The following is a 55,694-nucleotide window of genomic DNA, read 5'->3' as shown; positions in this document are numbered from 1 at the left end:
GGGCCGCGGTGGCGGCGGTGGCGGCGGCTCGCGTCAGGCGCCCGCGCCCGCGAACAGCGCGATGGCCGACGCGCTGCGCCGCGCGGGCCTGCTCGACCCGAAGAACGGCCGTCGCTGACACGTACGGGCACATGTACGGGCCCGGACCCGCCGCGCTGTCGCCGGCGGGTCCGGGCTCGTCAGGTGTACGGCCGGTTCCGCGGCCGGCCTGTACCGGCGGGCCGTCAGCGCGGTGGGTACTGGCCGGGTGGCAGCGCCGAGTGGGGCCGTGGGGCCGCTCCCGGGGGTGGCGGGCCGGGTTCGAAGGCGGCCGACGGCAGCCCCGTGCTCATCACGTCCTGGAGTCTCCTGTGTATGTCCGTGGCCGCGTCGCGGACGCTTGCGGGTACGTCACCGCGCTCGGCTATGAGTTGGTGATAGATGGGGGCGTCTTGGAACATGGGTGACCATGCCTTCCGGTCTGCGGTTTCGCTCCGCTGGGCAACGGTGACCGAGTGTAGGCCCCACGCCGGTGACCCTCGCGGGCGGTATGCCCGGGGCCTGTCCGCCGGACGGGGCCTAGCGTTCCGTCACCTTGCCGGCCGCGACCTCCAGGCGGCGGGTCACGTGCACCGCGTCCAGCATGCGGCGGTCATGGGTGACCAGGAGCAGAGTGCCCTGGTAGGAGTCCAGCGCCGACTCCAGCTGCTCGATGGCCGGCAGGTCGAGGTGGTTGGTGGGCTCGTCCAGGACCAGGAGGTTGACGCCCCTGCCCTGGAGGAGGGCGAGGGCGGCCCTGGTGCGCTCGCCCGGGGAGAGCGTCGCGGCGGGGCGCAGGACGTGATCCGCCTTCAGGCCGAACTTGGCGAGCAGCGTGCGGACTTCGACGGGTTCGGTGTCCGGGACCGCCGTACGGAAGGCGTCCATCAGGGTTTCGGGGCCGTGGAACAGGCGGCGGGCCTGGTCGACCTCGCCGACCAGGACGCCCGAGCCCAGGGACGCGTGACCGGCGTCCAGGCCCACCCGGCCCAGCAGGGCGGCCAGCAGCGTCGACTTGCCGGCGCCGTTCGCGCCGGTGACGGCCACCCGGTCCGCCCAGTCGATCTGCAGGGACACCGGGCCGAGCACGAAGTCCCCGCGCCGTACCTCCGCGTCCCGCAGCGTGGCGACGACCGCGCCCGAGCGCGGGGCCGCCGCGATCTCCATGCGCAGCTCCCACTCCTTGCGGGGCTCCTCGACGACCTCCAGCCGCTCGATCATGCGCTGGGTCTGGCGGGCCTTCGCCGCCTGTTTCTCACTGGCCTCGCTGCGGAACTTGCGGCCGATCTTGTCGTTGTCGCTGCCCGCCTTGCGCCGGGCGTTCTTCACTCCCTTGTCCATCCAGGCCTGCTGCATCTGCGCGCGCTCCTGGAGGGCGGTCCGCTTGTCGGCGTACTCCTCGTAGTCCTCGCGGGCGTGCCGGCGGGCCACCTCACGCTCCTCCAGGTAGGCCGCGTACCCGCCGCCGTAGAGGTTGATCTGCCGCTGGGCGAGGTCGAGTTCGAGGACCTTGGTGACGGTGCGGGTGAGGAACTCGCGGTCGTGGCTGACGACGACCGTCCCGGCGCGCAGCCCGGTCACGAACCGTTCCAGTCGCTCCAGGCCGTCCAGGTCCAGGTCGTTGGTCGGCTCGTCGAGCAGGAAGACGTCGTAGCGGGACAGCAGCAGCGAGGCGAGGCCGGCGCGGGCCGCCTGGCCGCCGGAGAGGGAGGTCATGGGCTGGTCGAGGCCGACGGCGAGCCCCAGGGAGTCGGCGACTTCCTCGGCGCGTTCGTCGAGGTCGGCGCCGCCGAGGCCGAGCCACCGCTCCAGGCTCGTCGCGTACGCGTCGTCCGCGCCCGGTGCGCCCTCGACCAGCGCCTGGGTGGCCTCGTCCATCGTCCGCTGGGCCGCCGCCACCCCGGTGCGGCGGGCCAGGAACTCCCGTACGGTCTCGCCCGGCCTCCGTTCCGGCTCCTGGGGCAGGTGTCCGACGGCCGCCGTCGGCGGGGAGAGGGCGAGTTCGCCCTGCTCGGGCGCGTCCAGCCCGGCGAGCATCCTGAGCAGCGTGGACTTACCCGCGCCGTTGGCACCGACCAGCCCGATCACGTCCCCGGGGGCGACGACGAGGTCGAGTCCGTCGAACAGGGCGCGGTCGCCGTGCCCGGCGGCGAGATTCTTGGCAACGAGGGTGGCAGTCATCAGACGGCCGATCCTAACGGCCGGGCCGGGCCGTGCTCAGTGCGCCCTGGCCGCGACCAGCACGTTCCCGGACGCGCGTGCCACCACGAAGGGCTTCCCCCCGTTACCTTCTTCGTGGCACCGAGCTCGGGGCTCCCGGCCTTCTGGCCCGGCATGACTTTTGCCCCCTGTCGACCATGACCCGGGGGGTGGTGTCACCGGGCCGGGAGGCACCGGTCGACCGCTCATAGGGGCACGAGCGCCCGAGACTCCGGCAGGGCTCTGCGTAACGTGGTTGCCGGCAGCTGGTGCCGCGTCGGGGCCGGGGCGGTCTGACCTTGCAAGGAGCGATGTGATCGACACCAGCGACATCGGAGTCTTCCTCGGGCTGGACGTCGGCAAGGGCGAACACCACGCCTGTGGCCTGCGGCCCGACGGAAAGAGTGTGGTCGACAAGCCGCTACCCAACAGCGAGCCCAAGCTCCGCGCGATGCTTCAGAAGCTGACCGCGAAGTACGGCCGGGTCCTGGTCGTGGTGGACCAGCCCGCCTCGATCGGCGCCCTGCCGCTGGCAGTGGCCCGGGATACGGGCTGCCAGGTCGCCTATCTGCCGGGACTCACGATGCGGCGGATCGCCGACCTCTACCCCGGCGAGGGCAAGACCGACGCCCGCGACGCGGCGGTCATCGCGGATGCCGCCCGGACCATGCCCCACACCCTGCGCAGCCTCGAACTCGCCGACGAGACGGTCGCCGAGCTGCACATGAGCGTGGGCTTTGACGACGACCTCGCGGGCGAGGTCACCCGGGTCGTCAACCGGCTGCGGGGCCTGCTCACGCAGGTCCATCCCTCGTTGGAACGCGCCCTGGGCCCGCGCATCCAGCACCCGGCCGTGCTCGGGCTGCTGGAACGCTTCGGCTCCCCGGCCCAGATCCGCAAGGCCGGCCGCCGCCGGCTGGTCACCGTGCTCCGCCCGAAGGCCCTGCGCATGGCCGAGCGCCTGGTCGCGGACATCTTCACCGCCCTGGACGAACAGACCGTAGTGGTGCCCGGCACCGACGCCGCCGCCGTGATCGTGCCCAAACTCGCCGCGAACCTGTCCTCGCTGCTGGACCAGCGCAAACAACTCGCCTCCAGCATCGAGGAACTGCTGGAGGCCCACCCTCTTTCCAAGCTCCTGACGTCGATGCCGGGGATCGGCGTCAGGACCGGAGCCAGGATCCTCATCGACGTCGGCGACGGATCCGCCTTCCCCACCGCCGGACACCTCGCCGCCTACGCCGGGCTCGCCCCCGTGACCCGCAGATCCGGGTCCTCAATCCGCGGCGAGAGCCCGTCCCGCAGAGGCAACAAGCACCTCAAACGTGCCTTCTTCCTGTCCGCGTTCGCCGCCCTGGCCGACCCCGCCTCCCGGGCCTACTACGAACGGAAGAAGGCCGAGGGCAAACGCCACAAGCAGGCCCTGATGTGTCTGGCCCGCCGTCGGGTGGACGTGCTGTTCGCCATGCTCCGCGACGGCACCTTCTTCGCACCCCAACCCGTCCCCCAAACCGCCTGAACTCCAGCGAATCAACCATTCCACCCCTTGAGGAGAGAAGGCAGGGGCCCACAACTCGCTCAACTCGCACGACCGGCGGCTGAAGCGCCGCAACGCTGCCGGAACCGAGTAGTGATCGCACGAGACTGCTCCCGTAGTCTCATTGACGTCACAGGTTTTCCTGCATGCGCAGCGGAGAGACGGACCGCCGGCGGAACCACATGGAACGTCCAGCAGTGCAAACCGAAAGCCAGGGTTGCCGGAATCCAGGGCGGACCGTCAGATTCCGGCAACGCGCACGTTCGATATCCGGGGGGAAGGCGCATTGACCGACACGGACGGGCAGGAAAGGGTACGCACGCTGGTCTTCTGGGCAATCGGTGCACTGCTCACGGTCGTAGGGCTGGGGCTCTTCTTCGTCATCCGCGACAACAGCGCTCGCCTCGGAGCGCTGGAGGACGCAGGCAAGGCATTCCTCAAGGCCCTCGCCTCGGGCGAAGGAAACGATGCTTGCTCCCGTATGACCCGGATCGCGCAGTCCGAACTCGCCGCGGGCCAGGGCGAGGACAGTTGCCCGCAGGCCGTTGAGGCTCTCATCGCCCCCCTGAGCGACGCCGAGCGCAACCGGCTGGCGGTCTCCTACAGGTCCAGATTCTGGGGGAGAGGGGACAGTTTCGGGCACGTCGGTGTCCGCGACAACCCTCTCGACATCACCGAGCTGCTTCTCTCCGAGATCGACGGAAAGTGGCGGGTGGCCGAGATGAAGTAGCCGTTCTCCCACCGACGTCGAACCGCCCGCAAAGGGACCGTCGGCTTGCTGACGACCCCTTTGCCGTACGTGCCACGAAACCCGAGCTCACCAGCCCCGACCGGTTGACGAAACAGATAGGGCCCCCGCACCGCCCTTGCCGTCCAGCGGAATGCGGTGCCGGTCCGGCGGCGCGGGCAGTGTCCCTGGCGAAGACGTCAGCGGCTCCCGCACAGCCGAGGTCGTGGAAGAAGATTCAGGCCACGAACGACGTGCACAGCAGGCGAGCGGCGGCCGGGGCAGCCCCCTGCCCTTGGGCCGCCCGGCTTCACCCGCCGTGGTCGTAAACGGTCACCGCGATGCCCCGTCCCACCAGCCGCTGTTCTATCAGCGGCTCGATCCGGCCCCAGCTGCCTCCGGCCAGGCCGCAGCCTATGCGGGGCATGTGCACGGACGCGCCGAGCTCGACCACCCGGCCGGCGAGCCGGTCCAGGGCCGTGTCGATCGCCTCGTACCGCACGGGGACAGCCCTACTGGTGACCCGCCTTATCCCGTGCTGACCGATCATGTTGGCCACCCACAGGGACGGTTCGACCTGGACGAGTTGGACGGCGCCCAGGCCGAAGTCGTTCTCCGCGCGGTCGCGGTACCAGGCGCGGTAGGCGGCCTCCGGCTCGGGCCAGCGCCGGGAAAGGGCCACGACAAAACCCCTCCCCCAGCCGCCCGCGTCGTTGCAGACGTGGGCGATCACCTTGGCGCCCTCAGCCGACGGCGCAGTGGCGTCGCCCCGGATGTACGTGATCTCCGACATGGCGCCACCGTACGGGCTGCCACTGACAAGGGCCCCGGGCTGCTGCTTCGTGAGTTCGGAGGCGCACCGCAGGTCGGGGCTTTCACAGCGTTGGTGGGACAGTGATACTGCTGCACTTGACTTCCTCCCCCGCCCAAAGGTGGGGGATTCCAGCGGTCGCCCGCTGGGCTTCCTGCTTCACCGACGACCGCCCCGTCCGGGAGGACTCCCGTTGAGGTCTTACACCGTCTCCACAGGCAGACACGGCCAGCCCGGCCGCCAGGATGTTGCGTGCCGCGTTCCCGTCGCGGTCATGCACGGCGCCGCACTCGCACGTCCACCGGCGGACGTTCAGCGGCAGCTTCTCGCGGACCGTGCCGCACGCCCCGCACAGCTTCGAACTGGGGAACCAGCGGTCGATCACGACGAGTTCGCGCCCGTACCAGGCGCACTTGTACTCCAGCATGGACCGGAGTTCCGTCCACGCGGCGTCGGAGATGGCGCGCGCGAGCCTGCCGTTCTTCAGCAGGTTGCGGACGGTGAGGTCCTCGATCACGACCGTTTGGTTCTCACGGACGAGGCGAGTGGTCAGTTTGTGCAGGAAGTCCCGGCGCCGGTCGGCGATCCGCGCGTGGATACGGGCCACGCGGCGACGGGCCTTCTCCCGGTTCGCGGAGCCCTTCGCCTTCCGCGACAGCTCCCGCTGCGCCCTGGCCAGCCGGGCCCGGTCGCGCCGCTCGTGCTTCGGGTTGGCGATCTTCTCCCCGGTGGACAGGGTCACCAGGGACGTGATCCCCGCGTCCAGGCCGACCGCCCCGTCCGTGGCGGGGGCCGGGGTGATGGTGTCCTCGCACAGCAGGGACACGAACCAGCGGCCCGCACTGTCGCGGGAGACGGTCACCGTGGTCGGCTCCGTCCCTTCGGGAAGGGGACGCGACCAGCGGATGTCCAGCGGCTCGGCCATCTTCGCCAGCGTCAGCCCGCCATCACGCCACGTGAAGCCGGAGCGGGTGTACTCAGCCGACTGCCGGGACTTCTTCCGGGACTTGAAGCGGGGGTACTTGGCGCGTTTGGCGAAGAAGTTCGTGAACGCTGTCTGCAGATGCCGAAGCGCCTGCTGGAGCGGGACGGAGGACACCTCGGTCAGGAAGGCCAATTCCTCGGCCTTCTTCCACCGCGTCAGGGCGGCGGACGACTGGACGTAGGAAATGCGGCGCTGCTCGCCGTACCAGGCTGCGGTGCGTTCCTGAAGCGCCTTGTTGTAGACGAGGCGGACGCAGCCGAACGTGCGGGACAGCTCTGCTGCCTGCTCGTCCGTGGGGTAGAAGCGGTACTTGAACGCCCGCTTCACCTGTTGCGCCATACCTCACATTCTATCAGCTCCCGTGTTAGCAGGACGGATTGGGCTGGCGGAGCGCACTCCGCCGCTACGCGGCTCCGCTCCGGGGGTGCGTTTCTCCCCCGCAAGCGGGCGGTACCCCCGCCCCGTCCTGAAGGACGGGGTTTCCACGCAAGGAGTTTCCGATGACGACCGACGCCGACGAGCCGACTCTCACGATCGACGAACTGGCCGCGCGGGCCGGGGTCACGGTGCGCACGGTCCGTTTCTACAGCGGCCGGGGCCTGTTGCCGCCTCCGGTGATCGGTCCGCGCCGGGTGGGGCACTACGGCCCGGAGCACCTGGCGCGCCTGGCGCTGATCGAGGAGATGCAGCTGCAGGGCATGACGCTGGCCGCGATCGAGCGCCATCTGCGACAGCTGCCGCCGGACCTCAGCCCGCACGACCTGGCCGTCCACCGGGCGGTGGTCGCCTCCTGGGCCCCCGAGACGGTGGAGACGCTCACCCGGCCCGAGCTGGAGCGCCGGGCCGGGCGGGCACTGAGCGACGAGGACGTGGAGCGGCTGGCGGCGATGAACGTGGTCGCGGCCGACGGGGACTCCTTCCGTGTCGACTCCGGGCTGCTGCGGCTCGGCGTGCGGCTGCTCGACGTGCCGCTGTCCCAGGAGACGATCCTCGCGGCCCGTACGGCGCTGATCGAGCACGCGCGGGCGGCCGCCCGCGAGCTGTCGGGACTGCTGCGCGAGGCCGTGGCCGAACGTGACACGCGGGACGTGAAGTCGCTGTCCGCGCACATGCACCCCCTGGTGGTGCAGGCCCTGCTCACGACCTTCCAGCGGTCGTTGAGGGAGGAGCTGCGGGAGTGGGTCGACGGGGGCGGGGCGGAGGCGGCCCCGGGGGGCACGACCTCCGCCTGAGCGCCCGGGCCGCACCTCAGCGCGCGTCGGTGAACGTCTCCCCCTTCTCCGCCTTCTCCACCAGCAGGACCGGCGGGGTGAACCGCTCCCCGTAGCGTTCGGCGAGTTCACGCGCGCGGGCCACGAAGCCGGGCAGCCCGCCGTCGTAGCCGTTGACGTACTGCAGCACGCCGCCGGTCCAGCCCGGGAAGCCGATGCCGAGGATGGAGCCGATGTTGGCGTCGGCGACGGAGGTCAGCACGCCCTCCTCCAGGAGCCTGACCGTGTCCAGCGCCTCGGAGAAGAGCATGCGCTCCTGCATGTCCCGGAACGGGATCTCGTACCCGGGTTTGGCGAAGTGCTCGCGCAGCCCCGGCCACAGCCCGGTCCGCTTGCCGTCCTCGCCGTAGTCGTAGAAGCCGGCGCCGCCGCTGCGGCCCGTACGGCCGAACTCGTCGACCATGCGGTCGACGACCGCCTCGGCGGGGTGCGCGGACCAGGTTCCGCCCGCCTCCTCGACGGCCCGCTTGGACTCGTTGCGGATCCTGCGGGGCAGGGTGAGCGTCAGTTCGTCCATCAGGGACAGCACCTTGGCCGGGTAGCCGGCCTGGGCCGCCGCCTGCTCGACGGAGGCCGGCTCGATGCCCTCGCCGACCATCGCCACGCCCTCGTTGATGAAGTGGCCGATCACCCGGGAGGTGAAGAACCCGCGCGAGTCGTTGACGACGATCGGGGTCTTGTTGATCTGCCGGACCAGGTCGAAGGCGCGGGCCAGCGCCTCGTCGCCGGTGCGCTCGCCCTTGATGATCTCGACCAGGGGCATCTTGTCGACGGGCGAGAAGAAGTGCAGCCCGATGAAGTCGGCCTGGCGCTGGACGCCCTCGGCGAGCGCGGTGATGGGCAGGGTGGAGGTGTTGGAGCACAGCAGCGCGTCCGGGGCGACGACCTGCTCGACCTCCTGGAACACCTTGTGCTTGAGGGCCGGGTCCTCGAAGACGGCCTCGATCACCGCGTCGCAGCCGGCTAGGTCGGCGGCCTCGGCGGTGGGCGTGATCCGGGCGAGCAGCTCGTCCGCCTTCTCCTGGCTGGTACGGCCCCTGGCGACGGCCTTGGCGCACAGCTTCTCGGAGTAGCCCTTGCCCTTGACGGCGGCCTCCAGGGACACGTCCTTCAGGACGACCTCCAGCCCCGCGCGGGCGCACGAGTAGGCGATGCCCGCGCCCATCATGCCGGCGCCGAGGACGGCGACCCTGCGGACCTGGCGGGGCTCGATGCCCTTGGGGCGGTTGGCGCCGGAGTTGACGGCCTGGAGGTCGAAGAAGAACGCCTGGATCATGTTCTTCGACGTCTGGCCCGCGGCCAGTTCCACGAAGTAGCGGGCCTCGATGACCTGGGCGGTCTCGAAGTCGACCTGGGCTCCCTCGACGGCGGCGGCCATGATGTTGCGCGGTGCCGGGTAGGGGGCGCCGTTCGTCTGCTTGCGCAGATTGGCGGGGAAGGCGGGCAGGTTGGCGGCGAACTTGGGGTTGGCCGGGGTGCCGCCCGGGATGCGGTAACCGGGCCTGTCCCAGGGCTGCTGGGACTCGGGGTGGGCGTCGATGAAGGCGCGGGCCCTGGCCAGCAGTTCGTCCTGGCCGGCGGCCACCTCGTGGACGAGGCCGTTCTCCTGGGCGCGGCGCGCGTTGTACTGCCGGCCCTGGAGCAGCACCTTCAGCAGGGCGTCGGTGATGCCCAGCAGCCGTACGGTACGGACGACCCCGCCGCCTCCGGGGAGCAGGCCGAGGGTCACCTCGGGGCAGCCGATCTTCGTGCCGGGGGTGTCGAGGGCGATGCGGTGGTGGCAGGCCAGGGCGAGTTCGTAACCGCCGCCCAGGGCCGCGCCGTTGATCGCGGCGACGACCGGCTTGCCCAGGGTCTCCATGCGGCGCATGTTCCGCTTGAGGGCGAGGCCGGCGTCGAAGAGGTCCTGGGCGGTCTCGGGGGTGACCCGGATCAGGTCGCGCAGGTCGCCGCCGGCGAAGAAGGTCTTCTTGGCGGAGGTGAGGATGACGCCGCGGATGGTGTCCTTCTCGGCCTCCAGCCGGTCGACGACGGCGGCGAAGGAGTCGCGGAACGCCTGGTTCATGGTGTTCGCGGACTGGTCGGGGTCGTCGAGGACGAGGGTGACGACGCCGGTGTCGTCCTGTTCCCAGCGGATGGTGGTGCTCTCGGTCATGTCGGGTGTCTCCGTTGAGGTCTGGGGTCCGAAGGTGCCGCTGGGATGGGTCAGACGCGCTCGACGATCGTGGCGATGCCCATGCCGCCGCCCACGCACAGCGTGGCGAGGCCGTAGCGCTTGTCCTGGCGCTCCAGTTCGTCGACGAGGGTGCCGAGGATCATCGCGCCGGTGGCGCCGAGCGGGTGGCCCAGCGCGATGGCGCCGCCGTTGACGTTGACCTTGTCCAGGGACAGGCCCATGTCCTTCACGAAGCGCAGTACGACCGCGGCGAAGGCCTCGTTGATCTCGACGAGGTCGATGTCGTCGATGGTCAGGCCGGCCCTGGCGAGCGCCTTGCGGGTGGCGGGCGCGGGGCCGGTGAGCATGATGGTGGGCTCGGAGCCGGAGACGGCGGCGGAGACGATCCGCGCGCGGGGGGTGAGGCCGTGGCGCTCGCCGACCTCCTGGGAGCCGATGGCGACGAGCGAGGCGCCGTCCACGATGCCGGAGGAGTTGCCCGCGTGGTGGACGTGGTCGATCTTCTCCACCCAGTGGTACTTCTGCAGGGCCACGGCGTCGAAGCCGCCGAGTTCGCCGATGTCCGCGAAGGACGGCTTGAGCTTGGCGAGGGAGTCGGCGGTGGTGCCGGGGCGCAGGTGCTCGTCGCGGTCGAGGACGACCAGCCCGTTGCGGTCCTTCACGGGGACGACGGAGCGGTCGAAGCGGCCCTCCTTCCAGGCGGTGGTCGCGCGCTCCTGGGACAGGGCCGCGTACTCGTCGACGTCCCGGCGGGAGAAGCCCTCGATGGTGGCGATCAGGTCGGCGCCGATGCCCTGGGGCACGAAGTCGACGGCGAGGTTGGTCATCGGGTCGTTGAACCAGGCGCCGCCGTCGGAGGCCATCGGGACCCGGGACATCGACTCGACGCCGCCCGCGAGGACCAGGTCCTCCCAGCCGGAACGCACCTTGGCCGCGGCGAGGTTGACGGCCTCCAGGCCGGAGGCACAGAAGCGGTTCTCCTGCACGCCGGCCACGGTGTCGGGCAGTCCGGCGGCGATCGCGGCGATGCGGGCGATGTCGGAGCCCTGGTCGCCCACGGGTCCGACGACGCCGAGCACGATGTCGTCGACCGCGGCCGGGTCCAGGCCGGGGAAGCGGTCGCGGATCTCGTGGATGAGGCCGACGACCAGGTCGATGGGTTTCGTGCCGTGCAGGGCGCCGGTGGCCTTGCCGCGCCCGCGCGGGGTGCGGATCGCGTCGTACACGTACGCTTCGGTGCTCACTGGCAAGCCTTTCGCTGGGGGTTTTCGTCCTGGAGGAGTGCGGGCAGGGCCCAGTCGCGGGCCACGGCGGCCGTGTCGGCGCCGGGCCGGGCGGGGCCGGTGCGGACGGTGGTGGGGGTGGCGGAGAAGCGGGGTGCGGGGGCCGGCTGGGTGAGGCCGGCGTGGTCGGTGAAGGTGGAGCGGGCGGCCAGGTGCGGGTGGTGCGGGGCCTCGCGCAGCGACAGCACGGGGGCCACGCACGCGTCGGAGCCCTCGAAGACGGCCGTCCACTCGTCCCGGGTACGGGACTTGAAGCGGGCGGCGACCGCCTCGCGCAGTTCACCCCACCGGGTGACATCCGTGCGGGCGTCGGCGTGGTCCTCCAGGCCGAGCAGGGTCAGGAACTCGGCGTAGAACTGCGGTTCGAGCGCGCCGACCGCCATGTACCGGCCGTCGGCGGTCTCGTAGGTGCCGTAGTACGGGCAGCCGCCGTCCAGGAGGTTGGACCCGCGGCGGTCCTGCCAGGCGCCGGCCGCGAGCATGCCGTGGACCATCGCGGACAGGTGGGCGGCGCCGTCGACGATGGCGGCGTCGACGACCTGGCCGGTGCCGGTCGCGCGCGCGTGGTGCAGGGCGGCGAGGACGCCGACGACGAGGTAGAGGGAGCCGCCGGCGTAGTCGCCGAGGAGGTTGACGGGGACGGCCGGGGGCCCGTCCGGGTCGCCGATCATGCCGAGGGTGCCGGTGACGGCGATGTAGGCGATGTCGTGCCCCGCGCGCGGGGCGAGCGGACCGTCCTGGCCCCAGCCGGTCATCCGGCCGTAGACGAGGCGGGGGTTGCGGGCGTGGCACGCCTCGGGGCCGACGCCGAGGCGCTCGGCGACGCCGGGCCGGTAGCCCTCGACGAGGATGTCGGCGCGCTCGGCGAGGTCGAGGACGCGGGCGGGGCCGTCCGGGGACTTCAGGTCGACGACCACGGAGCGCTTGTTGCGGTTGGTGAGGTCGCGGGCGGGGTCGATGCCGAGTGCGGCGCCGCCGGGGCGGTCCACCCGGACGACGTCGGCGCCCAGGTCGGCCAGCAGCATGGCGGCGAACGGGCCGGGGCCGATGCCGGCCAGTTCGACCACGCGCACGCCGGTGAGGGGGCCGTGCCGCCCCGCCTCCTGAGCCGTTGCCATCCAGCCCCCTTGCTGTGACACAACTGATGTAACACCGATGATGTTAAGAACACGTTCCAGCGGAAACAAGCCCTGAGCGAGCAAGCGCTTAGCCATGTCCTGCCAAGTCCGTACCCGGTGGCCGCGCGCCGGTACCCCTCGTCGTCGGGCTCCGCACTCCTCACGCTAGCCTCGGCCACCGACAGCGGCGCGGGCTGCCGGGAGCGAGGGGTGTCATGAGCAGGCTGAAAAAGACGGAGCGTCCGTACGACATCGTGCTCTTCGGAGCCACCGGCTTCGTGGGGACGCTCACCGCCGAGTACCTCGCCGCGCACGCCCCCGGGGGACTGCGCTGGGCGATCGCCGGCCGCAGCGAGGAGCGGCTCCGGCGGCTGCGCGAGCGGCTGCCCGGCGGCGCGTCCGTCGGAGTGCTGCGCGCGGACGTGACCGACCCGGCCTCCCTGCGCGAACTCGCCCGGCACGCGCGCGTACTGGCCACCACCGTGGGCCCCTATGTGACGTACGGCGAGGAACTGGCCGCCGCCTGCGCGGACAACGGCACGGACTATCTGGACCTGACCGGCGAGCCCGAGTTCGTCGACCTGGTGTACGTCCGGCACGACGCACGCGCGCGTGAGACGGGCGCGCGGCTGGTACACGCCTGCGGGTTCGACTCGGTCCCGCACGACCTGGGCGTGTACTTCACCGTCCAGCAGTTGCCGGAGGGCGTGCCGTTGACCGTGGACGGGTTCGTCCGGGCGGACGGCGCCTTCTCGGGAGGGACGTTCGCGTCGGCCCTCAACCAGTTCGCACGCCCGTTGCGGATCCGGGCCGCCGCACGGGACCGGGCGCGGCACGAGCCGCGGCTGCTGGGCAGGCGGGCGTCCACGCCGACGCCCGCGCCGCGGTTCGCCGGGGAGATCGGCGCCTGGGTGCTGCCCCTGCCGACCCTCGACCCGCAGATCGTGCGGCGCTCCGCACGGGCGCTGGAACGTTACGGCCCCGACTTCCGCTACCGCCACTACGCGGCCGTCCGGCACCTGCCCGTCGCCATGGGCGGCGTCGCGGCCGTCGGTGCGGTCATGGCCGCCGCCCAACTGCCGCCCGCCCGGCGCTGGTTGTCCGGCCGGCTGCAGCCCGGTCAGGGGCCGAGCGCCGAGCGGCGGGCCAGGAGCTGGTTCTCCGTGCGGTTCGTGGGCGAGGGCGGCGGACGGCGGGTGCTGACCGAGGTCGCGGGCGGCGACCCCGGGTACGACGAGACGGCGAAGATGTTCGCCGAGTCGGCCCTGTCCCTCGCCTTCGACGACCTCCCGCCGACGGCCGGCCAGGTCACCACGGCCGTGGCCATGGGCGACGCCCTCATCACCCGCCTGCGCCGAGCGGGCCTCACCTTCCGCACGGCGGCGAACGCTTAGGACCTGTCCGAGGTTTCCCGTCGTCCGCCCGCAGGGCGGGCCCCGCGGCGTCTGCCGCGGGGGGAGGGACTTTCGCAGAACACCCTAGGTGTCCGCCGTCGCCTCGCGCAGGGCGCGGCGGCACAGGGCGTCCGCCCTGCGGGTGGTCTCCGGGAGGCGGTGGGCCGGGGTGAGCGCGAGGGTGTGGGCGCAGGCGTCGGCCAGGGTCGTCCGGTGGCCGACGGAGACGAAGACCGGCTTGACGCCGTCCCGGGTGCGCAGGGCGCGGCCGACCTCGTCCGGGCCGGCCAGGAGCGGGGAGGAGCTGCCGCGCGGGGTGTCCGGGTCGTCGTAGGTGAAGGTGAACGGGTTCTTGGCGACGCCGATCGTCGGCAGTCCGGTCAGCACGCCCAGGTGACTGGCCAGGCCGAACCGGCGCGGGTGGGCCAGGCCGTAGCCGTCGCAGACCACCGTGCCGGGCGGGCAGGGCAGGGCGCCCAGCGCGGCCAGCACGGTGGGGATCTCGCGGAAGGCCAGCAGCCCCGGCACGTACGGGAAGGAGATCCGCCCCACGGCGGTGGTCTCGGCGACGACGCGCAGGGTGGCCGCGTCCAGGACGACGGCCGCTGCCGCCACGACGTCCCGATCGTCGTCGTAGGCGACATCGACCCCCGTGACATGTCCCGTCCCGGGCGGTGGTCCCGGCTCGTCCAGCACCACCTCCCCGCGCAACTCGTCCTGAACGGCGCGGGCCTGCTCCTCGGTGGCGGGCCAGCCGGCGGGAATGTCCACGGTCGTCGTCATGATGGGGACGAGCGTACGGCCCGAGGAACCGGGGTCGGCACGGCGGGACGGACCGGCGGGCACGGAAGGACGCGGACCCGTCCCGCCCGGCGCCGGTGTCAGCCCTTGTCCAGTGCCTGCCGCAGCTGCTGCTTGTTCATGTCCGAGCGGCCGTGGATGTTGCGCCGCCTGGCCTCCTCGTAGAGCTGGTCGTAGGTGGGTCCCTCGGAGCCCCGGCCCGAGCGCTGTCCGCCCCGCCTGCCCGAGGACATGTCCTGGGTCGAGGAACGACTGGCGGTCTTCGACTCGCCGGAGCGGGCGCGCTCCTTGTTCACCGTGCGCCCGGCGATCTCCTTGGCGCGTTCGGCGCTCTCCCCCCGGTCCTGCGCGCTCTCCTTTATGTGCTCGTACTGACGCTCGCGCTTGGAACTGGAACCGCGTGGCATGCCGTTCACTTCCTCTCTGTGCAAGGAACGGATACCCGCATTCTGGATCTGTTCGCCATAACGGGCGATATTCAGTCCGCCAGTCGAGCGACCCGATCGGCCGCGTCACTTGTGCGAATGAACGCGGTGACAGAGGTCACTCGCCTCACGTGTGCACGGATTGGCTGATTCCGTCGTCTCTCTCAGTGCCCGGCCGTCCGCCCGGACGGTCCTCCGGCCGTCACGACCCAGCCGTCACAGTCCAGCCGTCACAAGGGAGCAAGGCGTTGTCCACCGTCATCGAGCAGACCGTTCAGGCGCGCCTGGTCGCCGCAGCGCCGCGGATGCCCACCATCCCCGCCACGCTGCACTACGACCGGCGCGACCCGTTCGCCGTCCGCATGACCTTCCCGGCCCCCGCCACCCTCGAAGGGGTGGAGGTCTGCTGGACCTTCGCCCGCGACCTGCTCGCGGCCGGCCTGCGGGAGCCCGAGGGCCACGGCGACGTGCGCGTACGGCCGTACGGCTACGACCGCACCGTCCTGGAGTTCCACGCCCCGGAGGGCACCGCCGTGGTGCACGTCCGCAACGGCGAGATACGGCGCTTCCTGGAGGCCACCGGCGAACTGGTACCCGTCGGTCTGGAGCACCTGCAGCTCGACCTGGACCACGGCCTGGCGGAGCTGATGCGCGACGCCCGCTGACGGACCCCGCCGCTCCCCGGGTCGACGGCCCCGGGGACGCGGTGCGGCCGGCGGGACGGCTCAGCCGCCCGCCGTCGCGGAGGCCGCCGTGGCCGCCACCACGACCGCCGTGCGCACTTCGCGCACGACCCGGCGCAGGGCGGGGGCCGCGGCGCCGCTGCGTTCGGTCAGCTCCTCGATGCGCTGCCGGTGGCGCCGGCGGTCCGTGGCGGACACCAGGGTGCGCAGTCCGGCGGCGGCAGCGAGGGCGACGACGGCCGCGTCGCGTTCGGGAACCAGCGCGGCCGGCCGCGAGCCCTCCAGCACCCGCCGCGCCTCCTCGCGCAGCGCGTCCACGACGGCGACACGCTCCAGGACGTGGTCCACCGACGGGAACACACCGAGCACGCGCCGCTTCTCCGCCCGCAGGTACCCCTCGGCGGCCAGCTGTTCGCGCACGGCCACGAGGGTGAGCCGGGCCCGCAGCGTCACCCAGCTCCTCCATCGCCGGGGCCGGGACTCGCGGACGAGGTCGAGCAGTCCGTCGAGGACGGGGTCCCCCGTGATCGCGTCCAGGTCGACGGGTGTGGCGATGCCGTCGTCGTCGACGAGCAACCCGCGCTGGGCCAGCTCGGTGAGGGCGCCGGCGCGGACCAGGTGGTGCAGCTCTCCGGCGCCGGAGAGCTGCGGCGGCGCGGTGTCCCAGGCCAGCAGGTACAGCCGGGCCGGCAGCGAGAGCGAGCCGTCGGGCACGGGGCCTCCTTCCCTCGGTGGGCCCGGGCCCACGCCAAAATCCGTTGACGGCGCGCCCCGGCCCCTCCTACGGTGTGCAGCGGTCCTGTTGCCGTCGAGAGGAGAGGGACGTTGCTCGTCTGAGGTCCTGAGGCACCGCGTCACACCGGTCGGGTGTGCGCGTCGCGTGCGACCTCGGCGTCCGAGCCGTCCCCGGGAATCCGGTCCAGGGCTTCTCTCGTGCCCGCGGACTCCTGTCTCCGACACGGCCGCCCAGCGGTGCCTCCACACCCGTCTGCCCCCTGACCGCACCCAGCATTCGCGAGGCGCCCATGTCCTCATCCATCACCTGCACCTCCCTCTCCTTCTCCTGGCCCGACGGCAGCCCCGTCCTCTCCGGCCTGGACGTCGCCTTCGGCCCCGGCCGGACCGGGCTCGTCGGGGTCAACGGCTCGGGGAAGTCCACCCTGTTGAAGCTGATCGCGGGCGAGCTCGCCCCGGCCCGGGGCGCGGTCCGCGTCGCCGGCGAGGTCGGGTATCTCCCGCAGAACGTCACGCTGGACACCGCGCTCCGGGTCGACGAGGTGCTCGGCGTCGCCGCCCGGCGGACCGCGCTGCACGCCATCGAGGCCGGCGACGTGTCGGAGGAGCACTTCGAGACCGTCGGCGACGACTGGGACGTGGAGGAGCGCGCCCTGGCCGTCCTCGGCGAACTCGGGCTCGGCCACATCGGCCTGGACCGCACCGTCGGCGAGGTGTCCGGCGGCGAGTCGGTGCTGCTGCGCCTGGCCGCGCTGCTGCTGCGCCGGCCGGACGTACTGCTGCTGGACGAGCCGACCAACAACCTCGACCTGTACGCCCGCCGCCGGCTGTACGCGGCCGTCTCCGCCTGGCCGGGCGTGCTGGTCGTGGTCAGCCACGACCGCGAACTGCTGGACCTGGTCGACCAGATCGCCGACCTGCACGCCGGAGAGGTCACCTGGTACGGCGGCAACTTCACGGCGTACGAGGAAGCCCTCGCCGTCGAGCAGGAGGCCGCCGAGCGGACGGTGCGCGTCGCCGAGGCCGACCTGCGCAAGCAGAAGCGCGAACTGGCCGACGCCCAGGTCAAGCTGGCCCGCCGCAAGCGGTACGGCCAGAAGATGTGGGACAGCAAACGCGAGCCGAAGATCGTCATGGGTGCCCGCAAGCGGGCGGCGCAGGAGTCGGCGGGCAAGCACCGCATCCTGCACGAGGAGAAGCTCGCCGAGGCCAGGGAACGGCTCGACGAGGCCGTGGAGGCGGTACGGGACGACGACGAGATCCGCGTCGACCTGCCGTCCACGGCCGTACCGCCGGGCCGGGACGTGCTCACCCTGCGGGACCTCCGACTGGCGTACGGCGCGCGTGTGGACGGCTCCTTCCAGCTGCGCGGCCCGGAGCGCGTCGCGCTGACCGGGCGCAACGGCGCCGGCAAGACGACGCTGCTGCGCACCGTCGCCGGGGAGCTGCCGCCGGTGTCGGGCGAGGCGGTGGCGCACGTCCCGCTGCGGTTCCTGCCGCAGCGCCTCGACGTCCTCGACGACGAGCTGACCGTCGCCGAGAACGCGGCCCGCCTCGCCCCGGGGGCCACGAACAACCGGATCCGGGCCGGGCTGGCCCGCTTCCTGTTCCGCGGCGCCCGTGCCGACCAGCGGGCGGCGACGCTCTCCGGCGGCGAACGTTTCCGGGCGGCACTGGCCGCGCTGCTGCTGGCCGAGCCCGCGCCGCAGCTGCTGCTGCTCGACGAGCCCACGAACAACCTGGACCTGGCGAGCGTGCGGCAGCTGACGACCGCTCTGGAGTCCTACGAGGGCGCGCTGATCGTGGCCAGTCACGACCTGCCGTTCCTTCAGTCCATCGGCATCACGCGCCGGCTGCTGCTGGAGGAGGGAGAGCTGCGGGAGACGAACGGGGGTTTTGTCGTGACCGGCGACTGACGCATCATGGCGGACCGGAGCGAGCACACCCGTGACCACCGACCACCCGCGATCCGAAAGGCCCCCCGTGCCCAGTAAGAAGGCCCTCGTCCGCCGCCCCGGTCCGCGCCTCGCCGAAGGGCTGGTGACGCACATCGAGCGGGAGAAGGTGGACGTCGGGCTCGCGGCGCGGCAGTGGGAGGCGTATGTGGAGGCGCTGCGCACCCACGGCTGGGAGACGGTCGAGGTCGAGCCGGCCGACGACTGCCCCGACGCGGTGTTCGTCGAGGACACGGTCGTGGTGTACAGGAACGTCGCTCTGATCACCCGGCCCGGCGCCGAATCCCGGCGGAACGAGACCTCCGGGGTCGAGGAGGCCGTGGCGCGCCTGGGCTGCTCGGTGAACTGGGTCTGGGAGCCGGGCACGCTGGACGGCGGGGACGTGCTGAAGGTCGGCGACACGGTCTACGTCGGTCGCGGCGGGCGTACCAACGCGGCCGGTGTGCGGCAGCTGCGGGCCGTGTTCGAGCCGCTCGGGGCGCGGGTCATGGCCGTACCGGTGAGCAGGGCGCTGCACTTGAAGTCGGCGGTGACGGCGCTGCCCGACGGCACCGTCATCGGGCACATCCCGAAGGTGGACACGCCGTCGCTGTACCCGCGTTTCCTGCCGGTGCCCGAGCAGTCCGGCGGGCATGTGGTGCTGCTCGGCGGCGAGAAGCTGCTGATGGCGGCGAGCGCGCCGAAGACGGCGGAGCTGCTGGCGGACCTCGGCTTCGAGCCGGTGGTGGTGGACATCGGCGAGTTCGAGAAGCTGGAAGGGTGCGTGACGTGCCTCTCGGTGCGGCTGCGGGAGTTGTACGTCTGAGGGCGTGATCCGGCGCCTGTCCGGCCCCGGGACCCACGGGTCCCGGGGCTGTTCCGTGCACCCGTCAGCCTTCGAGCCGTGGCGGCCTGGTCGGCGGCCTTTACCTCGAACTTAACCTACGGTTTCGTAACCTACGGCTTCGTAGCCTACGATTCCGTAGGTTACGGTTCCGGCACCGCTCACCGGACCGTTCCTTCGCTGTGCCTGTTCTCCGCTTCCCGCGTTTCTCGCACGTCCCCCCTGGAGTTCCCGTGACGCTCACCTCCCCTCACCTCGGCAGCCCGTCCGTGTGGACCGACGCGCGGCTGTTGTACGCGCTGGAGGAAGTGGTCGAGAAGGAGCTCAACCGGCATCTGCAGGTCGCCAAGGACTGGATGCCGCACGAGTACGTGCCCTGGAGCGACGGCCGCAACTTCCCGGGCCTGTTCGAGGACGGCGAGGCCTGGGACAAGGAGCAGTCCAAGGTCACGGAGATCGGCCGGATCGCCCTGGTCGTCAACCTGCTGACCGAGGACAACCTGCCCAGCTACCACCACGAGATCGCCAGCCTGTTCGGCCGCGACGGTGCCTGGGGCACCTGGGTGCACCGCTGGACGGCCGAGGAGGGCCGGCACGGCATCGTGATGCGCGACTACCTGCTCGCCTCGCGCGCGGTCGACCCGGACAAGCTGGAGCAGTTCCGGATGGCGCACATGAGCGAGGGCTTCGAGTCCGACAACCGGCACTCGATGCTGCACTCGGTCGCCTACGTCGCCTTCCAGGAGCTCGCCACCCGCATCTCGCACCGCAACACCGGCCTGCAGTCCGGCGATCCGGTCTGCGACCGCATGCTGGCGCGCATCGCGACCGACGAGAACCTGCACATGGTCTTCTACCGCAACCTGCTCAGGGCGGCCTTCGAGATCGCGCCCGACCTCACCATGCAGGCGGTGCGGGACGTGGTGGTGAACTTCCGCATGCCGGGCCACGGCATCCCGGGCTTCGAGCGGGCGGCGGCCCAGATGGCCATCGGCGAGGTCTACAACCTGCGCATCCACCACGACGACGTGCTCCAGCCGGTGCTGCGCTTCCTGAAGGTCATGCAGATCGACGGACTCGGCCCCGAGGGCCGGCAGGCGCAGGAGGAGCTGGGCCTGTTCATGAACGGCCTGGACGCGGAGGCGTCGAAGTTCGACGAGCGGCTGGCGGCGCGCAAGGCGCGGCTGGCGGCGCGCGGAGCCTGATCAGCCGCCGGCGCGCCTCAGGACCTGGCGTTCCTTCTCGGACAGGCCGCCCCAGACGCCGAAGCGTTCGTCGTTCTCCAGGGCGTACTCCAGGCAGGCCGAGCGCATCTCGCACATGCCGCAGATGCGCTTGGCCTCCCGCACCGAGCTGCCCGGCTCGGGGAAGAAGAAGTCGGCCCCGGTCTGCGCGCACAGAGCCCGGTCCCGCCAGGCGCCGCCGGCCGGGCTGATCGTTTCGAGGTGCATGCCCAGGATCGTGCCGGGCGGCGCGAAACGTTCGATCAACGCGACATATACGCGACGGCGCGCGGCGAGGGCGGCCGATGGCCTGGTGGTCGACGGGGTGCTCCCAGCCCCCGCCGCACTCCTGGAACGGCCCGGTGGTCCGCCGGCTACGGCCCGATCCGTCGGGCGAGCGCCCAGCGGATACGGCGCCGCCCGATCCCCGGCTGTGGATCGACGGCACCGAGGGCGGCCTTCGGCTGAACCCCGGTCGCCACGCTCCCGGGGCGAGCGGCGGGTGCCGGAGTGTCAGACGTCGCGGCGGTGTACTGCCCGGCCACCGGCCAGGAGCACGGCTGCCGCCCACAGCGCCGTCACGGCGAGCCCCGTCCACGGGCCGATGTCTCCCGCCGGGGTCTGGTACAGGACTTGTTGTCCGGCGCGGTCCGGAAGATAGGCGGCGGCGCCCCCGGCGACGTCTCCGATCACGAAGGACACGATCAGGAGGAACGGGATGAGCAGGCTGAGCACCAGGACGGCGCTGCGCAGCAGGAAAGTGAGTCCCGCGGCGAGCAGGGCCATCAGCATGAGGTAGATGCCCGCGCCGATGCAGGCCCGCAGCGCTCCCGGCTCGCCGAGACCGATGGCGTACTCCCCCAGGAACGCCTGGCCCACCAGGAAGGTGGTGAACGCGGTGGCGAGTCCCACGGCGAGGGCGGCGGTGGCCACGATCGCCGTTTTGGCCGCGTAGAAGAGGCCCCGGCGCGGTACGGCCGACAGGGAGATCCGCAGGGCGCCGCCCGCGTACTCGGAGGAGACGGCGGTGGCCCCGAAGGCGAGCGCGGCGATCTGCGCGAAGTTGATCGCGTAGAAGGCTCCGAAGACGGGGTCGTTGCCGTTGTCCGCCTCCGCCCGGCCGACGGTGGCGTAGACGAGCAGGGTGACGGCCAGCGTGGCGGCGTGGACCGCGAGGAGCGATCCGAAGCTCGCCCGGACCGACCTGATCTTGATCCACTCGGAGTGGAGCACGGCTGTGACGGACATCGTCAGGCCTCCTGCGGGATGGTCGGGGACGCGGGAGCCGCGGCGGCGAACTCCGCCTCGTCCGTCGTGAGAGCGAGATAGGCCTGCTCCAGGGAGGCGCGTTCGTCGGTGAGTTCGAGGACGGGGATGCCCTCGCGGGCGGCGACGGCTCCGATCTGCTCGGCTCTGGCGTCTTCGACCACCCATCGGCCGTCGTCGTCCTCCGCGACCGTGTATCCCTTGGCCAGCAGCGTGGCCCGCAGCCGGGTGGGGTCACTGGTGCGCACGCGTACGCGTGGATGGCTGTGCTGTTCGATGAAGTCCTGTGTGGGGGTGTCCGCGAGGAGCCGGCCCCGGCCGAGGACGACGAGGTGGTCGGCGAAGGCCGCGGTCTCGTTCATCAGGTGGCTGGAGACCAGGACCGTACGGCCTTCGCGGGCGAGCCGGCGCAGCAGGTGGCGGATCCAGACGATCCCCTCCGGGTCGAGGCCGTTGGCGGGCTCGTCCAGGAGGAGGACGGGCGGATCCCCGAGGAGCGCGGTGGCGATGCCGAGCCGCTGGCGCATGCCGAGCGAGAAGGTTCTGATGCGGCGGCGCGCCACGGCGGCGAGACCGGTCTCCTGGAGGACCTCGTCCACGCGGCGGGCCGGGAGGCGGTTGCTGACGGCGAGGAGGCGCAGATGGTCACGGGCGGTGCGGGAATCGTGGGCCGCCTGCGCGTCCAGCAGGGCGCCGACCGTGCGCAGGGGCTCACGAAGCGCCGTGTAGGGGTGGCCGCCGACCGTGGCGGTGCCGGAGGTGGGGCGGTCGAGGCCGAGGACGAGGCGCATGGTGGTGGACTTGCCCGCGCCGTTGGGACCGAGGAATCCGGTGACCCGGCCCGGTTCGACGGTGCACGTCAGGCGGTCGACGGCCCGGGTGCTGCCGTACTCCTTGGTGAGGTCTTTGACGTCGATGCTGGTCATGGCTTCAGCGTGGTCGTGCGAGCGGGGGCGGGCATCCCCCGCGGGAGGAGACCGTCTCCCCCGCACGGGGGAGACGCCGGCCCCTGCCGCTCTGCCAGGATGACGGCATGCCGCGCCTCCTGCTGCCGCTGACACGTGCGGTGACGTACACCCGCTGGCTGCACATGCTGGTGGGGGCGATCGTGCCGTTCGTCTGCGCCCTGGTCTACCCGGGTCTGGTCGACCTGTCACCGGGCGACCGGGTGCTGATCGCGGTCCTTCCCATCCCCCTGGTCCTGGCCGCCGCCATGGTTCCCTCGGTTCGCCGTGCGGAGGGGCTGCAGGCGCGGCTGATGCTGTTCCCCGGTCCGCACGCGCGCGTGCGGACCGACGAGGATCCGGGTGTCTCCGCCGTTCCCTCCGCTTCGTGGGCCGACCGGGCCAGAACCGGTGCCTGGATGGTGCTGCGTATGGAAGCGGGACTCGCGGTCGCAGTGGTGACGGGCCAGTTGATGGCGCTCTCGCTGTCGCTCACCGGGGCGGCCCTCGGGGATTCCGACCTCGCCGACCCGCTCCTGCGGGTTTCCGGTACGGGCTGGGCGTACGCCCTGCTGGTACCGGTCCCCGTGCTGGTGCTGATCATGGTGGTCGCCGGGGCGGGCGCGCTCATGGCCCAGGCCTCCCGCCGGCTGCTCGGGCCGTCGGTCAAGGAGCGTCTGTCCGAGTTGGAGAGGCGCACCGAGCAACTGCTGGAACGCAACCACATCGCACGGGAGTTGCACGACACCCTCGGGCACGCGCTGACCCTGGCCGTGGTCCAGGCGGGTGCCGCCCGGACGGCGGCCGACCCAGATTTCACCGATCGGGCGCTGGAGGCCATCGAGGAGACGGGCCGGGCGGCGCTGGAGGACCTGGAACGGGTCCTGCTCGTGCTGCGCGAGACGGGACGGCCGGCCGGCACCCGTCCGGCTCTTGACGAGGCGGGACGTCTGCTGGATTCCGCGCGGTCCTCGGGTGCGCGGGTGGACGCCGAGGTGACCGGGCCGTTGGAGCACCTTCCGGGGCCGGTCTCCCGTGAGGCCTACCGGATGCTCCAGGAGGCCCTCACCAACGTGCTGCGGCACGCGGGCCCCGTCCAGGTCGGCGTCCGCATCGCCGTGGAGGAGGCGCGACTGCGCCTCGAGGTGCGCAATCCGCTGCCCGCGGGGGCATCGGTGGCCGGCACGGGCGTCGGCAGCGGGCTGCGCGGGATCCGCGAGCGTGCCGCACTGCTCGGAGGCGAGGCCCGGGCGGGACAGGACTGCGGCCAGTGGCTGCTGCACGTCGAGCTGCCGTTGCGGTGATCCGGCGTCGCAGCGCTAGGCTGACCGGATGCCGCTCACCGTTCTCCTGGTCGACGACGAGCCACTCGTACGGGCGGGTTTGCGGGCCGTGCTGGAGGCTCAGCCGGACATCGAGGTGGTGGGCGAGGCGGCCGACGGGGCCGCCGTGATCCCGCTGGTGCGGCAACTGCGCCCCGACGTCGTGGCCATGGACGTACGGATGCCGCTGATGGATGGCATCGAGGCCACGCGGGCGGTGCTGCGTACGGTGCCGGACCCGCCGAAGATCGTGGTGGTGACGACCTTCGAGAACGACGAGTACGTGTACGGGGCGCTGCGCGCGGGCGCCGACGGCTTCCTGCTGAAGCGGGCGCGGCCGGCGGAGATCGTGCACGCCGTGCGGCTGGTGGCCGAGGGCGACTCCCTGCTGTTCCCGGCGGCGGTGCGGCAGTTGGCCGCCTCCTTCGGCCGGGAGCACGGCAACGCCGCGGCCCGGACGGCCATGGAACGTGCCGCGCTGACCGGGCGGGAAGGGGAGGTGCTGCGTCTGATGGCGCGCGGCCTGTCGAACGCGGAGATCGCCGCGCGCCTGGTGGTGGGGACCGAGACCGTCAAGTCCCATGTGAGCTCCGTACTGGCGAAACTCGGCGCGCGGGACCGCACGCAGGCGGTCATCGCGGCGTACGAGTCCGGCTTCGTCTCCCCGGGGTGAGGAATCCGGGCGCGGCGGTCGTCGCGTCCGGCGCCCGGCGGGTTCCGGCGCCCGGCGGGTTCCGGCGGCGGTTGCCAGTGGGCGGTGCCAGACTCTGCAGTGCGGACCACCGGGCTCCACCGGGCTCCTTCGAAGGAGGGCAGGGATGCTCACCACCCGTTTCGTCAACGGCGCTCCGAACTGGATCGACGTCGGCACCCCCGACATCGAGGGCACCCGCTCCTTCTACGGCGGTCTGTTCGGCTGGGGGTTCCGGTCGGCGGGCCCCGAGGCCGGCGGCTACGGCTTCTTCCAGCTCGACGGCAGGACGGTGGCCGGCGGGATGCGGACCGCGCCGGAGCAGGGGCCGCCCTCCTGGACCGTGTACTTCCGGAGCACCGACGCGGAGGCGACCGCCAAGGCCGCCGAACAGGCGCACGGCAGCGTGCTGTGCCGGCCGATGGACGTGATGGGCCAGGGGCGCATGGCGGTCCTCGCCGACCGGGCGGGCGTGGCGTTCGGCATCTGGCAGCCGGGGCGGACCAAGGGCGTGGACGTGGCGGGCGAGCCGGGCTCGCTGTGCTGGGTCGAGCTGTACACGCCGGACGTCCCCGCGGCGGCCGCGTTCTACCACAAGGTGCTGGGGCTGGAGACCTCCGCGGCGTCCTTCCCCGGCGGCACGTACACCTGTGTGAACCCCGCCGAGGGCGGTGAGGACGCCATGTTCGGCGGCATCGTGGCGCTCGCCGACGACCCGGCCGAGGCGAGGGCGGGCGCGTACTGGCTGCCGTACTTCGAGGTCACGGACACGGACGCGACGGTGGCCAGGGCGCAGGAGCTCGGCGGCACGGTCCGGGTGCCCGCCGCCGACGTCCCGGGGGTCGGCCGTGTCGCCCGGCTCGCCGACCCCTACGGCGCCCGCTTCGCGGTGATCAGGAGCGCTCCGCAGCAGACGTGAGGCCCTGGGGCCGGCCGGATCCGCCGGACAGGCCCTGGCCGTCCCGGATTCGGGCGCAGTGCAGGGCGAACAGGACGGTGGCCGCCTCCGCCGGGCTGGTCGCCCGGTAGCCGGTGAGCTCCGTGAACCGGTTCAGCCGGTTGAGCACGGTGTTGCGGTGGCAGTAGAGCACGCGGGCGGTCTCCGCGATCGACCCGGTTTCGCAGTACGCGGCCACGGCCGTCAGCAGCCGCTCCCGCTCGTACGGGGGCAGGGGGTCCAGGCCGGACAGCACCGAGTCGGCCAGCGCCTGGGCCATCGTGCCCAGGCGCGCCACGGCCACGGGCATCCACGCCTCGCTCAGGGTGACGGGGCCCGTCACCTCGCCGTCCAGTGTCGCGGCGATCGCCTCGGTCATCCGGACCACGTCGGGAACACGGGCCAGTCCGCGCGCCACCGGGCCGACCGCGCACGGTGTGCCGTCCAGCCAGGCGGGCACCGGCGGGGTGTGTGCCGCACGGGGCAGTCTCGCCACGAGTACCAGCATGCCGTTGTGCTGTTGCAGGTGGGTGATCTGGTCGGGCGGCAGGGACGAGACGGCTCTGCGCAGCCCCTGCTGGAACTCCGGGGGCGCGATCGCCACGGTGAAGTCCGACTGCGCGCTCACCTGGAGAAGGGTCGCCGCCTGGGTGACGAGCCGCTGATCACGGCCGTCCGACGACAGCAGCCTGCCCATGAGGGCGGTCCGCTCCCGCTCCTGCTCCCGGGCCAGTACGGCGATCTGGTCCAGGTAGGCGGCGTGCACCTGAACGGTGTGGAACTCCACGGCTTCCCACACCCGCACCGCGCCGCACGTCAACCCCGGCAGGTCGGCCGGCTCGGTGCGCTCCATCATCGCGGTCCACAGCACCCGGAAGTCCATGCGCACCGCCCGCAGGAGCTGCTCCAGCGGCACGCCCTGGTCGGCTCGGCGGCGGCCCAGCCGTCCCGGGACCCCGCGCAGCTCCTCGGACACCGGTAGACCGCCGATCAGGCGGAGGAGCAGTTCGAAGCAGGGACGGGCGGTGTCGCGCAGGTCGTCGGGGGTGACCGTCGACTCGTACCCCTCGAAGGCGGAGACCTCCGCGACATAGCGTCCGACCAGGCTGTCCAGGTCGTCCAGGCAGTCACGCACAAGGGTGCGCAGCTCTGCGGGGACCGGTACAGCGGTGTCCGGATCCGGCGGGGCCGGGGAAGCGGGCACGGGGGAGTCCGGGGCGGGCGGGTTGTGCATATGCACATTATGGGCCCTCCACTCCGGGGGCCTTTCACCATTGTTCGCACCTTGTTTCCCCGGCATCGTGCTGTACATCCCCGCGCACCGCCCCGGGCGGCGCTTGATCCCCAGGGAAGTGACCTGTGCATCTGACCCCACGTGAGCAGGAGAGGCTGACGTTGTTCTCGGCAGCCGAGCTCGCACGTCGGCGGCTGGCGCGCGGAGCGCTGCTCGGCGCCACGGAAGCCGTCGCCCTGGTGTGCGACGAGATCCTGGAGATGGCCTGGGACGGCACCCCGATCGAGACCGTCGTCGAACGCGCCGGCGGCATCGTCCCGCGCGACCGGCTGCTGCCGGGCGTCGCGGAGGCCGTTCCCAGCATCCAGATCGAGGCCCTCTTCCCGCACGGCTCCAGCCTGGTGCACGTTCCCGAGCCGTTCGGACCGGCCGGGGCCACCGGCCCCGGCGCGGTGCTGGTCGCCGGCGGTGAGGCCGAGCTCGCCCCCGGCCGCCCGCGCACCACCCTGGACATCACCAACCGGGGGCCCCGGGAGATCTGGGTCTCCTCCCACTTCCCGCTGGAGGAGACGAACGCCGCCCTGGACTTCGACCGGGAGGCCGCCCGCGGCCACCGGCTGGACATCCCGGCCGGAACGTCCGTCCGGTTCGAGCCCGGCCGGACCCTGACCGTCACCGTGGTGGCACGAGGAGGAGACCGATGAGCCGGATGCCCCGGCACGCGTACACGTCCCTGTACGGCCCGACCACCGGCGACCGGATCCGGCTGGCCGACACCGACCTGTGGGTCCGGGTCGAGGGCGACGACACCGAGCCCGGCGAGGAGCTGCTCGGGGGCTGCGGCAAGACCGCGCGCGACGGCCTGCTCGTGGCCGACCGGGCCCCGCGCGACAGCGCGCTGGACATGGTGGTCCTCGGTGTGGTCGTCATGGACCCGCTGATCGGCGTGCGCAAGACGAACATCGGCATCAAGGACGGCCGCATCGTCGGCGTGGGACGGGCGGGAAACCCCGAGACCACCGACGGCGTGGAGCTCGTCGTCGACTCCCACACCGCGATGATCACGGGCGAGGGGCTCATCGCGACCCCCGGTGTGGTGGACTCCCACGTCCATCTCTCCAGCCCCGAGGTGGTCCCCGCGGCGCTCGCCGCGGGCGTCACCTCCCTGGTGGGCATGGGCATCGGCGGGGTGTGGGACGTGGGGGCCAACCCCGCCTACAACCTGCACAGCCTCATCGAGGGATGGCGTGACGCACCCGTCAACGTGGCGTTCCTGGCCCGGGGCTCCTCGTCCTCGCAGGAGCTGCTGGAGCGTGCCGTGCTCGCCGGAGCCGGCGGGTTCAAGATCCATGAGGACTGGGGGGCGACCCCCCGGATCGTCGACACCTGCCTGGGCGTCGCCGAGCAGGCCGACCTGCCGGTCGCCCTGCACACGGACACCCTCAACGAGTCCGGCTACCTGGCCGACACGCTGTCGGCCACCCGCGGGCGCACCGTGCACGCCTACCACGTCGAGGGGGGTGGCGGTCACCCCGACCTGCTGGAGATCGTCTCCCAGCCGCACGTGCTCACCTCCTCCACCACGCCGACCCTGCCGCTGACCCCGGCGACCGTCGCCGAGCTGCTGCCCATGACGATGACGGTGCACCGCGGCCACCACGGGGTCGACAGCGACCTGTCCATCGCGGCGAGCCGGGTGCGCGAGCACGCCATCGCCGCCGAGAACGCCCTGCACGACCTCGGCGCGATCAGCATCGTCAACTCCGACTCCATGGGCATGGGCCGTATCGCCGAGACCGCGCGCCGCACCTGGCAGCTCGCCCATGTCCAGGCCCACCTGGCCGGCGAGGCGGGTCCGGAGACCGTCAACAACGAACGGGTGCTGCGGTACCTGGCCAAGATCACGCTGAATCCCGCGATCGCCCACGGCATGGCCGCCGACGTCGGCTCGCTGCGACCCGGCCGCATCGCCGACATCGTGCTGTGGCGCCCGGTGACCTTCGGCGCACAGCCGGAGCTGGTGCTCAAGTCCGGGTTCGTGGCCTGGGGACTGTCGGGGTCGGGCTCCGGCTCCACCCGGCTGACCCAGCCGCGGGTGATGAAGCCCTACTTCGGCGGTCTGGGCGGGGCTCCGCGCCGGCTGTCGACGGTCTTCGTCTCCCAGGCGTGCCTGGACGACCGTGCCGCGTTCGAGGCGCTGCCGAAGGAGGTGCGGTACACGGCCCTGCGCGACAGCCGGGGCCTGACCCGGGGCGACATGGTCGCCAACACCGCCGTGCCCGACGTCAAGGTGCCCACGACTCCCGACGCGGTCCTGGTCGACGGACGTGCGATCGACGTCCATCACGCCGCCGACCTGCCACTGACCCGGCTGCAGAACCTGGCCTGACCCGGACCGCCCGGTCCCCTCCCGTCCCCTCGAAAGCCCCTCCATGCTCGATCTCAAACTGCACAACGCCCGCATCCGCACGGTGGACGACCGGCACCCCCGCGCCCGCACCCTCGGTGTCCTCCACGGCCGCATCGTGGGCCTCGACGACACGGTGCGGAACCTGCCCGCCCGCACCACCCTCGACTGCCGCGGCGCGGTCGTCGTCCCCGGATTCGGCGACGCCCACAACCACATGGCCTGGTTCGGCCAGTCCCTGGGCGAACTCGACCTGAGCGAGGCGACCACGACGGCCCAGGTCCACGACGCCGTCGCCCGCCACGCGGCGGCCCTCCCGGCCGACGCCTGGATCGTGGGGTCCGGATACGACGACACCGTCATGGGCGCGCATCCGCACCGCACCGAGCTGGACCGGGCGGGCGGCGGGCGGCCGGTGTGGCTCAAACACCGCTCCGGGCACATGTGCGTGGTCAGCAGCGAGGTGCTGCGGCGGGCCGGTGTCCTCGACGGCGCCGCGGACGCGCCCGACGGCGGAGTCGTCGTGCGCGACGGCGAGGGCGCGCCGACCGGGCTGCTCCAGGAGAGGGCCCAGACCCTGGTGACCGACCTGGTGATGCCGTATCCGGTGACCGAGCTGGCCGACGCCCTCGGCAGGGCGAGCGCCGTCTACGCCGCAGAAGGGCTCACCCACGTGGTGGAGGCCGGGATCGGGCTCGGCCTCATCGGCCGCAGCCCCGTCGAGGCCGCCGCCTACCAGCTGGCCCGTGAGCGCGGCACGCTGCGCACCCGGGTCGAGCTGATGGTGGCCTCCGACAATCTGCACGCCCTGCGCGCGCACGCCGACGACGGCATCACCGCCGGGATCGACCTGGGGCTGCGTTCCGGCTTCGGCGACGACCGGCTGCGGCTGGGCCCCATGAAGATCTGGCTGGACGGATCGCTGATCGGCCGGACGGCCGCCGTCTCGGAGCCGTTCTGCGGGCACGACCACGCCTCGAGCGTCTTCCAGGGCGGGCCGGAGCAGATGCGCCGGCTCGTCGTCGACGCGCACCGGGCCGGCTGGCGGGTGGCCGCCCACGCCATCGGCGACAGCGCCGTCGACCTGGCCCTGGACGCCTTCGCCGAGGCTCAGCAGGTCCTGCCCCGCCCCGACGCGCGGCACCGCGTCGAGCACTCGGGGGTGGTCCGCCCCGACCAGTTGGACCGCTATGCCGAACTGGGTGTGGTCCCGGTGCCGCAGGCCCACTTCCTGTACGCCGTGGGAGACACCATGGCCGAGGCGCTCGGGCCCGCGCGCACCCCGTGGATGTACCGCCACCGCTCGTTCCTGGACCGGGGGATCCGGGTGCCCGGAAGCTCCGACCGGCCGGTCGCACCGGGCGCCCCCCTGCTCGGCATGCAGTCCATGGTGGAGCGGCTGAGCCGGGCGGGCGTCGTACTCGGCCCCGACGAGCGGGTGACCGCGGAGCAGGCCCTGCGCGCCTACACCCTCGACGCCGCGTGGGCCTCCCACGACGAGGACCGGCGCGGCAGCCTCACACCCGGCAAATACGCCGACTTTGTCATACTTTCCGACGACCCTGTCGGTGTTGACAGCGATCGGATCGGCGCCATCGACGTCCTGGCCACCTTCGTGGCCGGCGAGTGCGTCCACGGCGCCGACGCGCTCGAGGACCTCACAGCAGTGAACGGCCCTCTTCCCACGGCCGCATCCCCACGGCCGCATGCAAGGAGCAAGAAATGAGCAAGACGGAGCAGACCGCCCCAGGGGCCGCGCCTCCGGGCACGTCAGCCGTCGTGACCGGCCAGGACGCCGGCCGGGTCGCCTTCGCCGCCTTCGTCGGCACGGCACTGGAGTGGTACGACTACTTCCTCTTCGGCACTGCCGCCGCCCTGGTCTTCAACCGGCTGTACTTCACCACGCTCGACCCCGCCGCGGCCACCCTGGCGGCCTTCGCGACCTTCGGTGTCGGGTTCGCGGCCCGGCCGATCGGCGCCCTCGTCTTCGGATGGCTGGGCGACCGCATGGGACGCAGGCCGGCCCTGCTGATCACCGTGGTGCTGATCGGTGTGGCGACCGGCCTGATCGGTCTGCTGCCGAGTTACGCCGCCATCGGTGTCACGGCACCGCTGCTGCTCGTGTTCCTGCGGCTGCTGCAGGGCATAGCCGTCGGCGGGGAGTGGGGAGGCGCCGTCACCCTGGCCGTGGAGCACGCGCCGCCGGAGAAGCGTGGGCGGTACGCCGCGCTGCCGCAGGTCGGTTCGCCGGTGGGCACGCTGCTCTCCTCCGGAGCCTTCTCCCTGGTGCTCCTCCTCCCGTCCGACTCCTTCGACTCCTGGGGCTGGCGCCTGCCGTTCCTGGCCGCCTTCCCGCTGCTGGGTGTCGCCGTCTACATCCGCCGCAAGGTGGAGGAGTCGCCGCTGTTCGACGAGATGATGAAGCAGGACGAGCGGGCCAAGGTTCCGGCATTCGACGTCTTCCGTCTGGCATGGGGACGACTGCTGGTGGCGATGGCCTCGGCGACCCTGGGCGTCGGCGGGTTCTACCTGCTGACCACCTTCATGATCAGCTACGGTGCCGACACCCTGGGGATGTCGCGTTCCCTCATGGTCAGCGGAACGCTGGTGGCGGCGGTCGTCCAGATCGTGGTGATCCTCGTCATGGGGCGGGTGGCCGAGCGACTCGGCCCCGGCCGGGTCACGGTGTGGGGCGGCCTGCTCACCGCGGTGCTCGCCTTCCCCGTCTTCTGGCTGGTCGAGACCAAGAACCCCTTGGTGGTCGTGGTGGCCATGGCGGTCGGCATCGGCGTGCTCTCCATCGCCTACGCGGTGTCCGGGGCGCTGCTCGCCGAGTTGTTCCCGGCGCGCCTGCGCTACAGCGGCGTGGCCCTGGCCTACAACCTCGCCGGCGCCCTCACCGGCTTCCTGCCGTTCCTGGCTGCCGCGATGCTGGGGGCCGTCGGCGGGGCCTCGTGGCCGGTGGTCCTGCTGCTGATCGGGCTGTCCCTGGTCACCGCCCTGGGCGGATTCCTGGGCGAGCGGATGCGCGTGACGGACAACGTGGTCAGCACCTGACGCCCCCGTCGGTCCGCGGGCCTGCGGACCGCTCATGAGTCCCACCTCCGTGTGTCCTGCCGCTTCCGAGCGGCAGGACACACGCCTGTGCGGTCACTGCGCCAGTGCCTCGGCAGGCACTAGGCGGAGGCACGCCGTACCAGTGTCGTCGGCAGGACGACGCTGTCGGGCAGGCCGCCCGCGTCCTCCTCGGAGTCGTCGCGGTCCAGACCGCGCAGCAGCAGGCGGGCCATCAGCCGGCCCATTTCCTCTATGTTCTGGCGGACGGTCGTCAGCGGCGGGTCGGTCTGCTCGGCCACCGGCAGCATGTCGTCGAAGCCGACCACGGCGACGTCCTCGGGCACCCGTAGCCCGCGCTCGCGCAGCACGCGCAGGGCGCCGGAGGCGGTGAGGTCGTTCGCGGCGAACACGGCGTCGAGGTCGGGGCGGTTCTCGAGGAGTTCGCGCATGGCGCGCTCGCCGCCCGCGGGGGTGAAGTCGCTCTCGGCGATCAGCCTGGGGTCGGCGTCGCCCATGACGTCCCGGTAGCCGTCGAGCCGGTCCGCCGCCGAGGTCTGGTCGAGGGCGCCGGTGATGTGCCCGATCCTGCTCCGGCCGAGGCCGACGAGATGCCGTACGGCCTCCCGGGCGCCGCCCCGGTTGTCGCTGTCGACGTAGACGATCCCGTGCGTGCTGTCGCTCCAGCCGGGCCGTCCGCCGAACACGGTGGGCACCCCGGCGCGCTGGATCAGCCCGGGCAGCGGGTCGTCGAGGTGGAGGGAGAAGACGAGCGCGCCGTCGACGTGGCCGCCGGCCAGGTAGCGCCCGACCCGGGCGTGGTCGTCGCGCCCTTCCGTCAGCAGCAGCACGAGCTGGGTGTCATGGGCCGTCAGCTCCTTGCTGATGCCGCGCAGCTGCAGCCCGAAGAAGGGGTCGGCGAAGACCCGGGTCTCCGGTTCGGCGATGACGACGGCGACGGCGTCGTGCCGCTTGGTCACCAGGCTGCGGGCCGCCTGGTTCGGCACGTACCCGAGTTCCTCCACGGCCTGGAGCACCCGCTCGGCCAGCGGCCGTCTGACCCCGTCCCCGCCGTTGACCACCCGGGACACGGTGGCCCGCGACACCCCCGCCCGCGCGGCCACGGCCTCCAACGTGGGGCGCGACGCTGTCTCGGTCACTTCGGCACTCCTCACCGGCGGTTGCGGATCAGGATAGCTCCGGGCCGAAACCGTCAGTGAGTGAGAGCGTTCTCAGCGCTCGTGGGACCCGTGGGGCTGGTGGGGTTGGTGGGGCTCGTACCCAGGGATCGTTCCGTCCGGCTTCTTCACCAGGAACAGGCCCACCATGCCCATGTCGGAGTGGCTCTGCACATGGCAGTGGTACATCCACGCGCCCGCCCCGACGCCCTCCCCCGCGAGCACCTGGAAGCCGAAGGAGTCCGCCGGTCCGACGATCTTGTTGTCGATCACCCGGCTGGGGTCGTCGGGGCCGGTGAGCAGGCCGGTGCGGTTGTCGGCCCAGCGGTGACCGTGCATGTGGAAGGTGTGGTAGTACTCGCCGTGCGTGATCATCACGAACTCGACGCGGTCGCCCACCGTGGCCTCGAAGTCCGGGCCGGTGTGCGGCGGGCGGTTGTTGATGGTCATGTCGTTGAAGACGATCGTGTGCGTGCGGTCCGGCAGGATGTCGCCCTTGCGGCGGACGATCACCGGTCCGTACAGGCCCCTGCGGATGCCGCCGGTGCCGTGTTCGGTGCCGACGACGTGGTCGTGGTAGTGCCAGTAGCCCGCGCTGCCCGCCCGCCAGGTGCCGTCCTTGCGGCGGCCGGGAACGTGGGTGCGCCAGGTGTAGGTGCGGGTGCCGCCGGGTTCCACGTCGCTCTTGTTCAGTGTGGTGCCGTCGCTGGAGATCTCGTAGTCCAGGCCGTGGACGTGCAGGCTCACGGCCACGTCCACGGTGTTCTCGAACTCGATGTGCAGCGTGTCGCCCTCGTTGAGTTCGATGAGCGGGCCGGGGACCGTCGCCCTGCCCTTCTCGAAGCCGTAACCCATCTGCCCGTCGGGGAGCTTCTCGGCGTACATCCTGATGTGTTTCACCTCGCCGCCGGCCGGCGCGGTGCGCGGCGGTGTGGCGGCGGTGTCCGCGGCCTCGGCCTCGGCCCCGGAAGCCAGGGACAACGATGTCGCTACGGCCGCGCCGCCCAGCAGCACCCTCCGGTTGAAGCCGCGTCTGTCCATGGCGGACCCTCAACTCCCCATCCGATCACGGAAGTTACTCGGACTCCGCGAAAGGTACCGGCCCTCCGGCCGTTTATCCACACTCAGGACAAAGTTCGTTGAACTACGGCCGTACCTATTGGCGGGTCATGCAAAGGGGTCTAGCTTCCTTGGCGTTTGCTGCGACCGAGGAGGGATGGGTGACCACATGCGGTCCACATCGCATCAACGGCCCATGTACTTACGTGCGTTGAGCAGGAGGTCACGGCCGGGACGGGTCTGGGCGGCCGCCGTCGCCGCGGGTGCCGTGGCGGCCGGGCTGCTCTCGGCTCCCGCCGCGAGCGCGCGCCCGGATCCGGGGACGGCTCTGGCAACGATGTCGGTCAAGTCGCCGCCGGGCGGTTCCAACGCAAGGGTGCTGATCTTCCACGGTTCCGCCGCGGCCGGGGACGAGTCGCCGGTGGTGAACGCCGGGATCGAGGCGATCGAGAGCATCGGCCTGTCCGGACCGGCGCAGGAGCGTTTCAGGGTCGAGGCCACCGACGACGCCTCGGTCTTCACCAACGCCACCAGGCTCGGCCGCTACAACGCGATCGTGTTCCTGACCGGCGGCGGCGATGTCCTCGACCCCGGCCAGGAGGCCGGACTGGAGGCCTACATGGAGGCCGGCGGCGGCTTCGTCGGCATCCATGACGCGGCTCGCGCCGAACCCTACTCCGACTGGTTCACCGGACTCATCGGCGCCCGCCCGGCCGCCTCCGGTCCGACGACCGTCCAGCGGGCCACCGTCGAGGTCGGCGACCGGCAGCACCCCGCGACCAGGGAGCTGCCGCTGGAGTGGAAGCGTGCCGACCGGTGGCTCAACTGGGCCAAGAACCCGTCCGGCACGGTGCACACCGTGGCGCGGGTGCGCGAGTCGACGTACCAGCCGGGAGCGGGCGCGGCCGGCTGGGACCATCCGGTCAGCTGGTGCCGCGACTACGACGGCGGCCGTTCCTTCTACACCGGCATGGGCGGCACCGTGTCGTCGTACGACGAGACGGACTTCCGCGGTCATCTGCGCGGCGCCCTGCTGTGGACCACCCGGCTGGCGCAGGCCGACTGCAAGGCGACGATCACCGCGAACTACCGGGCCGAGCGCCTCACCCGGCCCAACCAGCCCGGGCAGAACGACCAGATCGGCGAGCCGCACGGCCTGGTCACCGCCCCCGACGGCCGTGTCCTCTACATCGGCCGCGGCGGCGCCGACTCCTCCCGGCCGGTGGTCACCGACTGGAACGACCCGGACGTCGGCAAGGGCAGGGGACAGGTCCACGTCTACGACCCGAGGACCAAGCAGGTCACCCTGGCGGGCGAGTTGACGGTCTTCGGCAACAAGGGCGGCGGCGACGAGCTCACCAAGGTCGAGGAGGGCCTCCTCGGGATCGAGCTCGACCCCCGCTTCGAGCAGAACGGCTGGGTGTACCTGCACTACACACCCCACTCGCGGCTCGACCGCGACACACGGATCGCCGAGCGGCGCGTCTCCCGCTTCACGCTCGACCCCGCCACCGACAGACTGGACCTGAGCAGCGAGAAGGTGCTGCTCAGGTGGCCGGTGCAGGTGCACAGCTGCTGTCACGCGGGCGGTGGGATGACCTGGGACTCCCGGGACAACCTGTACATCGCCACGGGCGACACCAACTCCAGCGGCTTCAGCGGTGGTTACTCCGGCAACAACCCGCAGCCCAGCTACCAGGGCGTGTCCTTCGCCGACGCCCGCCGCACCGCCGGCAACACCAACAACCTCAACGGCAAGATCCTGCGCATCCACCCGGAGCCCGACGGCACCTACACGATCCCCGACGGCAACCTCTTCACCGGCAAGGAGACCGCCGAGGGCGGCGGCAAGACACGCGGCGAGATCTATGTGATGGGAGTCAGGAACCCCGCGCGCATCTTCGTCGACCAGAAGACCGACGTCCTGTACGCGGGCTGGGTCGGCCCGGACGCGGGCGAGCCGTCGCCGACCTGGGGTCCGGCCAAGTACGACACGTTCGCCGCCATCACCCGGGCGGGCAACCGCGGCTGGCCGTACTGCATGGGCGACAAGCAGCCCTACCGCGACCGCAACCTGCCCGACCCGTCGAAGCCGCTGGGCTGGTACGACTGCGACCACCCGAAGAACGAGTCCCCGAACAACGACGGCCTGGTCAACCTCCCGCCGGTCACCGGCAACAACATCTGGTACTCGCCCCAGGGCGGCGGCCCGGACTACCCGCGCGACGCGAACGGGGTCCCGTCGTACCGGAAGGAGGAGGCCACCTACCGGCTGCCGTGGCTCAAGGGCGGCGGGCAGGCCGCGATGAACGGCCCGGTCTACCGGTACGACGGGTCGGACACGAGTACGGTCAAGTGGCCCTCGTACTGGGACGGAAAGTGGTTCGTCGGCGACTTCTACGACGCCGACCAGCCACGCAACGCCGTCCTGATGGACCCGAGGACGCTGGGCGACGGCGGGCTGCCGGTGCACTCGGAGTCGCTGAAGAAGATCGTGCCGGTCGGCAACGACGGCATCAAGAACCTCATGGACTGGAAGTTCGGTCCGGACGGCGCGCTGTACGTCCTCGACTACGGCCGCGGCTTCTTCACCTCGGACGCCAAGTCGGCGCTGTGGCGCGTCACCTACACGGGCGGCGGACCGACGCCGGCCGCCGACCAGCTGGCGAGGGGGACGGCACAGTGACCCGTCGAGTGCGTCAACGAGGAATGTGGACGGCCCTGTTGGCAGCCCTGCTGATGGTGCTGGGTCCGCAGACGGCGTCCGCCGCCGGACAGGCCGGCGCTCCGGCCCGGACGGCCGCCGCCCAGGTGCTCACCTGGACCGCCGGCGACGACATCACCCGGTACACCTCGGCGCCGGCGACGGCGGTGGCGGGAGCGGCGACGATCGTCTTCGAGAACAGCGCGGCGACCGGCAACACCACGGGGATGCCGCACACCCTGACCTTCGGCACCTCCGACCCCGAGTACAACAACGACGTCCGGCTCAACATCCTCGCCGCCCCGTACGACGACCGGGGCGGCCGTCACACCGCCGAGGTCGTCCTCACCCCGGGCCGCTATTTCTACCACTGCACCATTCCCGGCCACGGGCAGATGCAGGGCGTCCTGGTGGTGACCGAGGGCGGCGGCCCGGACACGACGGCGCCGGAGACGTCGGCGACCGTGGAGGGCACCCGGAACGCGCGGGGAGAGTACGTCGGCGCGGCGAGCGTGACCATCGACGCGACCGACGGTGGAGGGTCGGGAGTCGACCGCGTCCAGTACGCCTTCGGCACGACGCCGGACGACTGGCTGCCGTACACCGCCCCCGTCGTCGTGGACCAGGTGGGCACCCACACGATCCACTACCGGGCCACGGACAAGGCCGGCAACGTCTCCGCGGACAGGAGCGTGCAGTTCACGGTCGTCGCCCCGCCGTCGGACGACACGACACCGCCGGAGACCTCGGCGACGGTCAGCGGCGAGCGGAACACAGACGGCGCCTATGTCGCCATGGCGACGGTGACCGTCTCGGCCTCCGACACCGGTTCCGGGGTCAACACGATCGAGTACGCGGCCGGCTCCGGCGCCTGGCAGCCGTACACCGCCCCGGTGATGGTGCATCAGCCCGGCACGCACACCGTGCGCTACCGGGCCACCGACAAGGCGGGCAACGTGTCGGCGGAGAAGAGCGTGGAGTTCACCGTCGTCGCCCCGCCCGCACAGGACACCACCCCGCCGGTGACCGGGGTGACCGTCGACGGCACACGGAACTCCGACGGGGCGTACGTCGGTTACGCCAAGGTGACCGTGAGCGCGGCCGACGAGGGCGGCTCCGGGGTGGCGGGCGTCGAGTACTCGCTCGACGGCGGGCCGTACGTCGCCTACACCGCGCCGGTGTTCGTCGACCGTGCCGGCCGCCACACCGTGGCGTACCGGGCGAGCGACAGGGCCGGCAACACGTCCGAGCCGCGGACCGTGAGCTTCGCGGTCGTGGCGGGCGGCGGGGTGCCCGCGCCCAACTGCCCCGAGTACGACGAGCGGTTGACGGTGATCGTCGGTACGGTCGACTCGGGCGTGCCGAACCGGATCACCGACAGCCGGTGCCGGATCGGCGAGTTGATCGAGGACGAGAAGGAGTGGACGTCCCAGGCCCTGTTCCTCAAGCACGTGAAGACGGTCCTGGACCGGCTCCTCAAGGAAGGGGTCCTCGACCGGCGGGAGTACAAGGCCGTCCAGCAGGCCGCCCGCCAGTCCGGCATCGGCACGCCCGGCCGGACCACCGGGTACCGCACGATCCTCGACGGCAGCGCGGCCTCCTTCGCCCAGTGGGAGCAGGCCGGCGGCGGTTCGTTCGCGCTGAACCCCGACGGTTCGATCACCAGCGGCACCACCAGGGACGGCCTGGGCATGCTGTGGTTCCCGCAGCGCAAGTACGGCGACTTCTCGCTGCGCCTCCAGTGGCGTGACGACGCTCCGGGCGACGGCAACGCCAACTCCGGTGTCTTCGTACGGTTCCCGTGGGTCCACGACCATCCGGAGGAGTCGCGGCCGGAGTGGGTCGCCATCAAGTACGGGCACGAGGTGCAGGTGCTCGACCGGCCCGACGGGGACATGTACAAGACCGGTTCGGTCTACGGCTTCGACCGGGTGGGGCTCGCCGGGGCCGGCGTCACCCAGAAGGGCACCTGGAACGACTACGAGATCCGCGTGGTCGGCCAGCACTACTCGGTCCACCGCAACGGCGTGCTGATCAACGAGTTCGACAACATCGGCGGCCAGGACTTCTCCCCGCCCCGCCCGGACGACCCGGGCACGGACGGGCGGCGGTTCGCCTCCGGCCACATCGGACTCCAGGTGCACGGCACGACGGACGTGGTCTCCTACCGGGACGTACGGATCAAGGAGCTGTAGGAACCGGGGAAGCCGAAAAGGCGCGAACCGGAAAAGACGGAGGGACCGGCCGTCAGGAGACGGCCAGTCCCTCCTCTTCGCCCGGCTGTGCTCAGGGCTTCATCAGCACCTTGACGGCGCCCTCCTGCTTGCGCTGGAACATCTCGTACGCGTGCGGCGCGTCCGTCAGCGGCACGCGGTGCGTGGCGAAGTCGTCGACGCCGAGCGGGTCCTCGTCCGTCAGGTAGGGCATGATCTCGTCGCTCCAGCGGCGGACGTTGGCCTGGCCCATCCGCAGCTGGATCTGCTTGTCGAAGAGCGTGAGCATCGGCATCGGGTCGGCCGAGCCGCCGTACACGCCGGAGAGGGAGATCGTGCCGCCGCGGCGCACCAGCTCGATGGCGGTGTGGAGGGCGGCGAGCCGGTCCACGCTGAAGCGTTCGGCGAGCGGTCCGCCCAGGGCGCGCGGCATCACCGCGGCGGTCTGCTGGACGAGCCGGGCGACCGCGCTGCCGTGCGCCTCGGTGCCGACCGCGTCGATCACGGCGTCGGGGCCGCGCCCTCCGGTCTCGTCGTGGATCGCGGCGACCAGGTCCTTCTCGTGGTGGAAGCCGCGCAGGTCGTAGGTTTCCACGCCCCGCCGGCGCGCCCGGGCGAGCCGCTCCGGGACCAGATCCACGCCGAACACCCTTCCGGCGCCGCGTGCCTTGGCGATCCGGCACGCCATGTCGCCGATGGGCCCGAGGCCGAGCACGGCCACGGTGCCGCCGCGCGGTACGGCGGCGTACTCGACCGCCTGCCAGGCGGTGGGCAGCACGTCGCAGAGGTAGAAGAACCGGTCGTCGGGCGTGCCCTCGGGGACCTTGATCGGGCCGTAGTGCGCCTGCGGCACGCGCAGGTACTCGGCCTGGGCGCCCGGCACGGCGCCGTACAGGCGGGTGTAGCCGAACAGGGCCGCGCCCATGCCCTCGCTGGTGACCTGGGTGGTCTCGCACTGGGTCTGCAGGCCCGCGGAGCACATGTAGCAGTGGCCGCAGGAGATCTGGAACGGTACGACCACCCGGTCGCCGGGCTTGAGGTTCGGCACCTCCGAGCCCACCTCCTCCACGATGCCCATGGGCTCGTGGCCGAGAATGTCGCCGGGTGTCATGAACGGGGTGAGCACCTCGTACAGGTGCAGGTCCGAGCCGCACAGCCCGCTCGAGGTGACCCGGATGACGGCGTCCGTCGGCTCCTGGATCTTCGGGTCGGGGACCTCTTCCACTCGAACGTCGCGCTTGCCCTGCCAGGTCACTGCCTTCATCGTGCCGCGTCCCTTCCCTGCCGCGCTCGCATCGCGCTCCCGTGCTTCTGAGCACGGCCCCGGGTACCCGGACCCGAACCGGCGAACCGCAGAGGGCCGAACGGCCCAGCCCGACGCGCGTGATCAAAAATGAGCGGGTATGGCCACTCATGAACGGACAAGTTCACAATCGGAGACAAAGAGAGAGGGACGGGGGCCATATGGCGGGCTTGGGACGAAGATCGCGGGTGCGGCGCGCCGTGACGGCGGGGCTGCTGCTGTCGGCCCTGGCGGCGGGGTGCACGGCGCGGGGCGGCGGTGCCTCCGAGGACGGGCGGGGCGCGGGGGAACGCACGAGGAGCCCGTCGTCGGCACCGGCACGGAGCCCGGAGCACGCCGGTCCGGTACTCGTCGTCAAGATCGACAATGTGGCGCCGGCCCGCCCCCAGACCGGCCTCGACGCCGCCGACATCGTGTACGCCGAGCAGGTCGAGGGAGGGCTGAGCCGGCTGATGGCCGTCTACGCCACGAAGCTGCCCCCGGTCGTCGGGCCGGTGCGCAGCGCGCGCGAGTCCGATCTGGAGCTGCTGCGCCAGTTCGACCGCCCCACGCTCGCCTTCTCCGGCGCACAGCACAAACTGCTGCCGCTGATCGACAAGGCCCCGCTGTCCGCCGAGACGCCCGACAAACACCCGGACGCCTACTTCCGGGGCCCCGGCCGGGCGGCCCCGCACAACCTCTACCTGCGCCCTGACCGGCTCCTGACCTCCGCACCGGGCGCGGACGCGCTGACCACCGGCTTCCACTACGGCCCCGCCCCGGCCGGCGGCCGTCCCGAGACCTCGCGCACGGTCCGCTACCCGGCGGCCCGGTTCACCTTCACCTGGTCCGCGCGGCTCCACGGCTGGCAGGTGGCGATGGACGGCAGACCGGCCGTCACCGCCGGCGGCAAGCAGGTGGTGGCCGCGACGGTGGTGGTGCAGCACGTGAAAGTGCGCAGGTCGGGCCTGCACGACTCGCTCGGCAACCACACCCCGTACACCGAGACCGTGGGGTCCGGGACGGCGGAGGTGCTGCGCGACGGGCGGGTCCACGACGTCACCTGGAAGCGGGCGCGGGCGGCGGACGGCACCGAGTTCACGGCCGCCGACGGCACACCCGTGAACTTCGCCCGGGGCCAGGTCTGGGTGGTCCTCACCGGCCGGTGAGGCGCATGTGTCAGGGCTGCGCTTCGTCAGGGCTGCGCGGCGAGGGGCTCCGCCGGGTTGCGCAGCCCCTCGGCCGCGTCCGCGACGCGCCGGATGAGGTCGCAGAAGAGGGCCTGCTCCTCGGCGTCGAGCGGTCCCAGGAAGACCTGGTTCATCCTGGCCGTGCGCACGGTGAGCTTCCGGTGGGTGCGCTCCCCCTCCTGGGTCAGCCGCAGCAGGAAGCGGCGGCCGTCCTGCGGGTCACGCACCTTGTCGAGCAGCCCGCGGCGGCCGAGCCGGCTGATCACCTCGGCGACGGTGGACCGGTCGAGGCCCACCCGCTCCCCCACCGTGCGCTGGTCGAGCCCCGGCTCGGCGACGAGCGCGTTCAGGACCGCGAACTGCGGCGAGGTGATCTCCTCGGAGACCATCGTGTTCCACAGCAGGTAGTGCGCCTGCTGCAGCCGCCGGGCCAGGTGCCCGGGGTGGGTCGAGAGGTCCACCGCGGCCATGTGCGCTCCTCGCGTCGGTCCGTCGTTCGGTTCCGTGGTAATTCTGTAGGTGTACTGAACGATACCGTCTGCGGGCCATCGGCCGCCCCGGCATCCATGAGCCACTGACCGGCGGTTTTACCCGGACCTTGACGGTTCACGCATCAAATGGCAGCGTGAAGGGAACCTCGACGAAATAATCAGTGCCCTGACTATTCGGGTGCTGGACGCTCGGCAGAGATGAGGCTTCTTTCGATGGACAAGGTGGTCGCCACGGCCCGGGAGGCGGTGGCCGATGTGCCGGACGGCGCGTCGCTCGCCGTAGGCGGTTTCGGGCTGAGCGGGGTACCGAACGTGCTGATCCAGGCGCTGTACCAGCGCGGGACCGGCGGGCTGGCGGTGGTGTCCAACAACTGCGGCGCGATGGAGTCCGGCCTGGCGGTGCTGCTGGCGGCCGGCCGGATCGCGCGGGTGACCGGCTCCTACATCGGCGCGAACAAGGAGTTCGCCCGCCAGTACCTGGCCGGCGAGCTGGAGGTGGAGCTGATCCCCCAGGGCACCCTGGCCGAGCGGCTGCGCGCCGGCGGCGCCGGCATCCCCGCCTTCTACACCCCGGCCGGCGTGGGCACCCAGGTCGCCCAGGGCGGGCTGCCCTGGCGCTACGACGGTGAGGGCGGGGTGGCGCTGGCCTCGCCGCCCAAGGAGGTCCGGGAGTTCGACGGGGTGGAGTACGTGCTGGAGCGCGGCATCCGCACCGACTTCGCCCTGGTCCGCGCCGCGAAGGGCGACCGGCACGGCAACCTGGTGTTCAACAAGTCCGCCCGCAACTTCAACCCGCTGGCCGCCATGGCCGGCAAGGTCACCATCGCCGAGGTGGAGGAGCTGGTCGAGCCCGGCGCCATCGACCCGGACGCGGTGCACCTGCCGGGCGTCTTCGTGCAGCGGGTGGTCGCCCTGACCCCCCAGCAGGCGGCCGACAAGCAGATCGAGCAGCGGACGGTGAGCAACTGATGGCCTGGACCCGCAACGAGATGGCCGCCCGGGCCGCGCGCGAACTGCGCGACGGCCAGTACGTCAACCTCGGCATCGGCCTGCCCACCCTGATCCCCAACCACCTGCCCGCGGGCGTGGAGGTGGTCCTGGAGTCGGAGAACGGCATCCTGGGCACCGGCCCCTACCCCACCGAGGAGCAGGTCGACCCCGACCTGATCAACGCCGGCAAGGAGACCGTCACGGTCCTGCCCGGCGCTTCCTTCTTCGACTCCGCGCTGTCCTTCTCCATGATCCGCGGCGGTCACATCGACGTCGCCGTACTGGGCGCCATGCAGGTCTCCGCCGGCGGCGACCTGGCCAACTGGGCCGTCCCCGGCAAGATGATCACCGGGATCGGCGGGGCGATGGACCTGGTCCACGGCGCCCGCACCGTCCTGGTGGTGATGACCCACACCGCCAAGGACGGCTCCCCCAAGGTCCGCCAGGAGTGCACCCTGCCGCTGACCGGCAAGGCGTGCGTCGACCGGATCATCACCGACCTCGGCGTCCTCGACGTCACCCCCGACGGACTGCTGCTCGTCGAGACCGCCCCCGGCGTCACCGTGGAGGAGGTCATCGCCAAGACCGACGCCGAACTGACCGTCGCGGAGGACCTGAAGTGAAGGACGTCTACCTCGTCGATGCCGTACGCACCCCGGTCGGCCGCTACAACGGCGGCCTGGCGTCGGTGCGCCCGGACGACCTCGCCGCCCACGCGATCCGTGAACTCCTCGCCCGCACCCCGGAGCTGGACCCGGCCCGGATCGAGGACGTGTACTTCGGCAACGCCAACGGCGCCGGCGAGGAGAACCGCAACGTCGCCCGTATGGCCGCGCTGCTGGCCGGCCTGCCCACCACGGTGCCCGGCGTGACCGTCAACCGGCTGTGCGCCTCCGGCCTGGAGGCGGTCGTCCAGGCCGCCCGTGCCATCGCCGTGGGCGACGCCTCCATCGCCGTGGCGGGCGGTGTGGAGTCCATGACCCGGGCCCCGTACGTCCTGCCCAAGTCGGAGAGGCCGTTCCCGGCCGGGCACGCCGAGCTGTACTCCACCACCCTCGGCTGGCGCATGGTCAACCCGAGGATGGACCCCCAGTGGACCATCCCGCTGGGCGAGTCCGCCGAACTCATCGCCGACAAGCACAAGATCAGCCGTGAGCAGCAGGACGAGTTCGCCCTCGCCTCCCACCAGAAGGCGGCCAAGGCGCAGGCCGAGGGCCTGTTCGACGCCGAGCTGGCCGCGGTGACGATCCCGCAGCGCAAGGGCGACCCGGTCGTCCTCGCCGCCGACGAGTGCGTACGGCCCGACGCCTCCCTGGCCGCGATGGCCAAGCTCAAGCCGTCCTTCCGCAAGGAGAACGGAAGCGTCACCGCCGGCAACGCCTCGCCCCTGAACGACGGCGCCGCCGCCCTGCTCCTGGTGGACGAGGAGGGGCTGAAGGCCACCGGCCGCGAACCCCTCGCCCGGATCTCGGCCACCGGCGTGTCCGCCACCGACCCGCACTACTTCGGGCTCGCCCCCGTCGAAGCGGTCAACCGTGCCCTGGCCAAGGCCGGCAGGACCTTCGCCGAACTCGACGTCCTCGAACTCAACGAGGCCTTCGCCGCCCAGGTCCTGGGATGCCTGGCCGAATGGCCCGAGTTCGACCCCGCGGTCCTCAACCCCCAGGGCGGCGCCATCGCCCTCGGACACCCGCTCGGCGCCTCCGGCGCCCGGCTCGCCGGCACCGTCGCCCACCAGCTCGCCCGCAAGGGCACCGGCACCGGCGTCGCCACCCTCTGCATCGGCGTGGGCCAGGGCCTCGCCCTCGTCCTCGAACGCTAAAGGAAGCGTGAGGAAATCCCATGACTCTCACTCAGCACGACATCGACCAGGAGATCGCGGCCGAACACGCCGCGTACGAGAAGCGCGTCGCCGACGGCGCCCCGGTCGAGCACCACCCGCGCCGCGACTACGCGCCGTACCGCTCCTCGGTGCTGCGCCACCCCCGGCAGCCGCTGGTCGCCATCGACGTCAGCAAGGACCCGGAGCTGGTCGAGCTGTCCTCGCCCGCGTTCGGCGAGCGGGACATCACCGAGATCGACAACGACCTCACCCGGCAGCACTCCGGGGTGCCGGTCGGCGAGCGGATCACCGTTTCCGGTCGGCTGCTGGACCGCGACGGGCGGCCGGTGCGCGGCCAGCTCGTCGAGATCTGGCAGGCCAACTCCGCCGGCCGCTACGCCCACCAGCGCGAGCAGCACGACGCCCCGCTGGACCGCAACTTCACCGGTGTGGGCCGTACGCTGACGGACGACAGGGGCTTCTACCACTTCACCACGATCCAGCCGGGCCCGTACCCGTGGCGCAACCACCTCAACGCCTGGCGTCCGGCGCACATCCACTTCTCGGTGTTCGGTTCGGCGTTCACGCAGCGGCTCGTGACGCAGATGTACTTCCCGAACGACCCGCTCTTCGCGCACGACCCGATCCTGCAGTCGGTGACGGACGACGCCGCCCGGCAGCGGCTGGTCGCCACCTACGACCACAGTCTGTCGGTGCCGGAGTTCTCGCTCGGCTACCACTGGGACATCGTGCTGGACGGCCCGCACGCCACCTGGATCGAAGAAGGGCGCTGACCTGCCATGACGAAGATCGACACGAGCAGCCCCGAGAACGTGCTGCCCACGCCGTCGCATACGGTGGGCCCCTTCTACGGCCATGCGCTCCCCTTCAAGGGCGGCGAGGACGTCGCGCCCCTGGGGCACCCGGAGACGGTCACCGTGCACGGGTACGTGTACGACGGCGAGGGCCGGCCGCTGCCGGACGCCCTGCTGGAGGTGTGGGGGCCGGACCCGGACGGCAACCTGCCGGCCGTCGACGGCTCGATGCGGCGCGACCCGGCCTCCGGCGGCTACCTCGGCCGCAACGGCGTGGAGTTCACCGGCTTCGGCCGCATCCAGACCGACGCCGACGGCCACTGGTACGTACGGACGCTGCGGCCCGGCGCACGCGGGCGGAACGCCCCCTACCTCAGCGTGTGCGTGTTCGCCCGCGGGCTGCTCGTACACCTGTTCACCCGGATCTACCTGCCCGGTGACGCCGCGCTGGCCGACGACCCGCTGCTCGCCCAACTGGACGAGGAGCGACGCGGCACGCTGATCGCGGTGCGGGAGGACAGTGGGGCGTACCGTTTCGACATCCGCCTTCAGGGCGAGGGCGAGACGGTCTTCCTGGAGTTCCAGTGACACCTCCCCCTGCCGGTCCCCTGCCCTTCGAGGCCGATACCGGTCTGCTCGGCCCCGGCTGGGCAGGCTCCCCCGCCGCGTCCACGACCAGCGACTCCGCCTATCTGGCGGCGCTGCTGGACGCGGAGGCCGCCCTCACCCGGGCCCAGGCCGCGCTCGGCCTCGCCCCGGCGGGGGCGGCTCAGGCGGTGACCCGGGCGGCGGATCCGGCCCGCTTCGACGTGGGCGCGCTCGCCGGGCGCGCCCGCGGCGGCGGGAACCCCGTCATCCCCCTGGTGGCGGACCTCACCGAGGCGGTGGGCGAGGAGTACGGCTCCTACGTCCACCGGGGCGCGACCAGCCAGGACATCATGGACACGGCGACGATGCTGGTCGCCGTGCGCACCCTGGACCTGGTCCTGGCCGACCTGGCCCGCACCGGGGAGGCGCTGGCCCGGCTGGCCGCCGAGCACCGTGACACCGTGATGCCGGGGCGGACGCTGACCCAGCACGCGGTGCCGACGACGTTCGGCCTGAAGGCGGCCGGATGGCGGTCGCTGGTGCTGGACGCCCGGGACCGGCTCACCCGGGTACGGGACACACTGCCCGTCCAACTCGGCGGCGCGGCAGGCACCCTGGCGGCCTTCTCGGCGTACGGCGCCGAGGACGCGACCGCGCTGGTCGCGGCGTACGCCCGTGAACTGGGCCTGTGCGAGCCGCTGTTGCCCTGGCACACATTGCGCACACCGGTCGCCGACCTCGCCGGAGGCCTGGCCTTCGCCGCCGGGGCGCTGGGCAAGGTCGCGGTGGACGTACTGGCGCTGTCCCGCACGGAGACCGCCGAACTCGCGGAGGGCAGTGGCGGTGGTTCGTCGGCCATGCCGCACAAGGCGAACCCCGTGCGGTCCACCCTGATCGCCTCCACGGCCCGGCGCGCACCGCAGCTCGCGGCCACGCTGTACGCCTCACTGGCGGCGGAGGACGAGCGGCCGCCCGGTGCCTGGCACGCCGAGTGGGAGCCGCTGCGGGAACTGCTGCGGCTGGTCGGCGGCGCCGCCCGGGACTCCGCGGAGCTGACCGGGGGGCTGCGGGTGAACGCGGACGCGATGCGCGCGCACCTCCACCTCACCCACGGGCTGATCGTCTCCGAGCGGCTGTCGGCCGAACTGGCACCCGTGCTCGGCCGCGCCCGCGCGAAGGAACTGCTCACCGAACTCGCCCGCCGCTCCTATGCCGAAGACCGCGGCCTCGGCGAACTCCTGGCTGAACAGCCCGACTTGAAGGACAAGGGCATCGAGCTGGACGAGCTCACCGACCCCGCCCGCTACACGGGTGCCGCAGCCCCCCTCACCGACCGTGCTCTGGAGCGACGTTGACTCTGAACCACCTTGCCGAAGGCCCCGCTTCCGCTGCCCCGCTGCTGCTCGGGCCGTCGCTGGGCACCTCGTACGCGCTGTGGGACAAGGTCGCCCCCGAGCTGTCGATCTCCCACCGGGTGGTCCGCTGGGACCTGCCCGGGCACGGCGGTTCGCCGGCCGGGCTGATCGGTCCGGGTGCGACCGTCGGTGACCTCGCCGGTCTGGTGCTGGCGCTCGCCGACTCGCTCGGTATCGAGCGGTTCGCGTACGCGGGGGTGTCGCTGGGCGGGGCGGTGGGTCTGCACCTGGCCGTGCACCACCCCGAGCGTGTCGACTCGCTCGCCGTGCTCTGCTCCTCGGCGCACTTCAACGGCGCCCAGGCGTGGCAGGAACGGGCCGAGCGGGTCCGCCGGGACGGGCTGGACTGGCTGGCCGAGGGCGCCGACGCGCGGTGGTTCGCCGGTGACTTCACCGTGCCGGAGCTGGTCCGCGACCACCGGGAGGCGGACCCTCAGTCGTACGCCGCCTGCTGCGACGCGCTGGCCGCCTTCGACCTGACCGACCGGCTGCCGGAGATCACCGCGCCCACGCTGCTGATCGCGGGCCGCGAGGACCCGGCCACCCCGCCCGCTCATCTGCGGCAGATCGCGGACGCGGTGCCGGGCTCGGCGCTGGTCGAGATCCCGGGTGCCTCGCACCTGGCGCCCGCGCAGTGCCCGGAGGCCGTCCTGGCGGCGCTGCGCACCCACTTCGACGGTGCTCCCCGGCGGGGCATGGAGGTGCGGCGCGAGGTGCTCGGCGACGCGCACGTGGACCGGGCGCAGGCCCGGCAGACCCCGTTCACGGCCCGCTTCCAGGACTTCATCTCGCGCTACGCCTGGGGCGAGATCTGGACCGATCCGACGCTGACCCGCCGCGAGCGCAGCATGGTCACCCTGACGGCGCTGACCGCGCACGGCCACTACGACGAACTGGCCATGCACGTACGGGCGGCCCGCCGCAACGGGCTCACCCCCGAGGAGATCGGCGCGGTGCTGCTGCAGAGCGCCGTGTACTGCGGGGTCCCGGCGGCCAACTCGGCGTTCGCGGTGGCCCAGCGGGTGCTGGCGGAGGAGCCCGGCGAGGGCTGACCCCGGCAACCCGGCGAGGGCGGCTCGGCAGCCGGTGCGGGCTGACCCCGGCAACCCGGCGAGGGCTGACGACGGCGCCTCGGTGCGGACGGCTCCGCAGCCTGGGCGGACGGCTCCGCAGCCGGTGCGGGCAGCACCGGGTCGGCTCCCGGCACAGGGGCAGAGCCGACGGGCACGTACTGCGGCTCGCCGCCGGCGCGCCCGCCCGCATCTCCGAGGCCGGCCCGGCCGCAGCCGCCCCGGCTTCGCCGGTTCGGAGCCGATCCGCGGCCGGTGCCCCGAGGCACGCGGTGCGGGCGGCGCGGCGAGCGGTGACCAGCTGCTCAGTATGCCGACTACCGCAGACCGTGCTCCGAGTCCAGAACGTGCCGGGCCCGGGCCGCCAGGCCGTCCGCGCCGCAGGAGTCGGCCAGTGCCAGGCCCCGCTGGAGTTCGGCGGCCGAGCGGGCGGCGATGCCGAACTCGACGCGGGCGGCGGCGTGTTCGTACTGGCAGGGGGAGGCCTCCAGGTAGGTGACGGCCTGGGCGGCCAGGTGGACCGCGCGCCGGCCGGTCTCCAGGGCGGCGGCGCAGCGCAGGGCCTCCCCTATGGCGGTGTCGGTGCCGAACCGCTCGGCCTGGCGGCGGACGTCGGCGGCGAGCCGCCCGGCCCGGGCGGGATCCTCGGTGGCGAGCGCGCGGGCCAGGTCGGCCGCCCAGGGCACCGTGACCGGGTTGTGGTGGCCGCGGGCGGCCGCCGCCTTCTCGGCCGCCTCCAGCTCGTTGACGCCCTCCTTGGTGCGGCCGAGGGCGAGCAGCAGCCTGCCGCGCACGCTGCGCGGGTCGGGGATGATGATGGTGGACGGGTAGGGCGGGGCGAACTCGTACCGCTCGGCGGCCTCCCAGGCCTCCTCGACGTGGCCGCGGGCGAGCAGGGTGTCGACCAGGTTGCAGGTCGCGGTCCAGTGCAGGGGCAGTCCGCGGCCGACCCGTTCGGCGAGCCGCACCGACTCGCGCAGCGCCGTCTCGGCCTCTCCCAGCCGGCCGCGCCTGCGGTGGCAGAGGCCGACGTAGGCGTGCGCGAGGGCGAGGTGGCCGCCGCTCCAGCCCGCGCTCTCGTAGGCGCGCGCCGCTTCGGTGCAGAGGGCCTCGGCCCGGTCGAGGCGGTCGCTGTAGGCGTAGGCGGCGGTGAGCATCAGCAGCAGCTCGATGCCCCATTCGGTGTCGGTCCAGCCGAGTCCGGGCGCGAGGCGGCCGTTGACGAGGGCGCGGTCGCACAGTTCGACGACCTCCTCGGCGCTCTCGCCACGGGTCATGGCGTCGAAGCCGCGCAGGATCAGCAGGGCACGCTCGGCGTTGTCGCGCCCGGTGCAGCCCGCGGCGAGTCCGGCGAGCCGCTCGGAGCGGTCCGGCGAGATCGCCTCGCCGGCGTGCAGGCCCTCCCACATGTACTGCACGGCCTGCAGCCGCAGCCGGGTGGGCCCCGGTTCGTGGCGGGCGGCCTCCGCCTCCACCGTGCGGACGGCCTCCTCCAGCTGGTTGTTGTGGAGCAGGGCCTCGGACAGCCGCCATACGGCGTCCACGCGGGTGCCGCTGTCCAGGCCGGGCATGCTCAGCGCCCGCTGGAGGTGCTCGATGGTGGTGGCGGGCGCGGTCAGGAGGGTCGCGCAGCCCAGCTCGTGGAGCACACGCGCGTGCACCTCGGGGGCCGGCGGTTCCAGCAGGGCCCGCTCCAGGCAGCGGCGGGCCGCGTCGGAGGCGCCGACGGCGAGGTGTTCGCGGGCCGCCTGACGCAACTGCTCGACGAGTTCCTCGTCGTCGTCCGGGTGGACCTGGAGGAGGTGCCGGGAGGCCGCGGCGGCGCCGAGTCCGGAGTCGGTGACGACCTGGGCGGCGATACCGTGCATGGCGGTGCGCAAGGCGTCCGGTATGGAGTTGTAGACGGCGGTGGCGATCAGCGGGTGCACGAACTCCAGCTCGCCGTCCCTGCCTCGCGCGGTCGCCGGGTCGGGTTCGGTGAGGATGCGGGCGTCGCGCAGCAGTCGGGCGCAGCGTGCGGCGTCGTCGCGGCCCATGGTGGCGAGCCGGGCGACCAGGTCCACGGTGATGTCGGTGCCCAGGATGGCGGCGGCCCAGGCGAACCGGGTGGCGTCGATGCCGAGTTCCTCGAGGCGGGCGACGAGGCCGCCGCCGCGGGCGGAGCGGTTCAGGGCACGCAGTTCACCGGCCCGGGCCTCGACCGGTTCGAGCTCGCTGTCGCGCACCTTGGCGAGGAGTTCGACGGTCTCGTAGGGGTTGCCGCCGGTGACGGCCCACACCTCGCGGCAGAACGGGGCGTCGGCGTGCGGGCCGAGGTTGGTGCGGGTGAGTCCGGCGGTGGCCTCCGGGGTGAGGGCGCTCAGATCGCTGACGCCCGCGGCGGCGACGGCCGCGTCCAGGCTCCGGGTGCCGTCCCCGTCCGTCGCCGAGGGCCGGCGGGTGACGACGACCAGCACGGACAGGTCGTCGAGGCGTTCGGCGAACGCGGCGAGCCAGCGCAGGGTCTCCTCGTCGGCCCAGTGGGCGTCGTCGATCAGCAGCACCAGCGGCCACTCGCGCTTGGTCAGCCGGCGCACCGCGGCGACCAGGCCGTCGCACACGCCCTGCGGGTCGGCCTGCCGGCCCCCGGGCTCCGCGATGCCGAGGGCGGGGCCGGCGATGTCGTACCAGTCGCCGAGGTACTCGCGGGCCTCCTCGGGCATCATCGACACGAGCACCGGCTGCAACAACTGCCGCACCACGTTGAAGGGGACGGACCGGAGGGTCTCGCCGCCGCGCGCCGACCACACGGTGCAGCCGTGCTGCTCGGCGATGCGCCGCACCTCGGCCAGCAGGGCGGTCTTGCCCAGTCCGGCCTCTCCCTGGAAGACCAGCAGCCCTCCCGAGGACGAACGGTCGGCGCACAGGACATCGACCGCGCGCTGGACGGTGGTGATTTCCTCGTCGCGCTCCCACAGGGGAGCCGAGGCGGCCGAGCCCGGCCGTACCTCCGTCATCCCGCTACCTCCCAAGTCGCCCGGTGGCGTGCACACTTCGAGCGTAGCCGCCGAGCGGCCGCGACGGAGAGGGTCTTCGTGCCTGTTGCCATGATGGGTGACCTGCGGTACGGAAGGGCGACGGGGCGGGCCCGTGACCAGTGCGGGCGGAGGCGGGAAGTCAACAGGCGTACGGCGGGGGCGGGCGGCGAGGCGGGAACGGACCGGGTCCGGGACCGGATCCGGGACCAGCTCCGAGACCGGTTCCGGTCCCGGATCCGGGTCCCCTCATCGGGCTTTCACCCGCGCCTCATACGGTGGGGGCATGACGCAGGCGACTCCTCCCGGGTGGTACCCCGACCCGGGGCAGACAAGTGACGGCCCCGCCACCGAGCGCTGGTGGGACGGTGAGGCGTGGACGGACCGGATCCGCCCGGCAGGGCCGGCGGCCGCATGGGGTCCCCCTGCGCAGCCGTCGGCGGCAGGGCCGCACCCGACACATCCGGCGCATCCGGAACATTCAGGCCACCCGGGATATCCCGGCTTTCAGGTTCAGCCGCCGGTCTCCTCGCGCCGCGGTCTGCGCACCGGCGTCGCCATCACCCTGGCCGTGGCGGTGCTGGCGAGCATCGGCGTCGGTGTGTACGCGCTGAGCAAGGACGGCGGCGGCAGCGGCAGCCGGGCCGAGTCGCAGCAGGGGCCGGGCGACCGGGGCGGCGGTCCGGGCGGGTCGGGTGGGTCCGGGGGCTCCGGCGGGTCCGGTGACGGCCGGTCGGAGCCGCCGAAGATCAGGAGCGGTTCGGTGACCGACGCGCTCAGCGGCATCAGCCTGCCCATACCCGACGGCTGGTACGGCCAGCAGTTCGCGGTGGGCGCCCAGGTCACCTCCAGCGACGCCTACAAGTGCCCCGGCGACACCGACAAGAGCTGCACCAAGGGCGGCGCCTACTCGGCGCCCGCGATCGCGCTGGGCACCCGGGGCCGTACGGCGGAGGAGGTCGCCAAGGCCGACATCGCGGCGAACGCCGAGGAGTCCTACGGCGGCACGGCCTACGGCGGGATCACCTCGCACCGGGTGCTGGCTTCCGAGGCGGTGACGGTGGCCGGGCAGAAGGGCTACCTGGTCCGCTGGAAGGCCATCACCCGCGAGGGCGCCGACGGCTATGTGGAGTCGCTGGCCTTCCCCTCGCCGGCGAACGCGCGGCAGCTGGTCGTCGTACGCTTCGGCGTGGACGTGGGCCAGAAGCAGTCCGTGATCGACGAGATCACCCGGGGCATCAAGGCGAGTTCGGGCGGCGGCAGCGGCCAGAACGTCTGATCCACCCCGGACCTTCGAATCGCCCCGGACCCACGTCGGCCGGGTGGGGCGCCCCTCCGCTCCAGGGGTACCCCACCCGGCCGGGGTGCGCGCCGCCCCCGTCCCCACGGTGCGGCGCGAGCAGATCACCGTCCGGTCATCCCGTGGACGGCGACCTGAGCCGTGAACCGAGGCCGAGCGCGGGCAGCACCGCGGCCTCCACGAACCGGACCAGATAGTCCGGGTCGGCGTACTCCCCCTCCAGCACGGGCCGGACGCGCAGGACGCCGAACAGCTGCGCGGGCACGAAACTCCAGCGCCGGGTTGCCGGCATCGACCTCGCCGCGCTCCACCCCGCGCCACAGGATCTCCCGCAGCGCGGCGACCTCCGGCTCCACGAGCGTCTCGCGCAGCGCCCGCTTCAGCTCGGAGTCCGTCGTGATCGCGTGCCCGAGCACCTGGAGGAGGCGGGCGTCCTGGCCCGACCACTCCCCCGCGGTCCGCGCGACCTGCCGCAGGTCCTCGGCGAGCGAGCCGGTGTCGATGCCGGCGAAGCGCGAGCGGCTGCTGGAGCGGAGGGCGGCCGCCACGAACCGCGGCTTGCTCCGCCACTGCCGGTAGAGCGTGGACTTGCTGCACCGGGTGGTGGCGGCGACGCCCTCCATGGTGACGGCGTCGTAGCCGCACTCGCGGACCTGCTCGAGCACGGCGTCGAAGAACTCCTGTTCACGCTCGGGAGTGAGCCTGGAGCGACGCGGGGCGACCACCGCCTCCGGTCGGTCCACGGCCTGCGACGCCATCGCTCCCTGCTCCTCACTCGTGTCCAGGGGGCTTGGTGCCCGCTCTCCTGCGGCGCAACCCCATCGATACGCAAGCGTACTGGTACGGGAACGCATCGGTACGCCACCGTATCGACACCAGGGCTGTTCCATGAGGGCCGGAGCGTCCTTCCTGTCCTCGGGAGAGGTTGCGGCATGTGATCATGGTCCCTACCAGGCTTGCGCAGTGGGCGAGTTGAGGACGTCACCGGGGAGGATGGCCGACGTGAGACACGTTGCCGACACCGTCCTCGCCGTGCGCACCGCGCGGGACGGCCGGGAAGATCTGGAACGCCGCCTCGCCCTCTTCGGGCACCGGCGCGGCCCGCACTGCTGACGGCATGGGAATCCCACCGGCGCCGAAGCGCCGTGCGCCGGACAAACGGGGGCGCCCGTCCGCGGTTGCGCACGTGCGCGATTCACGGAGCACTCGTACGGGGAAGCGAGTGCCGGGTGCCCGGGGTGCCGCACCGACACGTGGACACCGACGGGTGGAACGGGCCGAGGCAACAGCGGTCCGGCCACGCACCGGACGTACCGGGCGGGCGGTCGCGCCCGCGAGAAGCCGCCCGCACCCTGCCGTGGTGCGGCTGCGGCGGGCCTGGGACCGGCCGCTGACCGCCTACTACCTGGTGGCGGGCAGTGCGGTGCTGCTCGCCGTCCTGGGGCTGGTGATGGTGTTCTCCTCCTCGCAGATCCAGGCCCTGCGCCAGGGTCTGCCGTCGACGTTCTATCTACGGCAGCAGGTCGTGGCCGCGGCGATCGGCACCGCCCTGGCGCTGTCGGCCGCCCGGATGCCGGTGGAGAGGCACCGGTGGCTGGCCTATCCGCTGCTGGGCGGATCCATACTGCTGCTGGCGCTGGTGCAGGTGCCGGGGCTGGGGCTGGGACGGACCGTCAACGGCCAGACCAACTGGCTTTCCCTGGGCGGCCCGTACGTGGTGCAGCCCGGTGAGTTCGCCAAGGTCGCGTTCCTCGTGTGGGGCGCGGACCTGCTGGCCCGCAAGCAGCGGCACGGGCTGCTGGACCAGTGGAAGCATCTGCTCGTACCACTGGTGCCCGGCGCGCTGCTGCTGTCGGGACTGCTGATGCTCGGCGGCGACATGGGAACCGCGGTCGTCCTGTGGGCGGTGCTGTTCGGTCTGCTGTGGCTGGCCGGTGCGCCGCTGCGGCTGTTCGGGGCCGCCCTGGCGGGCGCGGGGCTGCTCGCCGCCGCGCTGATCACCACCAGCGCGCACCGCATGTCCCGGTTCGCCTGCCTCGGCGCGAGCGACCCCGGCCCGGACGACCAGTGCTGGCAGGTGGTGCACGGTCTGTACGCGCTGTCGACGGGCGGCCCGTTCGGCAACGGAATCGGTGCGAGCATCGAGAAGTGGGGTCAACTGCCCGAGCCGCACACCGACTTCATCTTCGCCGTCGTCGGGGAGGAGCTCGGGCTGGCCGGCACCCTGTCCGTGCTGGCCCTGTTCGCGGCGCTGTGCGCGGGCGGCCTGCGGATCGCCGACCGCAGCACCGACCCGTTCGTCCGTCTGGCGGCGGGCTCCGTCGTCACCTGGTTCGCGGTCCAGGCCGGCATCAACATCGGCGGGGTTCTCGGGCTGGTGCCGATCGCGGGCGTACCCCTGCCGCTGTTCTCCTACGGCGGCAGCGCGCTGGTCTCCGCCCTGTACGCGGTGGGTCTCCTGCTCGCCGCGACCCGCGGTGAACCCGCGGTCCGCGCGGCCCTGGCCGGCCGCGAGCGCCGCCTGCGCCCGGCCTGGCCGCGTCG

General features: G+C 72.4%; 45 protein-coding genes and 1 pseudogene. 27 read left to right on the top strand and 19 right to left on the bottom strand.

Annotated elements, in window-relative coordinates; all coding sequences use genetic code 11:
- Positions 1-558: 558 nt before the first annotated feature.
- On the bottom strand, positions 559-2,199 hold the full coding sequence (locus tag DEP02_RS25130; protein ID WP_112469967.1) for an ABC-F family ATP-binding cassette domain-containing protein: 1,641 nt from the start codon (positions 2,197-2,199) through the stop codon (positions 559-561).
- A 331-nt stretch (positions 2,200-2,530) separates the two neighbouring features.
- Between DEP02_RS25130 and DEP02_RS25125 the strand changes: the two genes are divergently transcribed.
- Positions 2,531-3,736, top strand: coding sequence for an IS110 family RNA-guided transposase (locus DEP02_RS25125; protein ID WP_112469966.1), 1,206 nt, complete (start codon positions 2,531-2,533; stop codon positions 3,734-3,736).
- 304 nt (positions 3,737-4,040) lie between these two features.
- Positions 4,041-4,484 (top strand): hypothetical protein, encoded by a 444-nt coding sequence (locus tag DEP02_RS25120; protein ID WP_112469965.1) that lies wholly within the window; start codon positions 4,041-4,043, stop codon positions 4,482-4,484.
- A 307-nt stretch (positions 4,485-4,791) separates the two neighbouring features.
- On the opposite strand, the gene DEP02_RS25110 is transcribed toward DEP02_RS25120, so the two are convergent.
- Together DEP02_RS25110 and DEP02_RS25105 are read right to left on the bottom strand one after the other, a co-directional pair.
- Complete coding sequence (locus DEP02_RS25110; protein ID WP_112469963.1) at positions 4,792-5,274, bottom strand: macro domain-containing protein; 483 nt, start codon at positions 5,272-5,274, stop codon at positions 4,792-4,794.
- A gap of 82 nt (positions 5,275-5,356) precedes the next feature.
- A complete protein-coding gene (locus DEP02_RS25105; protein ID WP_112469962.1) occupies positions 5,357-6,616 on the bottom strand; it encodes an RNA-guided endonuclease InsQ/TnpB family protein in 1,260 nt (419 codons plus the stop codon).
- Between the two features lie 161 nt (positions 6,617-6,777).
- On the opposite strand from DEP02_RS25105, the gene DEP02_RS25100 reads away from it, so the two are divergent.
- Positions 6,778-7,509: a MerR family transcriptional regulator gene (locus tag DEP02_RS25100; protein WP_112469961.1), complete on the top strand. Its 732-nt coding sequence runs from the start codon at positions 6,778-6,780 to the stop codon at positions 7,507-7,509.
- 16 nt (positions 7,510-7,525) lie between these two features.
- Here DEP02_RS25100 and DEP02_RS25095 read toward each other — a convergent pair whose 3' ends face one another.
- The 3 genes from DEP02_RS25095 to DEP02_RS25085 are packed head-to-tail and all read right to left on the bottom strand — an operon-like array spanning position 7,526 to position 12,125.
- Positions 7,526-9,703, bottom strand: a complete 2,178-nt coding sequence (locus DEP02_RS25095) for a 3-hydroxyacyl-CoA dehydrogenase NAD-binding domain-containing protein (RefSeq protein ID WP_112469960.1) — start codon at positions 9,701-9,703, stop codon at positions 7,526-7,528.
- Between the two features lie 50 nt (positions 9,704-9,753).
- Positions 9,754-10,968 (bottom strand): acetyl-CoA C-acetyltransferase, encoded by a 1,215-nt coding sequence (locus DEP02_RS25090; protein WP_112469959.1) that lies wholly within the window; start codon positions 10,966-10,968, stop codon positions 9,754-9,756.
- Positions 10,965-12,125: a CaiB/BaiF CoA transferase family protein gene (locus tag DEP02_RS25085; protein WP_112469958.1), complete on the bottom strand. Its 1,161-nt coding sequence runs from the start codon at positions 12,123-12,125 to the stop codon at positions 10,965-10,967. Before DEP02_RS25085 ends, DEP02_RS25090 begins: the two co-directional genes overlap by 4 nt.
- A 215-nt stretch (positions 12,126-12,340) precedes the next feature.
- Between DEP02_RS25085 and DEP02_RS25080 the strand changes: the two genes are divergently transcribed.
- Entirely contained in the window at positions 12,341-13,519 is a 1,179-nt protein-coding gene (locus DEP02_RS25080; protein ID WP_112469957.1) for a saccharopine dehydrogenase family protein, read from the top strand.
- An 84-nt stretch (positions 13,520-13,603) separates the two neighbouring features.
- Here the strand turns inward: DEP02_RS25080 and DEP02_RS25075 are convergent, their stop codons facing one another.
- Both DEP02_RS25075 and DEP02_RS25070 read right to left on the bottom strand, forming a co-directional pair.
- Positions 13,604-14,302 carry an endonuclease V gene (locus DEP02_RS25075; RefSeq protein WP_198668577.1) on the bottom strand — a complete coding sequence of 233 codons (699 nt, stop codon included), beginning with the start codon at positions 14,300-14,302 and terminating at the stop codon, positions 13,604-13,606.
- A gap of 98 nt (positions 14,303-14,400) precedes the next feature.
- Positions 14,401-14,727, bottom strand: a complete 327-nt coding sequence (locus DEP02_RS25070) for a plasmid stabilization protein (protein WP_112469956.1) — start codon at positions 14,725-14,727, stop codon at positions 14,401-14,403.
- Between the two features lie 266 nt (positions 14,728-14,993).
- On the opposite strand from DEP02_RS25070, the gene ssgD reads away from it, so the two are divergent.
- Complete coding sequence (ssgD, locus tag DEP02_RS25065) at positions 14,994-15,410, top strand: spore wall synthesis regulator SsgD (protein WP_112469955.1); 417 nt, start codon at positions 14,994-14,996, stop codon at positions 15,408-15,410.
- Positions 15,411-15,470: 60 nt separating this feature from the next.
- Here ssgD and DEP02_RS25060 read toward each other — a convergent pair whose 3' ends face one another.
- Entirely contained in the window at positions 15,471-16,142 is a 672-nt protein-coding gene (locus DEP02_RS25060) for a GOLPH3/VPS74 family protein (protein ID WP_112469954.1), read from the bottom strand.
- Between the two features lie 311 nt (positions 16,143-16,453).
- Here DEP02_RS25060 and DEP02_RS25055 point away from each other — a divergent pair, with 311 nt between their 5' ends.
- From DEP02_RS25055 to DEP02_RS25045, 3 genes are all read left to right on the top strand, one after another.
- Positions 16,454-18,079 carry an ABC-F family ATP-binding cassette domain-containing protein gene (locus DEP02_RS25055; protein ID WP_112469953.1) on the top strand — a complete coding sequence of 542 codons (1,626 nt, stop codon included), beginning with the start codon at positions 16,454-16,456 and terminating at the stop codon, positions 18,077-18,079.
- Between the two features lie 67 nt (positions 18,080-18,146).
- Positions 18,147-18,923 carry a dimethylargininase gene (ddaH, locus tag DEP02_RS25050; RefSeq protein ID WP_112469971.1) on the top strand — a complete coding sequence of 259 codons (777 nt, stop codon included), beginning with the start codon at positions 18,147-18,149 and terminating at the stop codon, positions 18,921-18,923.
- A 251-nt stretch (positions 18,924-19,174) separates the two neighbouring features.
- Complete coding sequence (locus DEP02_RS25045) at positions 19,175-20,146, top strand: acyl-ACP desaturase (protein WP_112469952.1); 972 nt, start codon at positions 19,175-19,177, stop codon at positions 20,144-20,146.
- Here the strand turns inward: DEP02_RS25045 and DEP02_RS25040 are convergent, their stop codons facing one another.
- The 3 genes from DEP02_RS25040 to DEP02_RS25030 all read right to left on the bottom strand — a co-directional run bounded on the left by DEP02_RS25040 (position 20,147) and on the right by DEP02_RS25030 (position 22,356).
- Positions 20,147-20,392 (bottom strand): WhiB family transcriptional regulator, encoded by a 246-nt coding sequence (locus DEP02_RS25040; protein WP_198668576.1) that lies wholly within the window; start codon positions 20,390-20,392, stop codon positions 20,147-20,149.
- Positions 20,393-20,677: 285 nt separating this feature from the next.
- On the bottom strand, positions 20,678-21,412 hold the full coding sequence (locus tag DEP02_RS25035) for an ABC transporter permease (protein WP_198668575.1): 735 nt from the start codon (positions 21,410-21,412) through the stop codon (positions 20,678-20,680).
- Between the two features lie 2 nt (positions 21,413-21,414).
- Positions 21,415-22,356, bottom strand: a complete 942-nt coding sequence (locus DEP02_RS25030; protein ID WP_112469950.1) for an ABC transporter ATP-binding protein — start codon at positions 22,354-22,356, stop codon at positions 21,415-21,417.
- A gap of 107 nt (positions 22,357-22,463) precedes the next feature.
- Here DEP02_RS25030 and DEP02_RS25025 point away from each other — a divergent pair, with 107 nt between their 5' ends.
- The 3 genes from DEP02_RS25025 (at position 22,464) to DEP02_RS25015 (ending at position 25,306) form a co-directional block, all read left to right on the top strand.
- A complete protein-coding gene (locus DEP02_RS25025) occupies positions 22,464-23,678 on the top strand; it encodes a sensor histidine kinase (RefSeq protein ID WP_112469949.1) in 1,215 nt (404 codons plus the stop codon).
- Between the two features lie 28 nt (positions 23,679-23,706).
- Entirely contained in the window at positions 23,707-24,369 is a 663-nt protein-coding gene (locus tag DEP02_RS25020; protein ID WP_112469948.1) for a response regulator transcription factor, read from the top strand.
- 145 nt (positions 24,370-24,514) lie between these two features.
- Positions 24,515-25,306: a VOC family protein gene (locus DEP02_RS25015; protein ID WP_112469947.1), complete on the top strand. Its 792-nt coding sequence runs from the start codon at positions 24,515-24,517 to the stop codon at positions 25,304-25,306.
- On the opposite strand, the gene DEP02_RS25010 is transcribed toward DEP02_RS25015, so the two are convergent.
- Positions 25,281-26,558, bottom strand: coding sequence for a PucR family transcriptional regulator (locus DEP02_RS25010; protein ID WP_112469946.1), 1,278 nt, complete (start codon positions 26,556-26,558; stop codon positions 25,281-25,283). The genes DEP02_RS25015 and DEP02_RS25010 overlap by 26 nt on opposite strands.
- A gap of 125 nt (positions 26,559-26,683) precedes the next feature.
- Here DEP02_RS25010 and DEP02_RS25005 point away from each other — a divergent pair, with 125 nt between their 5' ends.
- From DEP02_RS25005 to DEP02_RS24990, 4 genes are read left to right on the top strand one after another with little or no spacing between them, the layout of a single operon-like run.
- Positions 26,684-27,262 carry an urease subunit beta gene (locus tag DEP02_RS25005; RefSeq protein ID WP_112469945.1) on the top strand — a complete coding sequence of 193 codons (579 nt, stop codon included), beginning with the start codon at positions 26,684-26,686 and terminating at the stop codon, positions 27,260-27,262.
- Positions 27,259-28,947: an urease subunit alpha gene (locus tag DEP02_RS25000; RefSeq protein ID WP_112469944.1), complete on the top strand. Its 1,689-nt coding sequence runs from the start codon at positions 27,259-27,261 to the stop codon at positions 28,945-28,947. The genes DEP02_RS25005 and DEP02_RS25000 overlap by 4 nt, the downstream gene beginning before the upstream one ends.
- Positions 28,948-28,990: 43 nt before the next feature.
- A complete protein-coding gene (locus tag DEP02_RS24995) occupies positions 28,991-30,691 on the top strand; it encodes an amidohydrolase (protein ID WP_112469943.1) in 1,701 nt (566 codons plus the stop codon).
- Entirely contained in the window at positions 30,688-32,022 is a 1,335-nt protein-coding gene (locus DEP02_RS24990) for an MFS transporter (protein WP_112469942.1), read from the top strand. Before DEP02_RS24995 ends, DEP02_RS24990 begins: the two co-directional genes overlap by 4 nt.
- 119 nt (positions 32,023-32,141) lie before the next feature.
- On the opposite strand, the gene DEP02_RS24985 is transcribed toward DEP02_RS24990, so the two are convergent.
- Together DEP02_RS24985 and DEP02_RS24980 are read right to left on the bottom strand one after the other, a co-directional pair.
- Positions 32,142-33,179, bottom strand: coding sequence for a LacI family DNA-binding transcriptional regulator (locus DEP02_RS24985; RefSeq protein WP_112469941.1), 1,038 nt, complete (start codon positions 33,177-33,179; stop codon positions 32,142-32,144).
- A gap of 72 nt (positions 33,180-33,251) precedes the next feature.
- Positions 33,252-34,238, bottom strand: a complete 987-nt coding sequence (locus tag DEP02_RS24980) for a multicopper oxidase domain-containing protein (protein WP_112469940.1) — start codon at positions 34,236-34,238, stop codon at positions 33,252-33,254.
- Between the two features lie 214 nt (positions 34,239-34,452).
- Here DEP02_RS24980 and DEP02_RS24975 point away from each other — a divergent pair, with 214 nt between their 5' ends.
- Together DEP02_RS24975 and DEP02_RS24970 are read left to right on the top strand one after the other, a co-directional pair.
- Positions 34,453-36,942: a ThuA domain-containing protein gene (locus tag DEP02_RS24975; protein ID WP_112469939.1), complete on the top strand. Its 2,490-nt coding sequence runs from the start codon at positions 34,453-34,455 to the stop codon at positions 36,940-36,942.
- Positions 36,943-36,965: 23 nt separating this feature from the next.
- Complete coding sequence (locus tag DEP02_RS24970; RefSeq protein WP_112469938.1) at positions 36,966-39,155, top strand: OmpL47-type beta-barrel domain-containing protein; 2,190 nt, start codon at positions 36,966-36,968, stop codon at positions 39,153-39,155.
- Between the two features lie 91 nt (positions 39,156-39,246).
- Here DEP02_RS24970 and DEP02_RS24965 read toward each other — a convergent pair whose 3' ends face one another.
- Complete coding sequence (locus tag DEP02_RS24965) at positions 39,247-40,437, bottom strand: zinc-dependent alcohol dehydrogenase (protein WP_112469937.1); 1,191 nt, start codon at positions 40,435-40,437, stop codon at positions 39,247-39,249.
- Positions 40,438-40,637: 200 nt separating this feature from the next.
- On the opposite strand from DEP02_RS24965, the gene DEP02_RS24960 reads away from it, so the two are divergent.
- A complete protein-coding gene (locus tag DEP02_RS24960) occupies positions 40,638-41,624 on the top strand; it encodes a DUF3048 domain-containing protein (RefSeq protein WP_112469936.1) in 987 nt (328 codons plus the stop codon).
- 26 nt (positions 41,625-41,650) lie between these two features.
- Here the strand turns inward: DEP02_RS24960 and DEP02_RS24955 are convergent, their stop codons facing one another.
- A complete protein-coding gene (locus tag DEP02_RS24955) occupies positions 41,651-42,115 on the bottom strand; it encodes a MarR family winged helix-turn-helix transcriptional regulator (RefSeq protein WP_112469935.1) in 465 nt (154 codons plus the stop codon).
- Positions 42,116-42,349: 234 nt separating this feature from the next.
- Here DEP02_RS24955 and DEP02_RS24950 point away from each other — a divergent pair, with 234 nt between their 5' ends.
- Genes DEP02_RS24950 through pcaDC form a run of 7 tightly spaced genes read left to right on the top strand, consistent with a single transcriptional unit; the run spans position 42,350 to position 48,818 of the window.
- Entirely contained in the window at positions 42,350-43,105 is a 756-nt protein-coding gene (locus DEP02_RS24950; protein ID WP_112469934.1) for a CoA transferase subunit A, read from the top strand.
- Complete coding sequence (locus DEP02_RS24945; protein ID WP_112469933.1) at positions 43,105-43,749, top strand: CoA transferase subunit B; 645 nt, start codon at positions 43,105-43,107, stop codon at positions 43,747-43,749. The genes DEP02_RS24950 and DEP02_RS24945 overlap by 1 nt, the downstream gene beginning before the upstream one ends.
- Positions 43,746-44,948, top strand: a complete 1,203-nt coding sequence (locus DEP02_RS24940) for a thiolase family protein (RefSeq protein WP_112469932.1) — start codon at positions 43,746-43,748, stop codon at positions 44,946-44,948. Before DEP02_RS24945 ends, DEP02_RS24940 begins: the two co-directional genes overlap by 4 nt.
- A gap of 20 nt (positions 44,949-44,968) precedes the next feature.
- Positions 44,969-45,742 carry a protocatechuate 3,4-dioxygenase subunit beta gene (pcaH, locus tag DEP02_RS24935; protein ID WP_112469931.1) on the top strand — a complete coding sequence of 258 codons (774 nt, stop codon included), beginning with the start codon at positions 44,969-44,971 and terminating at the stop codon, positions 45,740-45,742.
- Between the two features lie 6 nt (positions 45,743-45,748).
- Complete coding sequence (gene pcaG / locus DEP02_RS24930; protein WP_112469930.1) at positions 45,749-46,351, top strand: protocatechuate 3,4-dioxygenase subunit alpha; 603 nt, start codon at positions 45,749-45,751, stop codon at positions 46,349-46,351.
- The gene (gene pcaB, locus DEP02_RS24925) at positions 46,348-47,706 is read left to right on the top strand and encodes a 3-carboxy-cis,cis-muconate cycloisomerase (RefSeq protein ID WP_112469929.1); all 1,359 of its coding nucleotides are present in this window, start codon (positions 46,348-46,350) and stop codon (positions 47,704-47,706) included. The genes pcaG and pcaB overlap by 4 nt, the downstream gene beginning before the upstream one ends.
- On the top strand, positions 47,703-48,818 hold the full coding sequence (gene pcaDC, locus DEP02_RS24920) for a bifunctional 3-oxoadipate enol-lactonase/4-carboxymuconolactone decarboxylase PcaDC (protein ID WP_112469928.1): 1,116 nt from the start codon (positions 47,703-47,705) through the stop codon (positions 48,816-48,818). Before pcaB ends, pcaDC begins: the two co-directional genes overlap by 4 nt.
- Positions 48,819-49,153: 335 nt before the next feature.
- Here the strand turns inward: pcaDC and DEP02_RS24915 are convergent, their stop codons facing one another.
- Positions 49,154-51,832 (bottom strand): ATP-binding protein, encoded by a 2,679-nt coding sequence (locus tag DEP02_RS24915; RefSeq protein WP_112469927.1) that lies wholly within the window; start codon positions 51,830-51,832, stop codon positions 49,154-49,156.
- A gap of 304 nt (positions 51,833-52,136) precedes the next feature.
- Here DEP02_RS24915 and DEP02_RS24905 point away from each other — a divergent pair, with 304 nt between their 5' ends.
- Positions 52,137-53,129 carry a DUF2510 domain-containing protein gene (locus DEP02_RS24905; protein ID WP_112469926.1) on the top strand — a complete coding sequence of 331 codons (993 nt, stop codon included), beginning with the start codon at positions 52,137-52,139 and terminating at the stop codon, positions 53,127-53,129.
- Between the two features lie 136 nt (positions 53,130-53,265).
- On the opposite strand, the pseudogene DEP02_RS24900 reads toward DEP02_RS24905, so the two are convergent.
- A pseudogene (locus DEP02_RS24900) lies at positions 53,266-53,908 on the bottom strand (TetR/AcrR family transcriptional regulator).
- Between the two features lie 359 nt (positions 53,909-54,267).
- Here DEP02_RS24900 and DEP02_RS24895 point away from each other — a divergent pair.
- A partial coding sequence (locus DEP02_RS24895) for an FtsW/RodA/SpoVE family cell cycle protein (RefSeq protein ID WP_112469969.1) occupies positions 54,268-55,694 on the top strand: 1,427 nt, incomplete at its 3' end.

It is taken from the genome of Streptomyces triticisoli, assembly GCF_003270085.1.
Lineage (GTDB): Bacteria > Actinomycetota > Actinomycetes > Streptomycetales > Streptomycetaceae > Streptomyces > Streptomyces triticisoli.
This window is presented reverse-complemented; position numbering and strand designations above follow the sequence as displayed.

Excerpts from the sequence above, each read along its gene's own strand:
- DEP02_RS25130 (WP_112469967.1), bottom strand. The coding sequence starts at position 2,199 with ATGACTGCCACCCTCGTTGCCAAGAATCTCGCCGCCGGGCACGGCGAC.
- DEP02_RS25110 (WP_112469963.1), bottom strand. The coding sequence starts at position 5,274 with ATGTCGGAGATCACGTACATCCGGGGCGACGCCACTGCGCCGTCGGCT.
- DEP02_RS25105 (WP_112469962.1), bottom strand. The coding sequence starts at position 6,616 with ATGGCGCAACAGGTGAAGCGGGCGTTCAAGTACCGCTTCTACCCCACG.
- DEP02_RS25100 (WP_112469961.1), top strand. The coding sequence starts at position 6,778 with ATGACGACCGACGCCGACGAGCCGACTCTCACGATCGACGAACTGGCC.
- DEP02_RS25095 (WP_112469960.1), bottom strand. The coding sequence starts at position 9,703 with ATGACCGAGAGCACCACCATCCGCTGGGAACAGGACGACACCGGCGTC.
- DEP02_RS25085 (WP_112469958.1), bottom strand. The coding sequence starts at position 12,125 with ATGGCAACGGCTCAGGAGGCGGGGCGGCACGGCCCCCTCACCGGCGTG.
- DEP02_RS25080 (WP_112469957.1), top strand. The coding sequence starts at position 12,341 with ATGAGCAGGCTGAAAAAGACGGAGCGTCCGTACGACATCGTGCTCTTC.
- DEP02_RS25075 (WP_198668577.1), bottom strand. The coding sequence starts at position 14,302 with ATGACGACGACCGTGGACATTCCCGCCGGCTGGCCCGCCACCGAGGAG.
- DEP02_RS25070 (WP_112469956.1), bottom strand. The coding sequence starts at position 14,727 with ATGCCACGCGGTTCCAGTTCCAAGCGCGAGCGTCAGTACGAGCACATA.
- DEP02_RS25055 (WP_112469953.1), top strand. The coding sequence starts at position 16,454 with ATGTCCTCATCCATCACCTGCACCTCCCTCTCCTTCTCCTGGCCCGAC.
- DEP02_RS25040 (WP_198668576.1), bottom strand. The coding sequence starts at position 20,392 with ATGCACCTCGAAACGATCAGCCCGGCCGGCGGCGCCTGGCGGGACCGG.
- DEP02_RS25035 (WP_198668575.1), bottom strand. The coding sequence starts at position 21,412 with ATGTCCGTCACAGCCGTGCTCCACTCCGAGTGGATCAAGATCAGGTCG.
- DEP02_RS25030 (WP_112469950.1), bottom strand. The coding sequence starts at position 22,356 with ATGACCAGCATCGACGTCAAAGACCTCACCAAGGAGTACGGCAGCACC.
- DEP02_RS25025 (WP_112469949.1), top strand. The coding sequence starts at position 22,464 with ATGCCGCGCCTCCTGCTGCCGCTGACACGTGCGGTGACGTACACCCGC.
- DEP02_RS25020 (WP_112469948.1), top strand. The coding sequence starts at position 23,707 with ATGCCGCTCACCGTTCTCCTGGTCGACGACGAGCCACTCGTACGGGCG.
- DEP02_RS25015 (WP_112469947.1), top strand. The coding sequence starts at position 24,515 with ATGCTCACCACCCGTTTCGTCAACGGCGCTCCGAACTGGATCGACGTC.
- DEP02_RS25010 (WP_112469946.1), bottom strand. The coding sequence starts at position 26,558 with ATGCACAACCCGCCCGCCCCGGACTCCCCCGTGCCCGCTTCCCCGGCC.
- DEP02_RS25000 (WP_112469944.1), top strand. The coding sequence starts at position 27,259 with ATGAGCCGGATGCCCCGGCACGCGTACACGTCCCTGTACGGCCCGACC.
- DEP02_RS24995 (WP_112469943.1), top strand. The coding sequence starts at position 28,991 with ATGCTCGATCTCAAACTGCACAACGCCCGCATCCGCACGGTGGACGAC.
- DEP02_RS24990 (WP_112469942.1), top strand. The coding sequence starts at position 30,688 with ATGAGCAAGACGGAGCAGACCGCCCCAGGGGCCGCGCCTCCGGGCACG.
- DEP02_RS24980 (WP_112469940.1), bottom strand. The coding sequence starts at position 34,238 with ATGGACAGACGCGGCTTCAACCGGAGGGTGCTGCTGGGCGGCGCGGCC.
- DEP02_RS24975 (WP_112469939.1), top strand. The coding sequence starts at position 34,453 with ATGTACTTACGTGCGTTGAGCAGGAGGTCACGGCCGGGACGGGTCTGG.
- DEP02_RS24970 (WP_112469938.1), top strand. The coding sequence starts at position 36,966 with ATGTGGACGGCCCTGTTGGCAGCCCTGCTGATGGTGCTGGGTCCGCAG.
- DEP02_RS24965 (WP_112469937.1), bottom strand. The coding sequence starts at position 40,437 with ATGAAGGCAGTGACCTGGCAGGGCAAGCGCGACGTTCGAGTGGAAGAG.
- DEP02_RS24960 (WP_112469936.1), top strand. The coding sequence starts at position 40,638 with ATGGCGGGCTTGGGACGAAGATCGCGGGTGCGGCGCGCCGTGACGGCG.
- DEP02_RS24955 (WP_112469935.1), bottom strand. The coding sequence starts at position 42,115 with ATGGCCGCGGTGGACCTCTCGACCCACCCCGGGCACCTGGCCCGGCGG.
- DEP02_RS24950 (WP_112469934.1), top strand. The coding sequence starts at position 42,350 with ATGGACAAGGTGGTCGCCACGGCCCGGGAGGCGGTGGCCGATGTGCCG.
- DEP02_RS24945 (WP_112469933.1), top strand. The coding sequence starts at position 43,105 with ATGGCCTGGACCCGCAACGAGATGGCCGCCCGGGCCGCGCGCGAACTG.
- pcaH (WP_112469931.1), top strand. The coding sequence starts at position 44,969 with ATGACTCTCACTCAGCACGACATCGACCAGGAGATCGCGGCCGAACAC.
- pcaG (WP_112469930.1), top strand. The coding sequence starts at position 45,749 with ATGACGAAGATCGACACGAGCAGCCCCGAGAACGTGCTGCCCACGCCG.
- DEP02_RS24915 (WP_112469927.1), bottom strand. The coding sequence starts at position 51,832 with ATGACGGAGGTACGGCCGGGCTCGGCCGCCTCGGCTCCCCTGTGGGAG.
- DEP02_RS24905 (WP_112469926.1), top strand. The coding sequence starts at position 52,137 with ATGACGCAGGCGACTCCTCCCGGGTGGTACCCCGACCCGGGGCAGACA.